The sequence below is a fragment of the Nonomuraea sp. NPDC005501 genome (assembly GCF_040605905.1).
GTDB lineage: Bacteria > Actinomycetota > Actinomycetes > Streptosporangiales > Streptosporangiaceae > Nonomuraea.
Window position 1 is genome coordinate 54,818 of sequence record NZ_JBEXDT010000002.1, and the last position, 53,912, is coordinate 108,729.

Consider the following 53,912-nt stretch of genomic DNA (forward strand, 5'->3'; position numbering starts at 1 on the left):
GCGGGCCGTGAAAGCATCGGGGCCCTCCGGGAAAGAAGGGGCGATCGTCGTCCACCGACCCAGCGGAGATGCCTGCATGGCCGTTCCCCCTGACCTGGCCGACCCGCCCGATCTCCGGGCCGGTTTCGAGGAGGTCTTCAACGCGCACTTCTCCGAGATCCACCGTTACATCGCCAGGCGGCTGTCGGACGACGCCGCCGACGACCTGGCGGCGGAGGTGTTCCTGGCGGCCTACCGGGGCGGCTACGACGCCTCACGCGGAGGGGTGCGGCCCTGGCTGTACGGCATCGCCACCAACGTCGTCGCGCGGCACCGCCGTACCGAGATCCGCAGATGGAAGGCGCTCAGCCGCACGACCGAGCGCCCCGAGCACGACCACGAGGACGCCACGCTGGCCCGCGTGGCGGCCGGCGGGCTGACCGGCAGGCTGGCGGGGGCGCTGGCCGGGCTCAGCCGCGGAGACCGTGACGTCGTCCTGCTCAGCGTGCTGGGCGACCTCAGCCACGCCGAGGTCGCCGCCGCCCTCGGGATACCGGCGGGGACGGTCGCGTCCCGCCTCAGCCGGGCCCGCAGGAAGCTCCGCGAAGCACTCGGCGACGTCAACCCCTTGGAGGAGACCCATGGATGAGCTGAATCTCCTGGCGAGGTCACTGCCGGACGCGCCGCCGCCCCGGGCGGAGGTGGTCGAGAAGGCGCGCGCCCGGCTGGCCGCGGCCCGGAAGGAGCCGGTGCGGCCGCGCCAGGCGGGGCGGGCAGGGTGGCGTGGCAGGACCTGGGGGTGGACCCTGGGGACGGCCGCGGCCACGGTGGCCGTCGTCATGGCCGTCGTCGCGCTGGTCGCGAACCTGACCACCGCGCCCGCGCCGCCGCCGGTGCTCGCGCCCGACGCCGGCGCTGGCGCCCTGCTCCGGCTGGCGGACCGGGTCGCCGGTCTGCCCGACGACAGCGACGCCTACTGGCGCAGGCCGCTGCTCGACAACGGGCTCATCCGCGTCCGCGCGGGCGACCGGACGTTCAACGTGCTGTACTCCGACCGGATCGACCTCTGGCAGCCGCGCGACCCCGGCGATCCCGTCCAGGCGGAGCAGCGGAAGATGTTCGTCCGGCCGGCCACCCCGGCCGACGAGCGGGCCTGGCGTGCGGCCGGCTCTCCGACGACTCTCAAGCGCGTCTGCGCGCCCGGGGCCGACGAATGCGTGAAGGTGCGGCTGCGGTCCAAGCCCTCCGACTGCCTCTACACCCGCGCGGCCGAGCCGGGCGGCATGTACGGCGACCGGCGGCTGGGCGAGCTCACCGTCGCCGACCTCGCCGCCCTGCCTGACGACGCCATCCGGCTGCGGGAGGTCCTGCGAACCCGCTGGGAGGGGCGTGAGGACAGGATGGGCCCGGTGAGCTTCGAGGAGTTCCTTCCCCGTGCCGGGTATCTCCTGGAGATGCCGGTCAGGCCCTCGGTCCGGGCGGCCGCCCTGCGGCTGCTCGCGGGGCTGCCGACGACCAAGGTGATCGGCCCGGCCGTCGATCCCCTGGGCCGGGAGGGCCTCGCGGTCACGTTCGGGAAGAGCGAGGGATTCTTCATGGAGTTCGGCGCGGAGGACGAGCTGCCGGAGGTGCACGCCACCATCCTGGACCCGCGGACCGGCACCGTCCTCGCCCACACCACCGCAGCGGGCAGGAGCACCGAGGGGGCCGCGAAGGGGACGATGATGTACTACCAGGCGTGGGCGCCCGAGGCGGGATGGACCGGCGAGCGCCCCGAGCGGCCCCGCGCCTGCCGGCACAGCGACACTCCCATCCCGTGACGGGCAGGAGGCCCGCCGAACCGTTCCGGCGCGCGTCGCGCGGAGTTTGACTTCCGGCCATGGACGCGCCGGACATGGTCTGTAAGGATCTTTCGAGTACTTTTCCCCCTCGGAAGGCACACGGAAGAACATGCGGGTCGCACACGTACTGCTCACGGCAGCCCTCACCTCCACGCTCTCTGGCGCCCTCGCCTCCGCCCCGGCCGTCGCGGCGCGGGCGGAGGCACGGCCGATCGAGCTACCGGCGGAGGTGAACGGCGGAGCCTGGCAGTCGGGTCACGTGCAGGGCATCGCCATCGACCAGAAGAAGGGGTACATGTACTTCTCCTTCACCAACCTCCTGGTCAAGACCGACATGAAGGGCAAGCCGGTGGGCTCGGTCACCGGGTTCACCGGCCACCTGGGCGACCTCGACTTCAACGACAAGGACGGCCGCGTCTACGGATCGCTGGAGTACAAGGACGCCAAGGCGTTCTACATCGCCATCTTCGACGTGGACCGGATCACCAGCCTCGGCATGAACGCCGAGGGCTCCGACGTGGTGACCGCCGTCTACCTCAAGGACGTGGTGGACGACTACAGCGCCGACATGAACGGCGACGGCGTCTTCGACGGCAACACGGGCAACACCCCCGACCACCGCTACGGGTGCAGCGGCATCGACGGCGTCGCCTTCGGGCCGGAGTTCGGCAAGCGCGGCGGCCGGCAGAAGCTGACCGTCGCCTACGGCATCTACTCCAACACCACGCGCCAGGACAACGACCACCAGGTCATCCTCCAGTACGACATCCGCGACTGGCGCCGGTACGAGCGCCCGCTCACCCAGGCCCAGCCGCACACGGCCGGCCCGGAGCGGTCGGACGGCAAGTACTTCGTCCGCACCGGCAACACCACCTACGGCGTGCAGAACCTGGAGTACGACCGCCGGTCGGGCAACTGGCTGATGGCCGTCTACAAGGGCGTCAAGCCGCAGTTCCCGAACTACTCGCTGTTCGTGGTCGACGGCTCCGCCCGCCCGGTGGAAGGCCCGATCGAGGGGCAGCCGCAGCCGGAGCGGGGCGCGCTCCTCCCGCTGCTGCGCCAGGGCCTGCACCACGACGCGACCGACGTGTGGGGATGGGAGTCGGGCGGCCAGTACGGCCTGGCCTCGCTCGACGACGGCCGCTTCTACCTGGCCAAGGACGGCACGGTCGTGGAGGACGGCGTGACCAAGCAGACCGGCCGCGCCCAGCTGCACCGCTGGACCGGCCAGGCCCCGACCCCGTTCGAGCAGATCCAGTAGCGACGAGGTCACTCGCCCCGGCGGGCACGGGCGCGGCGCTTGCCCTCGTGCATGGCCTGCACCCGTGCCACCGGGATCGTGTGCCCCTCCTCGACCAGGCCGGCGGGCAGCCGCTGCGGCGGCGGCATCAGCTCCGCCCACGGGTCACGGCCGTCCAGCAGCCCCGGCACGGACCGGACGGTGAAGTCGCGCGGGCTCACCTGTTCGAGCTCCTCCCAGGGCACCGGGAACGACACGGGCACGTCCGGCCGGACGCGCGGGCTGTAGGCGGCCACCACCGTCGCGCCGCCCGCCCGGGTCGAGTCGATGAACACCTTGCCCTCGCGGTCCTCCCGGATGAACGCCGTCGTGGCCAGCTCCGGGTCGAGGCGCGCGGCCCGGGCGCCCACGGCCCGGGTGGCCGCCGCCAGGTCCTCCGCCGGGACGCCCTCCTCCACGGGCACGAACACGTGCGCGCCCTTGGCGCCGCTGGTCTTGACCGCCCCGGCCAGGCCGGCGTCGGCGAGCGCCTGCCGGACGAGCAGGGCCGCGCGCACGGCGAGGCCGAACGCGGCGCCGTCCGGCGGGTCGAGGTCGAGCACCAGGTGGGTGGGGACGCCGGCGCGCGCCAGCGCCGGGTGGTACTCCACCGCCCGCTGGTTGGCGAACCACAGCAGCGTGCGCCGGTCGTCGCACAGGGCGTACGACACCTGCCGGTGCGACGCCTCGGCCCAGACGGAGACCGTGCGCACCCAGGACGGGGCGTACTTGGGGACGTTCTTCTGCATGAAGGCCGGCTGACCGGGGCGGACCCGCACGACCGACAGGGGGCGCTCGCGCAGGGCGGGCAGGATCCGGTCGCTGACGGCGTCGAGGTAGTCGACCAGGTCCCGTTTCGTGGCGCCGGACCCGTCGAACAGTGGCTGGTCCAGGTTGGTCAGCGGCACACCGTCGCGCGTCTCATCACTGCTCACCCGCCCCACCCTGCCCGCCTCACGGCTCGTCAGGCAACACCCCCACGCCGCCGGCAGGCCGTACAGCGACCTGGACGCTCTCAGGTCCTCCCTGGTCACGCGACACCGCCAGGTGGACCACCGGACTCAGGTGTAACGTCGGCACCTCCTGCCTCCCGGGCTCTCCCGCCGGGCGAAGGCTTCCCGGGCGCGACACGCCGAGTCTGCTCGGGGGAGGCGAATTGTGGTGTTTTGGGCGAGGTTAGGGACGGTATTCCGCTTGTGGGGGGTGCCATGAAACAGATCGTTGCCGCTGGTCTCGGGGTGGTGGTCATGCTCGGCCTGTGCGCCGCCTCGGCGCGGGCCGACGGAGATCTTCGCGACCTGAGCTCGGCGAGTTCCGACGCCCATGGGGCCGCTGCGGACGATGACGGCGATGGCCAGAACGTCAGCAGCCGCCAGTACCGAATCCTGCTCCGCCAGTGCTCGTACGCGAACACGCCCGGCGCGCGCGCCCGCTGCCGCTCGAACGTGAGGGCCACCTACCGCATCGGCGCGGCCGACCCGTCACTGGACTGCCGGACCTACTCCGGCGTGACGGTGTGCGGGAAGCTCATGCTGAGCCCGTCCGAGCGCTCCTGCGTCACGGACTCGGTCGCGCAGGGGCTGTCCTACCGGCGCTCCGAGGTGGAGTGCTACGTCTTCCTCTGATCCGGCGATCACAGGGCCAGGGCGACCGTCATGCCGCACCACGCGGCGCCGAACCCGGCCGCCACGCTGCCCAGCGCGTTGAGCAGCGCGTACGTCCCGGCGCCGTCGCGGACGAGCCGCACGGTCTCGTACCCGAACGTCGAGTACGTGGTCAGCGCGCCGCAGAAGCCGGTGCCCAGCAGGGCCATGACGGGGCCGGGCGCCGGCACGGCGGCGAGGAAGCCCAGCAGGGCCGAGCCGAGCACGTTGACCGTGAGGGTGCCCCAGGGGAACAGGGAGTCGTGGCGCGCCTGCACGGCCCGGTCGGCCAGATAGCGCAGCGGGGCGCCGACGGCGGCCCCCAGCGCGACGAGCAGCACGGTCACGAGTCGCGCCCGCCCGCGCCGGTCCCGTACGGCCCGTCCGCGTCCGTCCCGTCCGCCGGTTCCGTGAAGGCGGCGTCTCCGGAGGAGCGGCCCGCGTAGCGGATCACCTCCACCTCGTCGAGGATCACCAGCCCCTCGGTGACCAGCTCGTCGAGCTGCGGCAGGAAGGACCGCACCTTGTCCGGCGCGTCCACGATCACGATCGCCAGCGGAAGGTCCTCCGACAGCGACAGGATCCGGGTGGTGTGGATGCGGCTGGAGGCGCCGAAGCCCTCGATGCCGCGCATCACGCTGGCCCCCGCCAGCCCCGCGCGGTGGGCCCGGTGCACGATCTCGTGGTAGAGCGGCTTGTGCCGCCACACGTCGCTCTCCCCGACGTAGACGGTCAGGCGCAACGCCGAGCCGTGGAGTCTCATCGCTCCTCCTCTCCTGGCCGCCGGTCCAGGAACAGCAGGCGGCCCAGACGGTCGCCCAGGTGGACCGCCAGCAGCGCGGCGACCAGCGTGCCCCCCAGGTAGGCCAGCGCCGTGCGCGGCTCGCCCGCCTGGAGCGTCCTCTGCGCGTCCACCACGTACGTCGAGAAGGTGGTGTACCCGCCCAGCACGCCCACCCCCAGGAAGGGCCGCACCAGCGGGTGGACCCGCCACGCCTCGGTCACGGCGACCATGAGCACGCCGATCAGCAGGCACCCCGTCACGTTGACCCCCCACGTGGCCCAGGCGAACGCCCCGGGCGCGTGGGGGAAGGCCAGCGTGATGCCCCAGCGGGCCAGCGCGCCGAGCATCCCGCCCACGGAGACCGCGCCGAGCGTGGCCCAGGGGACCCGCCGCAGCCGGCGCCCCAGGGGCCGGTCCGGGCGCGGCGGCCGCGGGCCGACGCCGGTCTCGGCGAGGCGGGGCGCTCCGGACTCCGGGCGGGCGTCGGACATGGCTCTCCTACCGGCTCTTCCACCGGGCGTTCTCACCGGGCGTTCTCACCGGGCATTCTGCCCGGGCATTTCTCATGGGGCACGTCCATCAGGTGTCGGCTCTCATAGCGAGGCTACCCGCGGGCGGAGATCCTCAGCCGACGATCACCCGTTCCTCCGGCAGCTCGTAGCGGCGGGTACGGTCCTTCAGGGCCAGCGCCGACCCCAGCGTGAGCGGCCCGATCCGGCCGGCGAACATGAGCGCCACGAGCAGCACGTGCCCGGCGGTCGTCACGTCGGCGGTGATGCCGGTGGACATCCCCGCCGTGCCGAAGGCCGCCACCACCTCGAACAGCACCCGGTCCAGACCGTGCGGTGTCAGGACCAGCAGCACGTACGTCGAGACGACGACGAGCGCCATGCCCATCGCCGAGATCGACACGGCCTGCCGCTGCGCCGACTCGGGCAGCCGCCGCCGCCCGACCGCGACGTGCCGCTCGCCCCGCAGCTCGGCCCAGATGACGAACGCCAGCAGCCCGAACGTGGTCACCTTGATCCCGCCCGCGGTGCCCGCGCTGCCGCCGCCGACGAACATCAGCACCTCGGTCACCAGCCAGCTCGACGGCTGCATCTGGGCGATGTCCAGGCTGTTGAAGCCGGCCGAGCGCGCCATGACGGAGGTGAAGAAGGCCGCCAGCAGCTTGCCGCCGTCGTCCAGCGGGGCCAGCGTCGCCGGGTTGCGCCACTCGGTGGTGAGGTACGCCAGCGTGCCCGCCCCCAGCAGGATGAGCGTCGCCCCGACCGTGACGCGGGTGATGATCGACCACCGGCTCGGCCGCCGCCAGGAGCGCAGCAGCTCGAAGACGACCGGGAAGCCGAGCCCGCCCACGATCACGGCCGTGGCCACCGTCAGGCAGATCCACGGGTCGGCCACGAACCGCATCAGGCTGTCCGGCCACAGCCCGAACCCGGCGTTGTTGAACGCCGACACCGCGTGGAAGGCGCCCAGGTAGAGAGCCCGGGACAGCGGCTCGTCGTACCCGGCGACGAAGCGGGCGGTGAGCACGACGGCGATGACGGCCTCGCAGGCGAGGCTGAAGAGCGCCACCTTGCGCACCAGCCGCCGCACCTCGGCCATGCTGAGGGCCTTGGTCTCGGCCTGGGCGAACAGCCGCGCCCGCAGTCCGAGCCGTCCGGCGACGAGCACGGTGAACAGGGTGGCCAGCGTCATGATGCCCAGCCCGCCCGCCTGCACCAGTCCGGCGATCACCACCTCGCCGAACACGGACCAGTGGGAGGCGGTGTCCACCACCACCAGCCCGGTCACGGACACGGCGGAGGTCGCGGTGAACAGCGCCGTCACCAGTCCGGCGGACTCCCCGGTCGTGGTGGCCACGGGCAGCGAGAGCAGCCCCGTGCCGAGGGCGATCGCCGCGCCGAACCCGGTGGCGATGACCTGTGCGGGGTGGTGGAACCGGTCGAGGAGGGACGAGTAACGTCCGGCGCGCCGTCTCATCGCGCAAACCGTAACAGCCCTCGCGGCAGGTTCCGCACCCCCGTCGGAATACGGTAGGGGGGTATCGTGTTAGAGTGGGTGACAGCAAGGGAGAGGGGGATCGGCATGGCGGGATACTCCGCACGCAAGGACGACCACAGCCGGCGGCTGCGCCGGATCGAGGGGCAGGTCCGCGGGCTGCAGCGGATGGTGGAGGACGACAAGTACTGCATCGACGTCCTGACCCAGGTGTCGGCGGCCACCAGCGCCCTCCAGTCGTTCGCTCTTTCCATGCTGGAGGAGCACCTGGCCCACTGTGTCGCCGAGGCCACCCGCGAGGGCGGGCCCGAGGCGCAGGCCAAGGTCAAGGAGGCGTCCGACGCGATCGCGCGGCTCGTCCGCTCGTGACCCGGCTTCGAGTTCCGTTTTTGATTCAGCGTTCTTCCACCGACGTTATCGAGGAGTGATTCGGTATGGCCACCACCACCGCTACCTACACCGTCAAGGGCATGACCTGCGGCCACTGCGTCAGCTCGGTGAAGGAGGAGGTCGGCGAGGTGCCCGGCGTGACGGGTGTCGAGGTCGACCTGGCGAGCGGGCTGCTGACCGTCGGCAGCGAGCAGCCGATCGAGCCGGAGCGCATCGTGGCCGCCGTCGAGGGGGCCGGTTACACGGTGGAGAGTGCGTCGTGAACACGGCGGGCAGGCTCGGGCTGTACGCCCTGGGGCTGGCTGTGGCGTTCGGCGGGGCGTTCGGTGTGGGCGGCGCCGTGGGTGACACGGGCACGCCGGGGACCGCGGTCCCCGGCGCCCACGCCGGGCAGACCGGAGAAGGTCACAGCAGTGAGGGCCACGGCAGTGAGGGCCGGGGCACAGGGGCACAGGCAGGTGCGGCGGATACCCCCGGGGGGCTTCAAGTGTCAGAGGGCGGCTACACCTTCGTCCCGCTGACCGGCGAGATCCGGCCCGGCGAGCCCACCGACTTCCGCTTCGCCGTGACGGGTCCCGGCGGGCGCAACGTCACCGGCTTCGAGGTGCGCCACGACAAGCGGCTCCACCTCATCGTGGCCTCGCGCGACCTGACGACGTTCCAGCACGTCCATCCGGAGATGTCGGCCGACGGCGTCTGGACGGTCAAGCTGACGCTGCCCGCCGCGGGCGCCTACCGGGCCTTCGCCGACTTCGCGCCGGCCGGCGGCCCCGCGCTGACCCTCGGCGCCGACGTGTTCGTGGCCGGCGGCTACACGCCCCGGCCGCTGCCCGCGGCGAGCCGTACGACGACCGTGGACGGCTACACGGTCGAGCTGGCCGGCGACCTGGTCCCCGGCCGGTCGAGCAGGCTGGCGCTCAGGGTGACCAAGGCCGGCGAGCCGGTCACCGACCTGCAGCCGTATCTGGGGGCGTACGGGCACCTCGTCGCCCTGCGCGGCGGCGACCTGGCGTACCTGCACGTCCACCCGGAGGGCGCGCCCGGCGACGGCGTCACGAAGGCCGGCCCCGAGATCGTCTTCTACGCCGAGGCGCCGAGCGGCGGCGAGTACCGCCTGTTCCTGGACTTCCAGCACCAGGGCCAGGTCCGCACCGCCGCCTTCACCGTGCACGCCGGCCCGCCCGGCGCGCAGCCGGCGCCGAGCACCACGCCGAGCACCATGCCGAGCGGCAAGCCCGGCAGCACGCCGAGCGCCGGCGAGGGTGACCACGCCGACCAGGGCGAGCACGCGCACTGAGCGCGGGACGCGACGAAAGGAGAGGCGATGTCTCCCATCACGGAGTCTCCCATCACCGGTGAGAGGCCGCACGACGCGGTCGAGTTGTCGATCGGTGGCATGACCTGCGCGTCCTGCGCCAACCGCATCGAGCGCAAGCTGAACAAGCTGGACGGCGTGACCGCCACGGTCAACTACGCCACGGAGAAGGCCAAGGTCATCTTCCCCGACGGGCTGGACCCCCATGTCCTGGTCGCGGAGGTGGAGAAGGCCGGCTACAGCGCCGCGCTCCCCGCTCCACCGGCGCCCGAGACCGACGAGCCGCGAGAGCCGGAAGCGGCCCAGGACGAGCTCGCGCCGCTGCGGGCCCGGCTCATCACCGCCGTGGTGCTGAGCGTCCCGGTGATCGCCATGGCGATGGTGCCGCCGCTGCAGTTCACCAACTGGCAGTGGCTGTCGCTCACGCTGGCCGCGCCGGTCGTGGTCTACGCCGGCTGGCCGTTCCACAAGGCCGCCTGGACCAACCTGCGGCACGGCGCGGCGACGATGGACACGCTGGTCTCCCTCGGCACGCTGGCCGCGCTCGGCTGGTCGCTGTGGGCGCTGTTCTTCGGCACGGCCGGCGTGCCCGGCATGACGCACCCGTTCGAGCTGACGATCGCCCGCACCGACGGCTCGGGCAACATCTACCTGGAGGCCGCGGCGGGGGTGACCGCGTTCATCCTGGCCGGGCGCTACTTCGAGGCCCGCTCCAAGCGGCGGGCCGGGGCGGCGCTGCGGGCGCTGATGGAGCTGGGCGCCAAGGACGTGGCCGTGCTGCGCGACGGCGCCGAGGTGCGCGTCCCGATCTCGCGGCTGGCCGCAGGCGACCGGTTCGTGGTCCGACCGGGCGAGAAGATCGCCACGGACGGCGTGGTCGACGAGGGCACCTCCGCGGTCGACGCCTCGATGCTGACGGGGGAGTCCGTCCCGGTCGAGGTACGGCCGGGCGACGCGGTCACCGGCGCCACCGTCAACGCGGGCGGCCGGCTGGTCGTGCGCGCCACCCGGGTCGGCTCCGACACCCAGCTCGCCCAGATGGCCAGGCTCGTGGAGGAGGCCCAGACCGGCAAGGCGCAGGTGCAGCGGCTGGCCGACCGGATCTCCGGCGTGTTCGTGCCCATCGTGATCGCGCTGTCGCTGGGCACGCTCGGCTTCTGGCTCGGCGCGGGCGCGGGCCCGGCGGCGGCCTTCACCGCCGCGGTGGCCGTGCTCATCATCGCCTGCCCGTGCGCCCTGGGCCTCGCCACCCCGACCGCGCTGCTGGTCGGCACGGGCCGGGGCGCCCAGCTCGGCATCCTCATCAAGGGGCCTGAGGTGCTGGAGTCGACCCGGCGGGTGGACACCGTCGTCCTGGACAAGACCGGCACCGTCACCGAGGGCCGCATGACGCTGGTCGAGACGCACGTCGGCGACGGCGAGGACGAGACCGAGGTGCTGCGCCTGGCCGGCGCCCTGGAGAACGCCTCCGAGCACCCCATCGCCCGGGCCGTCGCCCGGGGCGCGGCCGAGCAGGCCGGCGAGCTGCCCGTGCCCGAGGACTTCGCGAACGTCGAGGGCCTGGGCGTGCAGGGGATCGTGGACGGGCACGCCGTGCTCGTCGGCCGGCCCCGGCTGCTGGCCGAGTGGTCGCAGCACCTGCCGCCGGACCTGGAGCGGGCGCTGGACAAGGCGCAGGAGGCCGGCCGCACGGCCGTGGCGGTCGGATGGGACGGCAAGGCCCGCGCGGTGCTCGTCGTGGCCGACGTGGTCAAGCCCACCTCGGCCGAGGCGATCCGGCGGCTGCGGGCGCTCGGCCTGAGGCCGGTGCTGCTGACCGGCGACAACGATGCCGTCGCGCGGAGCGTGGCCGCCGAGGTCGGCATCGACGAGGTCATCGCCGAGGTGCTGCCCCAGGACAAGGTGGACGTCGTCAAGCGGCTCCAGTCCGAGGGCAGGTCGGTGGCCATGGTCGGCGACGGGGTCAACGACGCCGCCGCGCTCGCCCAGGCCGACCTGGGCCTGGCCATGGGCACCGGCACGGACGTGGCCATCGAGGCGTCCGATCTCACGCTCGTGCGGGGCGACCTCCGCGTGGCGGCGGACGCCATCCGGCTGTCGCGGCGGACGTTGCGTACGATCAAGGGGAACCTGTTCTGGGCGTTCGCCTACAACGTGGCCGCCCTGCCGCTGGCCGCCATGGGGTTGCTCAACCCCATGATCGCCGGTGCCGCGATGGCGTTCTCCAGCGTCTTCGTGGTCAGCAACAGCCTGCGGCTGCGCGGGTTCAAGTGATCGAAGCGCAGCCGCCCGAGAGCGGCCGAGGCGGCCGGTGACGAGAGAGTCCCGGCCGCCTCGGCTCTGTTCCCGGTCAGGCGCGGGTCAGGCGGGGCTCGGTCTCCGGACCGCCCGCGTGTCGGTGCCGCGCGCACGGGCCGATCACTCCCACGATTACGGTCAACGCACAGTCCATCGCCGGGAGTGACATCGCCATGCTCGCCCACCGCATGCTCGCCCACCGCATGTTCGCCCACCGCATGTTCGCCCACCGTACGACCGCCCGCGCCGCGACCGTCGCGGCCGCCGCTCTCGCGCTGCTCACCGCCTGCGGCGGGACCGGAGACGAGGCCGCCGCTCCCGCAGCGGAGGCCGACGCGCCCGTGCCGGCCGCCCGGCAGACCAGCGCCCAGCCCTCCGGCGAGCACGACGACGCCGACGTGATGTTCGCGCGGATGATGATCCCGCATCACCGGCAGGCCGTCGAGATGGCCGACCTGGCCGCCACCCGCGCCGAGGACCCCGAGGTCAGGAAGCTGGCCGAGCGCATCAAGGCCGCTCAGGAGCCGGAGATCGCCGCCATGAGCGGCTGGCTTCACGAGTGGGGTGAGCCGGAGTCCGCCGGCGGGCACATGAGGCACCGCATGCCCGGCATGATGTCCGCCGACGACATGGAGGACCTCGAAGCGGTCAGCGGCGAGATCTTCGACAAGGAGTTCACGCGGCTGATGATCGAGCACCACAAGGGGGCGGTCGAGATGGCCCAGACCGAGCAGCGGCAGGGCCTGAACGCCGGCGCCAAGCAGCTCGCCCGAAGCATCGAGTCGTCGCAACGGGATGAGATCGACCAGATGCGGCGCATCCTCGACCGCCTCTGAGCGCGGCGCCCGCGTGCAGGTGCCGGGTCAGGCCCTGCCATGCCACGTCGTCGTGTCAGGTGTCGTACGGGCGGCCGGTGCCCTCGCCGGGCAGGTAGCCGCCGTCGTCCGCGTCCGTGCGGCCGGAGCCGCCGTCGGGGTCGTCCGCGTCCGAGGCGGACCAGTCCAGGTCGCCCGTCACGTGCCCCTGCTCCGGCTGCCGGGCCGTCGCCGGGCGCTTGACGACGTCGTCCTCGACCACCCCGTGGGTGGCCTCGTCCACCGGCCCCTCGACCCGGAACTCCGGGTGCCCGTCGTGGCCCTGCTGCTCGACCGCGCCGGGCGGCATCGGGTGCGGGCTGGGTCCCGCCGTCTCCAGGTGGTCCTCGATCTCGTCCGTGCGCGCCGCCACGGACTTCTCGCCGGAGCCGGCCGTCACGCCCCACTCGTCGTCGCGGCCCGTGACGTACCCCATGGGCTCGGCGTAGCCGCTCTTCGGCTCGGCGTCGTCGCGCGGCTTGCCGCCGGGGCCCGGGTTGGAGCCGCGGATGGAGGCGGGGCCGATGTCGCCTCCCATGTTGTGCAGGTCACCGTCGAAGGTGGTGCCCTTGTCCTCTTCCCTGGTCATGTGCGCTCCTCACAGGTCAGGTCGTGTTGTCCACTGGCAGCGCCGCTCCGGGGCCGCTCCGGGGCCGCTCCGGGGCAGGCTCACTCGGGCTCCACGCGCATGGCGGCCTCCTCGGCGGTGAAGCCGCCCGCGTCCGGGCCGACCTCCCGGGCCACCTCGTCCGGCTCGACGTCCCCGCGGACGCCCTCGTCGGGTGCTACCAGCCGGCCCGCCGGTCGCGGGTCGTCCCAGACGGCGCCGGAGGGCTCCTCCGGCTGCGCCTGCCAGGAGGGGTCCACGTCGTCGTCCGGCTGGAAGTCGGTGTCGAGGTCCGAGCCGACGCCCAGCCCGCCGTCCTCGGTCACCCGCTCGTCGTCGTCCCCGGCGGTCTCGTCGCGTACGGTCGCCGGACCGTCCACCTCGTACAGCGGCTGGTCGTCGGGCACCTCGCGGCTCAGGCGGCCGTCCAGCGACTCGCCCTGGATCTGCTCGTCGATCGTCGTCCCGTGCTCGTCCACCCCGATCGGCCGGTCGCCGGGCAGCGGCGCCTCCTGCGGGTCCACCGCCCACTGCTGCTCGGGAGTGCCGTCCTGGAGGTCCGGGATGCCCTCGTCCTCGAACCGCGAGCGCGGGTCGTGCTCCGGAGTGTGCTGCGTCACTGCGTCCCCCTCGTGGTCTCTGGTGTCGTGTCTCTGGTCTTGTCCGAACCCCGCACGTACCCCTGACCGCCGCGGCCTCACGGATTCGGTCCGGTCTTTCGAGGGGTCCGCCCAGGCAAACCCGCACGAAGGGTGACAGAAAACTCAGGTGGGTAGAACCACGGACGACCCCCTCTGTGCGCGTAGCTAGTGATGGCGAGGAGGTGGGCACGTGGTCATCACCTCCGAGGCGGTCGGAGTCGCGACCCGGACGCTCACGATGGGTGTGGAGGAGGAGTTCCTCCTCGTGAACCGTGCAGGCGGCGACCTCTCCCTGTGCGGCCCCGAGATCACCGGCCTGCTCGGCGACGAGCGGGTCAAGACCGAAGTCATGCGCTACCAGCTCGAAACGGTCACCGGCGTGTGCGGCTGTCCCGAGGAGGCGGGCGGCCAGCTCCTGGAGTTGCGCCGCCGCGCCGCCGCCGCCGCGGCCGAGGCGGGCTGCCTGCTCCTGGCCTCCGGGGTCGCGCCGCAGCGCCTTCCCGGCGGGCCCGCCGTGACGCCCGACCCGCGTTACCGCGAGCTGGACAGGCGCTTCGGCCGGCTGCTGGCCCGCACCGGCACCTGCGGCTGTCACGTCCACGTCGGCATACCGTCGCGCGAGGTGGGCGTGCAGGTGCTGACCCGGATGCGGCCGTGGCTGGCCACGCTGCTCGCGGTCAGCGCCAACTCGCCGATCGCGAACGGCCACGACACCGGGTGGGAGAGCACGAGGTACAAACGCTGGACGCGCTGGCCCTCGGCCATGGCGCCCCGGGTGTGGCGATCGGCCGCCGACTACGACGCGGCGGTGTGCCGGCTGATCCGCCGGGGGAAGGCGATCGACGAGCGCGGCGTCTACTTCCACGCCCGGCTGTCGTGCCGCTATCCGACGGTTGAGCTGCGCGTCATGGACACCGGCCTGTCGATCGACGACACCGTCCTCGTGACCGGTCTGGCGCGGACGCTGGTCGGCCTCGCCCTGGCCGAGCTGCGGGCGGGCGAGCCGATCCGGCGCATCGGCGACATGCGCGTCGCCGCCGCGCTGAACGCCGCCGCCCGCCACGGGCTGGGCGCCCTCACTCGCGACCCGTACACGGGCCGGGTGGTGAGCCACGAGCGGATGCTCGCCACGCTGCTGGACCGCGTCGCCGATCCCGGCCCGATCGCCGGGCTGCTCCAGCGCTTCCGGGAGCGGGGGACCGGCGCCGCGCGGCAGCGGGCGATGTGGGCGGCGGCCGGCTCGCCCCAGGAGTTCGCCCGGATGATGGCCGACGCCACGCTGCGCAGGGGGTGAGACGGCGGCGCCCGGAGCCCTTCCCGGCCTCGCTCAGGCGTCCATGTGCAGGACGGCGGCCCCGGTGACGCGGTCGGCCGCCAGGTCGGCGAGGGCCTGCCCGGCCTCGTCCAGCCCGTACGGGACCGTGGTGACGTGCAGCGGGCTGCGCGCGGCGTGCTCCAGCAGGGCGCGGCCGTCGGCGCGCGTGTTCGCGGTGACGCTGCGCAGGGTGCGCTCCTGGAACAGGTGCTCCTGGTAGTTCAGGGACGGGATGTCGGTCAGGTGGATCCCGGCCACCGCGAGCGTGCCGCCGCGGTCCAGGGCGGCCAGCGCGACCGGTACCAGGTCGCCCACGGGCGCGAACAGGATGGCGGCGTCCAGCGGCTCCGGCGGCGCGTCGTAGGCGTCGCCCGCCGAGGCGGCGCCCAGCTCCAGCGCCAGCCGCCGGGCCTGCGCGGCGCGGGTCAGCACGTGCACGGTCGCGCCCCGGGCGATGGCCACCTGGGCGGTCAGGTGGGCCGAGGCGCCGAACCCGTACACCCCGAGGCGCCCGCCGGCCGGCAGCTCGGCGCGCAGCAGCGCCCGGTAGCCGATGATGCCCGCGCAGAGCAGGGGCGCCAGCTTCTCGGCCGGAGGATCGGCGGGCAGTGGGTGGACGAAGTCCTGGGGAGCGGTCAGGTACTCGGCGTAGCCCCCGTCGGCGTCCCAGCCGGTGTAGCGGGAGTACGGGCAGAGGTTCTCGGCGCCGCGGACGCAGTAGCGGCAGGTGCCGCAGGCCGAGCGCAGCCAGGCCACGCCCACGCGGGCGCCGTCGGGCAGGTCCGCCCCGGGGCCGCGGCCCGCGACGCGGCCCACGACCTCGTGCCCGGGGACCGTGCGCGGACGTCGCGGCGTCAGGTCGCCCTCCGCGAGGTGCAGGTCGGTACGGCAGACGGCGCACACCTCGACCTTGACGAGCACCTCGCCGGGGCCGGGTGCGGGCACGGCCGTCCGCACGCGCTCCAGCGGTCCCGTGGCCATGGGCCCGGGCCGCGCCACCACCCACGCGGTCATCGTCTCCGCCATACCTCCATGGTCACATGCCGGCCCGGCCCCGCCCTGTCGCGCCCGCCCCGGCCCCGTGCCCGACGAAAGGGTCGCCGACAAAAAGGGACAAAGGGGTTGACCTTGAAACCTAGTTTTCCTACAGTTTTTATAGGTAATACGGTGGCGATCCCGAGGGGCCGCCGCCGGCCGACCGCTACGAGCCCGACCGCTACGAGCCCGTGGGGGCACGATGAAGTTCCTGCTGATCACCCTGATCACGTACGACGGCCGGAAGTCCGCCACCGAGCGGTTCCGCGAGGTGGTCGCCAACGCCGTGCTCGCCGAGGAGCTCGGCTTCGACGGGTTCGGCGTGGGGGAGCGGCACGAGCGGCCGTTCATCTCGTCCTCGCCGCCGGTCGTGCTGAGCCACATCGCCGCCCACACCTCCACCATCCGCCTGTTCACCGCCGTCACCACCCTCAGCCTGCTCGACCCCGTCCGTGCCTACGAGGACTACGCCACCCTCGACCACCTGTCCGGAGGCCGCCTCGAACTGATCATCGGCAAGGGCAACGGCGCCGCCCAGGCCCAGCTCTTCCACGTCACCCCCGAGGACCAGTGGGCGCGCAACCAGGAGGGCTACGAGCTGTTCCGGCGGCTGTGGCGCGAGGACAAGGTCACCTGGGAGGGCCGCTTCCGCCCGTCGCTCACCGACGCCGAGACCTGGCCCCGCCCGCTCCAGCGGCCGATCCGCGTCTGGCACGGCAGCGCCACCAGCAAGGACTCCGTCGAGCTGGCCGCCAAGTACGGCGATCCGCTGTTCTCGGCCAACGTCACCAACCCCATCGAGCCGTACGCGGAGCTGATCGACCACTACCGCGAACGCTGGGCCCACCACGGCCACGACCCCGCCGACGCGCTCGTCGGAGCCGGCACCGCCGGCTACTACGCCGCCCGCACCTCCCAGGAGGCCATCGAGACCTACCGCCCCATCTTCGACGCCCGCCGCGCCCTGTCCGAGAAGCACGGGGTGCGGCCCGTCTTCCACTCGCTGGAGGACGCCGTCGAACGCGGCTCCATCCTCGTCGGCAGCCCGCAGCAGATCATCGACAAGGTCCACCGCTACCACAGGCGTTTCGGCCACGAGGTCATGCACCTGCACGCCGACGCCGACGGCCTGACCGACAAGCAGCACCGCGAGGCGATGGAGCTCTTCCAGGCCGAGATCGCGCCCGTGCTGCGCAAGGAGATCCCCAGCCGGCCCTTCCCGGAGGCACGCGCATGACGACCCCGCTGTCCGTCCTCGACCTGTCACCCATCCCGTCCGGCGGGAGCGCCGCCGACGCGCTGCGCAACACCCTCGACCTGGCCCGGCGGGCCGACGAGCTCGGCTACCACCGGTACTGGCTGGCCGAGCACCACCTCGCCGCCGGGGTGGCCGGCTCGGCGCCCGCCGTGCTCATCGGACTCGTGGCCGCCGCCACCAGCCGCATCAGGGTCGGCTCCGGCGCCGTCCAGCTAGGGCACCAGACGCCGCTGGCACTGGTCGAGCAGTTCGGCCTGATCGAGGCGCTGCACCCGGGCCGCGTCGATCTCGGCCTCGGCCGCTCCGGCCACCGCGGACCGTCGTCCGAGAAGACCCCCGGAACGCCCCGTGAGCCGGTCACCCGCGCCGGCCACGTCGTGGACGGGCTGCTCATCCCGCCGCCCTTCGACCCCACCCGGCTGATCGCCTCGCCCCGCCTGGCCTTCCAGGCGTCGCTGCTGTGGCAGCCCGGCGGCCACGCCCCGGCCTTCGCCGACCAGGTGGACGACATCCTCGCCTTCCTCCACGGCGAGTACCGGGCGCCGGAGGGCTGGACCGTCCACGCCGTGCCGGGCGAGGGAGCCGACGTGGAGGTGTGGATCCTCGGCAGCAGCGGCGGCGAGAGCGCCCGGGTGGCGGGCGAGCGCGGCCTGCCCTTCGCGGCCAACTACCACGTCAGCCCGGCGACGGTGCTGGAGGCCGTGGCCGGCTACCGGGAGGCGTTCAAGCCGTCGGCGGCGCTGGCCGAGCCGTACGTGATCGTCTCGGCGGACGTGCTGGTGGCGCCCGACGACGACACCGCCGCCGAGCTGGCCGAGCCGTACGGGCTGTGGGTGCGCGACATCCGCACCGGGGCGGGCGCCCCGCCGTACCCGACGACCGGCCAGGCCCGCGCGCACACCTGGAGCGACGAGGAGCGGGCGCTCGTCCAGGACCGGATCGACACCCGCTTCGTCGGCACCCCCGAGCGGGTCGCCGAGCGGCTGGACGTGCTGCGCCGCGTCACCGGCGCCGACGAGCTGCTCATCACCACCATCGCCCACGGCCACGCCGAGCGGGTCCGCTCGTACGAGCTGCTCGCCGCCGCCTGGCACGAGCTGGACGCCCGCACGGAAGGAACGGCGGCATGACGGAGACGCTGCACGGCCGGGCACAGGCCGAGGCGGTGGACGCGGACCGGTTCAAGGAGGCGCTGGCCGTCCACGCCGCCGGCGTCGTCGTGATCACCGCGCGGAGCGAGGGCGTCCCCGTGGGGCTGACCGCGACGTCGTTCTCGTCCGTCAGCCTCGACCCGCCGCTCGTCTCCTTCTACGTCGATCGTTCCTCCACCACCTGGCCCTGGCTGCGCACCGCCGGCCACTTCGCGGTGAACATCCTGGCCGGCGACCAGGCGGAGCTGGCCGCCCGGTTCGCCCGCAAGAACGTCGACCGCTTCGCCGAGCCCACCCGGTGGCGGCCGGGCCCGCTCGGCGCGCCGCTGCTCCAGGACGTGTCCGCCCACCTGATCTGCCTGCCGTACGACACCTCGCACGTGGGCGACCACGTGCTCGTCGTCGGCCTCGTCGCCGAGGCCACGGTGCACGGCGAGAGCCGTCCCCTCCTCTACCACCAGGGCCGGTTCGGCCGTTTCCTCGCCCATCCCCCGTCGTGAAGGGAACACCCGTGAAGCACCTCCGCAGGACGCTTCCCCTGCTGGTCGCCGCGTCGCTGACGGTGACCGCGTGCGGCGGCGCGCCCCGCGAGACGGCCGCGGCCGCCGACGGCGGCAGCCTCACCTGGGCCGTCGAGACGCAGCCGGTCACCTTCAACCCGCACCTGTGGGCGCAGAACAAGGCCCGCCTGCTCGTGTGGAACCAGTTCGACGCGCTGCTGTCCCGGGGTGAGGACGGCTCGTTCGCGCCCTGGCTGGCCCGCTCCTGGGAGGTGTCGGCCGACGGCCGCACCTACACCTTCCACCTGAGGGAGGGCGTGACGTTCCACGACGGGGAGAAGTTCGACGCCGCGGCCGTCAAGGCCAACCTCGACCGGTTCCGCGTCCCCGGCTACAACCCGACCGTGGCGTCGATCCAGCTCAGCGCCTTGGAACGGGTCGAGGTGGTGTCCCCGGCCGAGCTGAAGGTCCACCTCAAGCGGCCCGACGCGCTCTTCCTCGACTTCCTCGCCTCGCCGTACGGCGGGCAGGTCTCCCCCAAGTCGCTCAGGACCGCCAAGAACCTCAAGGCCGGCGGCCCCGACCTCGTCGGCACCGGACCCTTCATCCTGGACCGGTACGTCCAGGGCCAGGAGGTCCACTACCGGCGCAACCCCGCCTACGCCTGGGCGCCCCCCACGGCCGCGCACCAGGGGCCCGCCCACCTGGCCGAGGTCACCTACCGGTTCCTGCCCGAGTCGGCCGTCCGGGTCGGCGCCCTGACCTCCGGCCAGGCCGAGGTCATCGAGGGCGTCCCGGCCACCGAGGTGGACCTGGTCAAGAAGGACCCGGACCTCGCCTTCCAGACCGCGCTCAACTCCGGCTCCGCCTACACCTACTACTTCAACACCGGCCACGCCCCCTTCGACGACAAGCGGGTGCGGGAGGCGTTCCGCGAGGCCGTGGACCTCGACGCCGTGCTCGCCTCCGTCTACCGGGGACAGGCCACCCGCGCGTGGAGCGTCGTGGGCAAGGCCGGCCCGTTCTACGACGCCTCGCTGGAGCGGACGTACGGGGGCGACACCGCCAAGGCCAACGCCCTGCTCGACCAGGCCGGCTGGACCACCCGCGACGCCCAGGGGTTCCGCACCAGGGACGGGAAGAGGCTGACGGTCCGCACGGTCTCCGCGGCGCCGTTCGTCCGCGACCGGCGCGAGATCCTCGCCCAGGCCATCCAGGCCCAGGTCAAGCAGAACGCCGGGATCGACTTCCAGATCAGGATCGTGGACCAGGGCTCGGCGCAGCAGGCGCTGGACCGCGACGAGTACGAGGTGTTCGAGAACTCCCGCGGCGACACCGACGCCGGCGCGGCGCTCAACCTCATCCTGGCCAGGCAGGCGCCCATCAACCGCACCCACTTCTCCGACGCCTCGATCGACACCTGGCTCACGCGGGCGTCGCGCGTGTCCGACGTCAAGACCCGGACCGCCCTGTACGCGAAGGTCCAGCGGGCCGTGGTCGCCGAGAACGCGATCGCCTTCCCGATCTACGTGCCGTCGGACCAGCTCGCCGCCCGGCGCAGCGTCGGCGGGCTCGGCTTCGACCCGGTCTCGGGCACCCCGAAGAGCGCCTACGACGTCCGGATCACCCCGTGACCCCCCTCTTGAATCCGTTACGGGTGGCGGCCCTGCGGGCGGTGCTGCGGATCGGGTCGGCCGTGGCCGTGCTGTGGGCCGCCGCGACCGTCTCCTACCTGGCGCTCTGGCTGGCCCCCGGCGACACCGTGGACATCCTCGTCGGCGACGGCCCCGACACCCCCGAGATCAGGGCGAGGATCGTCGCCGAGTGGGGCCTGGACCGCCCCGAGGTGGTCCAGTACCTCGCCTACCTCGGCCGCCTCCTCCACGGCGACCTCGGCCGGTCGTACCAGCTCCAGCGGGGCGTCGGCGAGGTGCTGGCCACGCAGGTGTGGCCCACGGCGCAGCTCACCCTCGCCGCGGCCGGCGCCGGCGTCGCGCTGGCCGTCGTGATCGCCCTGCTCACCGCGGGCCGGTCACGGTGGCCGCGCCGCCTCGCCTCCGCCGCCGAGCTGGTGTCGGTGTCCGTGCCGCAGTTCGTCATCGGCATGCTGCTCCTGGTCGTGTTCTCGTTCTCGCTGGGCTGGTTCCCCGTCTCGGGGGCGCGGGACCTGTCGGCGCTGGTCCTGCCGGCCCTGGCTCTCGGGCTGCCGATCGCCGGGGTGCTGGGGCAGGTGCTGCGCGAGGGGCTGGAACGGGCGCTGGAGCAGCCGTTCGCGGTCACGGCCCGCTCGCGCGGGCTCACCGAGCGCGCCCTGGTGGCCCGGCACGCGCTCCGGCACGCCGCCCTCCCCACCGTGACGCTGACCGGCTGGTTCGTCGGCGTGCTGCTGGGCGGGGCCGTCATCACCGAGGCGCTGTTCGGCCGGCCCGGGCTCGGCCAGGTCACGATGCAGGCGGTCACGGGCAAGGACATGCCGGTCGTCATGGCCGTGGTCATCCTGTCGGCGGGGGTGTACGTGACCGTCAGCACGCTGCTGGACCTGGCCTACCGCCTCATCGACCCGCGACTGAGGAGCACGTGATGACCGCCGCCGCGGACGCCGCCCCGCCTCGCCCCACCCGCGCCCCGCTGGTCCTCCCGGCCCTCTTCCTCCCGATCCTCTTCCTCGCCGTCCTGGCCGTGGCCGTCGCCGCCCCCGGCCTCGTAGCCGGCGCCGACCCGCTCGCCGCCGACCCGCTGCGCGCGCTGGCGCCCCCCGGCGCCGGGCATCTGCTGGGCACCGACCACCTGGGCCGCGACGTGCTGGCCCGGGTCGTCCACGGGGCGCGGCACTCGCTCAGCATCGGCGTCCTGGCCACCGCCGTCGCCGTGACGGCCGGCGTGCTGCTGGGCCTGGCCGCCGGGCTGGCGCACCGGTGGGCGGGCGAGGCGCTGGCCCGCGCGTTCGACGTGCTCTCGACCTTCCCCGAGCTGCTGCTCGCGCTCCTGGTCGTCGCCGTCACCGGCCCGGGCACGGTGAACGTGGTGTTCGCCATCGGCATCGCCCAGATCCCCACGTACGCCCGGGTGGTGCGCGCCCAGACCTTCGTGGTCCGCAGGTCCGGGTACGTGGAGCAGGCGGTCACCTTCGGCCACTCCCGGGGCCGGATCGTCGCCCGCCACGTGCTCCCGAACGCCCTGGGCCCCATCCCGGTCCTGGCCACCCTCGGGCTCGGCCAGGCGATCGTCGCCGCCTCGGGGCTCAGCTTCCTCGGCATGGGGCCGCAGCCGCCCGCCGCCGAATGGGGCGCGATGCTCTCCGAGGCCCGCAACTACCTGCGGGTCGCCTGGTGGGAGGCGCTGTTCCCCGGCCTGGCCGTCACCCTGACCGTCGTCTGCGTGACCGTGGTCGGCCGCCGCCTGCAACGCCGCTTCGAGGGGAGGGCCGCATGACCCGCCCGGCCGTACAGGACACCACCCCGGAGGACGACCGATGACCGAGCTCGCCGTACGCCAGGAGGGTCCCGTCGCGGCCGGTGGGCCGCTGGTGGAGGTGCGGGACCTGCGTGTGTCGTTCCCCGGCGCGGGGGTGGAGGCCGTGCGGGGCGTGTCGTTCACGATCGCGCCCGGCGAGTGCGTGGCCGTCGTGGGCGAGTCGGGGTCGGGCAAGAGCGTCACGGCCCGCGCCCTGCTCGGCCTGGCCGGGCCGGGCTCGGTCGTCGGGGCGTCGGCGCTGACGGTGGACGGCCGGGACGCGCTCGCCTTCGGGCCGCGCGACTGGCGGCGCGTGCGCGGCGGCTTCGCCGGGCTGGTGCTGCAGGACGCGCTGGTCTCGCTGGACCCGCTGCGCACCGTGGGCGCGGAGATCGCCGAGGTCCTCGCCGTCCACGGCCCCGGATCCTCCGCCGTCTCCCGAGCCGGGTCACGGGCGGAGCGGGCGGCTCGCGTACGGGAGCTGCTGGAGGCCGTCGGCGTGCCCGAGCCCGAGGTGCGGGCGGGACAGTACCCGCACGAGCTGTCCGGCGGGCTGCGGCAGCGGGCGCTCATCGCCTCCGCCATCGCCGCCGGGCCCCCGCTGATCATCGCCGACGAGCCCACCACGGCGCTGGACGTCACCGTGCAGGCCGGGATCCTCCGGCTGCTGGCCGCCCGCAAGGCCGCCGGCACGGCGCTCCTGATGATCAGCCACGACCTGGCCGTGGTGTCGTCGATCGCGGACACGATCCTCGTGATGAAGGACGGCCGCGTCGTCGAGGAGGGCCCCGCGGGGGACGTCCTGGCCTCGCCCGCGCACCCCTACACCCGCGCCCTGCTGGCGGCGGTCCCGTCGGCGGCCACCAAGGGCACGCGTTTGTCCGCCTCATCTCCCCTCCAGGCCACGCCCACCCCGTCAGTGCCACCGGACCCGGCCGCCGGGAACGGTCCGGCTGCGCTGGACGCGTCCGCCCTGTCCGTCCGGTACGGCCCGCGCACCGCCGTGGACGGCGTCTCCTTCACCCTGCGCCCCGGCGAGGCGCTGGGCGTGGTCGGCGAGTCGGGCTCGGGCAAGACCACCCTGGCCAGGCTCGTCCTCGGCCTGCTGGAGCCGCACGCGGGCGAGGTGCGGCTGCACGGCCGCCCCTGGAGCGGCGTCCCCGAGCGCCACCGCCGCTCGCGCCGGTCCCTCATCCAGGTCGTCTCCCAGAACCCGCTCGACTCCTTCGACCCCCGCCTCACCGTGGGCCGCCTGGTCGCCGAGCCGTTGAGGGGGCCGCGCGGGCCGCGCCTCGTGCAGGCGCTGGAGCTGCTGGAACGCGTCGGCCTGCCCCCGGAGCTGGCCCGCAGGCATCCACGCGAGCTGTCCGGCGGGCAGCGGCAGCGCGTGGCCGTCGCGAGGGCGCTCGCCTCCCGCCCCGAGGTGCTGGTCTGCGACGAGCCGGTCTCCGCGCTGGACGTCTCGATCCAGGCCCAGGTGCTCGACCTGCTGGCGGAGATCCAGCGGCGGGACGGCACGGCGCTGCTGTTCATCTCGCACGACCTGGGCGTCGTCCACCACCTGTGCGACCGGGTGCTGGTGATGAAGGACGGCCGGGTGGTGGAGGAGGGCGGCGTGGACGAGGTGTTCCACCGCCCCCGCGACCCGTACACGCGGGACCTGGTCGCCGCCGTGCCCCGGCTGGCCCCGTCGCCTGGGAGGGCGTGAACGCGGCCCGCCGCCTGCGGAACTCCTCGGCCGTGGGACCCGCCCGCGTGAGACCCGCCGGTGTGAGCTCACGGCGGTGGCGGCTCCGCGGGGGACGGCGGGTCGTCGGGCAGGCGGAACGAGAAGGCGGTACTTCTCCTTCGACGTGCGTGGCGACGGCGACCACCGGGACGGCATTGGGCGGGCGGGCGCCTGGCTGCGCCACATGGACGCCGTCTTCCATCTACCCCTCCGACAGCCCCGTCAGCCGGGCTCGGCCGCGGCGAGATCGGCCTCGCGAGCTGCCCCGCCGAGGTGGCCGAGGTACTGGCGCTGTGCGCGCGGGTCGAGCACGACAGCGGCGGCTACTTCACGGCCCACCCACCCAGCGGGCGCCTCCACCTCGGGCCTGGTCAAGGGCTGGGCGATCGAGCGCGCCTCGGACCCGGGTGGAGGACATGGAGGACCTGAAGGCGCACGGCTGCGGGGCAGACGTGGCGGACCAGCGGCTTCCACCGGCACGTGCCGCCCGAGTTCAGAGGATTCCTGCCCGCTTGGCCGCCCCGTTGATGAGCGCGGCCGTCAGGCCGCCGTGCTGGTACGGGAACGCGTGCGCCCCCGGCACGGTCACCGACCGCCCGTCGGCGGCGGCCGTGGCCAGCCGGTCGGCCCACGCCTGGGGCGAGAACGCGTCGTGGACGCCCCGGGCGACGACCATCGGGCACGACACGGCCGGGGCCAGCTTCTCCGGCTCGTCCTCCTGCGCCGTGCGCACGAACCGGGCCAGCGCCTTCAGCCCCGCCCGCCCGTAGTACGGCATCGTGGCCGGAAGCGTGCCCGCCGGCTCGTGACGGGTCGTCCGGAGGTACGGCACGATCAGCCCGGGACCGGTGCGCAGCTTCGGCGGGAACGTCGGCCCCAGCAGGACCAGCGCCCGCACGAGATCGGACCGCTCGGCGGCCACCCGGAGCGCGACCTGCGCCCCCGTGGAGTGCCCCGCGAGCACGACCGGCCCGGCCGGCACGGACTCCAGCCACCGCGTGACCAGCTCGGTGACGGCGGGCAGCTCGGGCGCGCACGACCACGGCGGCCGGCGCCCGAACCCGGGCACGTCCAGCAGGAACGAGCGCGCCCACGAGCCGCACCCGGCCAGCGTGTCGAACAGGTAGCCCAGGGCGCCGAGCCCGGGGACGATGACGACGGTCCGGCGGTCGGGGTTCTCCCGGCCCGTCTCCAGGCTGCGTACCCGCCGCCCTCCGGCGCCGTCCCAGCGCTCGTCCACCCGCACCCGCCCCATTCCTTCACCCACTCGTCCGTGTCCCCGCCATCCCGGACTACCTATCATGAGTCCCGCCAAACCCACCCGCGCGCCTACAAGCGGTAACACTCGTGACGATCGGGTAGCGACAGCACCATGAGCACGAAGGAATACCACGCCACCCGCGAGGTGGAGGCCCTGGCCGAGGTGGTCTACAACACCGCCGGCGACCTGGATCGGCTGCGCCGCTGGCTGCCCGACGGCGTCACCGCCGAGCACCTGGAGGACGGGCTCGTGCTGGTCCGCTGGCGGCTCGGCGGGCGGCAGGGGGAGACGCGGTGCGCCCTGTCCACGGACGACGAGCGGCTGCGCGTGGAGTGGCGCGCCCAGGACGTGCCGGAAGTGGGCGGCTGGCTGGAGGTCGGCCAGGCCGGCGCCGGCGCGTCGCGGGTAGAGGTGTGCGTGACGGCCCCCGCCGACGCCCACGCGACCGTGGAGAGCCTGACGGAGAGCGCCCTGACCCACCTCCAGGAGGAGGTGGGCGAGAACTTCACCGCCGGATGACGGCCGGGCGCTCAGCTCATGAGGGCCTGGGTGGCCGACTCCTTGAGCCGGGCGTTCGCCCACCGCACCTGCCGGAGCGTCTGCGGGTGGCACCGCTCGGCCAGCTCCAGCAGGGCCCGGCGGCGCGCGCCCTGCGCGGCCTGGGCCAGCAGCTCCCAGTCCAGCGACACCCCCGACGCCACCGGTACAGGTGGCGCAGGTCGGCCAGGAGCAGCAGCCCCGGCTCGCGGCGGCGCCCCAGCCACTCGGCGGCCCCCTCCCGGACGCGCTCGCCTTACCCCGGCCCCGTGAACCCCCTGGTCACTGAGTGACTCGGGCGCGCAGGGCGCGGAGGGTCCAGTCGAGGGCGGGCGTCAGGCTCTCGGGAGGGGGCCAGCCGTTGACGACGGCGAGCAGGCGCAGGTAGCGCTCCCTGCGCGGATCGTTCACCGCCTCCAGGTACTCCAGCAACCCCCCGCCGCCCACGACATCATCGGCGGGCGCCGTCTCGCCGGGCGGGGGCGCGAGCCGGGCGCAGCGTGCCAGGACCGCCGCGACGACGGGCTCCGCCTCCGCCGACACCGGATCGACCCCCGCCGCCACCGCCGGCCGCACCTCCTCCCGTACCATCGCGGCCGCGTCCGGCCGTGGCACGGCGCCGGGAGCCGTGCCCGCCGCGTAGGAGTCCGCCACGCGCCGCATCAGCGCACGGAAGCCGGGGTCGCGGGAGAGCTCGGCCAGCTCCACCCACGCCTCCACCTGTTCGGGCTCGGGATCGTCGGGCAACTCGGGCGTCATCGAGCGCCGGATCCCGGCGAACGCCTCGGCGCCCGCGTCGCCGGGAGCGCCGAACGCGCTGTCGAGGAACTCCCCGATCAGCCGGCGCCGCTCGTCCTCGGAAAGCCTGGCCAGTCTGTGCATGAGCTCCGTCTCCTCAGGGGTTGATCCGCGCCTGGCCACCGCCGTCAGCACCGCCCGCCGCAGCCGCAGCGTCCGGATCTGCACCGCGATGGCCTCGGCGTGCGCCTCGGCGACCTCCGGCAGCGACACCTCCCGCTCCACGACCCTGCGCACCGTGGGCAGGTCCAGCCCCAGCTCGCGCAGCGTCCGTACGAGATCCAGCCGCGCGACGGCCTCGACGCCGTACAGGCGGCGGCACGATGCCCTGATCGGAGTAGAACCGGATGGCCTTGACCGTCAGGCCGGTCCGCCGTGCCAGGTCACCGATCGAGTAGAGCGCGTCACCGTCCATGCCCTCACCCTGCCGTCTCCCCGTACGGGAGACTCAAGCGGCGGTGGCATGATGCCGGGATGGATGATCGTCCCCTCACGATGCCCGAGCTCCCGGCCGGCGGCGGACTCCTGCTGCGCCCGTGGCGGCTGGACGACGTCGCGGCCGTGCGAGAGGCGTCACAGGACCCGTACATCCCGCTGATCACGACCGTGCCGTCGGAATACTCGGAGACGGAGGGCGTCGCGTTCGTGCGGCGCCAGTGGAGCAGGGCCACCGAGGGAGCCGGGTACTCGTTCGCGATCGCGGACGCCGGAACGGGCGACGCGGTCGGCCAGATCGGGCTGTGGCCGGGCCCCCACGGACGGGCGGCGGTGGGCTACTGGGTCGCCGGTCCGGCCCGCGGGCGAGGTGCGGCGGTCGCGGCCTTGCTGGCGATCTCGGCATGGGGGCTGGGACCGCTGGGAATGCCCCGGCTGGAGCTGCACGTCGAGCCGTGGAACACGCCGTCCTGGCGGGCGGCCGAGCGCGCCGGGTTCGTCCGCGAGGGGCTGCTGCGCAGCTGGCGGGAGGTGGGGGGCGAGCGGCGCGACATGTACGTGTACGGGAAGGTCGCCGCGGACCTCGCCTGAACGCTAGGGGCGTGACCAGGGGGTCAGGGGATCGGGGGGCTCCAGGAACCGTTTCGCCTTGGCCACGCAGTCCGGGCAGACGGGCTCCTCGACCGACCGGGCCACAGCTTCCGGGGTGGGCTCGCGCATCGAGCCCAGGACCGTCATGCCGGGCGGAAAGCCGGTCTCCGGGTCGATCGCGAACATCGTGACCGCCGCCGGATCGAAGCCGAACGTCCGCCTGCAGCCGTAACAGCGGCCGATCGTGGTGATCCGCTCGTCCGTCATGTGATGTCCACCAGGGCCTTTTCAGGGTCCATGCGCCCATGGTCGCACACCATGTCCGAGAGAGAGGTAGCCCGTGTCAGCGTTGAAAGTCCGTCAGGCGACCCCCCAGGACGCCGCCCTCCTCGCCGGGATGAACCCCCACGTCCATGGCCTGCACGCCGACAATCGGCCGGACCTGTTCCAGGCGCGGCCCTCGGCCGAGGAGCTCACGAAGCGGTTCGCGGAGCGGCTCGGGCAGGAGTCCACGCGGATCTTCGTGGCCGAACCGGCGGACGGTGAGTGCGCCGGGTACGCGGAGGCGACGGTGTACCACCGGGGGCCCAGCGTGCTGCTGAACGCGGACTCGTTCATCGCCCTGAACCAGATCGTCGTGGCGCCGGAGGCCAAGCGGCTCGGGGTCGCGACCGCGTTGCTGGAGGCCGTGCGGGAGGCGGGCAGGGAGGCCGGGTGCCGGCGCCTGGTGACCGAGGTCTGGGAGTTCAACGAGGGCGCGCGCTCCTTCTACGAGGCGGCCGGCCTCCAGCCCATGAAGCGCATGCTGGAGCAGCCCCTCTGACCCCCTTCACCGGTACACGGCGACGGCGGCCTCGGCGACCAGGGTGTCGACGATGTGCACGAGCTCCTTCACCGTCGGCGAGTGCTCGTCGGCGATGGCGCGCAGGCGTTCGACGAGCCGGCCCGACGGCTGGCTCAGGTAGAGCTCATCCTCCACCCGCAGCACCGCCACCAGGCCGCACAGCGTGGCGCACCCCGCGTCGGGCTGCTTGAACCCCTCCGCGGCCGACCGCACCCCCGACGACGCCCGTACGGCCCAGGAGATGTCGGTGAGCTGGTAGCGCAGGTAGGGCAGCATGCCCATGCGCCGCCTGGTCACCGGGGCCAGCACACCCTTGGCGACCAGGTCGTCGCGGGTACGGACGTAGATGTCCTTGGCCGCCGCCTTGAACCAGGACCGCACGTCCCGGTGGTCCCGGTCCCGGGGGATCAGGTCGAGGAGGGCGTCGATGACCGGGTCGTCCGTGCGGCGGCGGTCGGAGACGGTGATGCGGCCCTGGACGACGGCGACGCGTTCGGCCAGGACCAGCTCGGTCAGCACCGCCCCGGCCAGCGCCAGGGCCAGCGACGACTGGTGGGTCAGGAGCTTGCCGGCCTCGTTGTGGGCCATGAGGTGGAGGTCCTGGTGGAGCGGCAGCCGGTTCACACCCGCTCCCGTGGGGCTGCCAGGCCCTGGACGGTGGGCCGGCGTCCGGCGACGTACATGCCGGCCAGGATGATCGCCCCGACGCCGAGCCAGACGAAGCCCGTCACCTGCGCCAGGATGTTGGCGTTGATCACGACGAAGACCAGGATCGCCATCCCGATCAACGGCGAGACCAGGTGCGACCAGAGGTCGGCCGAGCGCTGCCGGATCCGGTAGTGCACGATGACGGACACGTGCAGCACGATGAACGCCAACAGCGCGCCCATGTTGATCAGGCTGCTGAGCACCTCGACGCCGTCCTTGAGGGCGGACACCCACAGCCCGAGCCCGACGGACAGCGCGGAGACGAGCAGGATCGCGTTGGTCGGCACGGAGTTCTTGACGGACACCTTGGCCAGGAACGCCGGGAGCTGGCGGTCACGCGCCATCGCGTACAGCAGGCGTGAGACGGCGACCTGGGCGACCAGGGTGTTGGCCACGCCCCAGGAGACGGCGGTGGCGTTCGAGGTGAGCTGCCGCAGCCAGTCGCCCCCGGCGACGGCGGCGGCGTCCTGGAACGCGGTGTCGCTGCTGTGGGCCAGCAGGCCGGCCGGGTCGGGCACGAGCAGGGCGGCGACCCACACCTGGACGATGAACAGCACGCCGGCCAGGATCAGCGCGAATCGCATGGCCCTGCTCACCTGCGCCGAGCCGCCGGTCGACTCCTCGACGAGCATGCTGATCCCGTCGAACCCGAGGAAGGACAGCGTCGCGACCGACACCGCCGCGAACACCACCGGCCAGGAGAACGTCTCCGGGTTGAACAGCGGCGACAGGCTGAACCCGCTGCCCGCGCCCTGGAGCATCGCCCAGACGCCGGCCACGAGGAACAGCGCCAGCACGACCAGCTCGGCGGCGATCATCACCCTGGTGAGCTTGATCGTCATGCGGACGCCACGCAGGTTGATCACCATGTTGACGGCCACGAAGATGATCAGCCAGGCCCACACCGGCACCTGCGGCACGCCGGCGTTCATGGCCTTGGACGCGATCAGGTAGAGCAGCCCCGGAAGGAGCAGGTAGTCGAGCAGGATCGCCCACCCGGTCATGAACCCGACCGGCGCGCTGATGCCGCGCCCCGCGTAGTTGTAGACCGAGCCGGACAGCGGGAACGCCTTGACCATCTGCGCGTACGAGGCCGCGGTGAACAGCAGGGCGACCATGCCGACCAGGTACGCGAGGACCGGCATGCCGGCGGAGCGGTAGTAGACCAGGCCGAAGATGGCGAACGGCGCGATCGGCACCATGAAGTTGAGGCCGTAGAGGACCAGGTCGGTCAGCCCGACGCCACGACGCAACTCCTGTCGGTAGCCGAACTGCTCGATGTGCTCTTGTGGCTGCACGACAGTCTCTCCATGTCGCCATGCACCGGTGTGCGGGGGGTGACCGCCGGTCCGGACGAAGGTTCGGACATCGCGGAGTTTCGACCCGTGATCCTCCCGTAGCGGAGGGTCGCGTCGCAAGGGGCGGATGGTGCAAATGGGTACTGAGTGCTTGTTGTGACCTCAGGGTGATCCTTTGGTGCTCAAAGCACTCTGTCAATGCGGGCGCCGGTCGATCCGGGGGTCGTCGGGGGGTCCCGGTTGCCGGCGCTCCAGGCTCAGTTCGCGCCCGGCCCGCCGCAGAAGACCACCTTCAGAAGCTCCTCCAGGGCCTTCGGGAACGCCTGCATCACGTCGATTGCGGCGTCCCCGCTGGTCAGCAAGGCGGTCAGGGTCTTGCTGCCGTCGGGCGTGCTGTACATCAGCGCCCCGTAACCCAGGGTGCTGCCGTTGTGGTGGAAGACGGTGCCGCCGCAGTCAGGGCCCAGGTCCTGCACGAACAGCACCAGGCCGTAGCCGAGCTTCCCGTGCGGCTTGCGCATCTCGGCCAGCAGCGGGGCCGGCAGGAGGCTGCCGCCCATCAGCGCGGAGATGAACGTCCGGAGATCCTGGGTGGTCGAGATCATGTCACCGGTGCCGGACAGCAGGGACGGGTTCTGGCGGGTGACGTCGACCACCTTCCACTGGCCGGCCTCCTCGTACCGGTAGTAGCCGTGGGCGTGCGGCCCGGGGATGTCCGTCCGGGAGCCCGGCATCACGGTGTCCGACAGTCCGAGCGGCCCCAGGATCCGCCGCTGCATCTCCTCGGCGTAGGAGCGGCCGGTGACCTTCTCGATCAGCAGCAGGGCCAGCGTGTAGTTGGTGTTGGAGTAGCTCTGGTCCGTCCCCGGCTCGAACCGCGCCGGCTTCGACAACGCGAACCGCACCAGCTCCTCCGGCTGGTACGTCTTGAGCCGGAGGTCCACCCACTCCTGGCCCACCGAGGGGATGCCCGGCACGTATGTCCCGTCGGGGTCGAGCTCGCCCGTGTGGTTGAACACCCCGCTGGTGTGCTGCAGCAGCATCCGCACGGTGATCCGCCGGTCCAGGCCGAACTGGGGCAGATAGTCGTCCACCGGGCTGTCCAGCCCGATCTCCCCGGCGGCCACGAGCAGCAGCACCAGGGTCGCGGTGAAGGTCTTGGTGGTGCTGCCTATCCGGGAGCGCCCGTTCGCCGGCGGCTTCGCATCCTCGCCCAGCTTGCGCACCCCGGCGCTGCCGGCCCACTCGCCCCGCTCATCGTGCACGCGCAGCTGCATCCCGGCGAAACCGGCGTCGACGAACTCCTGGACAGCCTGCCGCAGGTCCGGGCGATCCTGCCCGGCTGTGGCCTTCGGCGCCGGCCTGTCCTCGACGGTGTGGAGGGATTCACCCATGACCAGTCCTCGCTTTGCGATAGTACGTGTTCTGTGCACCTCGAAAGCTACGTTGCATTCAGAATTTCGTCAATACAAGCAGAAGCGTTTTCGCAGGTTGTTAAGGACAAATTGGTGCAATGACGCTGCGCCCGAAAGCAACGCCATGTTGCAATGGATGGCGGCGAAGGCAATACTGGCGGCATGCCAGGAGGACGATTGACCCAGCAGGACCGCCGGCACATCGCGGCCGGACTCGCCGACGGACTCTCCTACGGCGAGATCGCCAGGCGGCTCGACCGGCCGACCTCGACGATCACCCGGGAGGTCGCACGCAACGGCGGCCCCGCCGGCTACCGGCCCCAGCAGGCGCACCAGGCGACGGTCCAGCGGGCACGGCGCGGCACGCCTGCGCTGCCGCACGCGGCCACCCCGCCGGGCAGCACGATGGAGCAGGAGATCCTCGAGATGGCGGTCAAAGCGGGGATGCCGGCGACAGCCGCGCGCGTGCACCACGACCTGATGCTGTCCGAAGACGGCAGACGCACCGCCGCGGAGCTGACCCGCAGGCTGAGCGTCAGTCCGGCCTCCGTCTCCGTGGCCGTGAACTACCTGGTCCAGCAGGGGTATGCCCGGCGCGAGCGCGATCCGCGGCGCCGTCGCGACATCTACGTGATCGACAACGACGCCTGGTACCACTCCATCGTGATCAGCAGGCACCAGACCCTCGAAACGGTGCGTGCCACGATGGCGGTGGCCGAGACCTACGGGCTCGACAGCCCCGTGGGGCAACGGCTGGCCAAGACGGCGGAGTTCCTGGAACGCGTCAGCCTGGACATGATCGAGTCGGCCGACCGCTGGCGCACCCTGCTGGCGTGACGGGATTCAGCCCGGTGACCTGAGGAGCCCACCTGGCGCGCCGCCCGACGCGTCCTTCAGGCCACGCGCGGGACGGCGGCGAGCGCCTGCCGGACGTCGGCGAACAGCCCTGAGTCCGTGTAGTGGCTGTGCCCCGCGCCGAGCGCGACGATCGCGTGCGGGTGTGTCTCCACGGCGCGTCGCACGGCATGGGCGCGGGCGGGCTCCCATTCGCGCTCGGCCGCCACCCGGCCGACGACCCGGGCACGCTCACGCAGCCGATCCATGGTCCAGCCGACCTCGGCATAGTACGGCCCGCCGATCTCGTCGACGTCGACGAACCGGCGTCCGGTGACTTCGGCGAGCAACCGGCCCAGCGTGCTCTTGCCTGCCGCGGCCGGCCCGATGAGGACCATCCACGGCGTACTCGTCACCGCGGGCTCTGCGGCACGGACGGGCGAGAGCGCACGAGTAACGGCTGCCGAGCATCGGCACAGCCGTGCTCGTCAGACGGGGCGAGCGGAGAAAGGCCCCGCACCGTCCCACGCCGGACTGGCCGATCCGCCAGATCGACCGCCGACGTGGACGCTCTCGCGTTGACGTGCCTGCCCGCAGTGCGCGGGTTCAGAGCTTGTACAGCTTGTTGAACGGGGCCGTTATCCGCTCCTGACGGGAGCCGAAATCGACGAACACGGCGACTTCGTCTTCCACGCTGATGACGACGCCAAGACCGTAGCGATCATGCGTCACCTGGTCGTTGACGCTGAACCGCTCGGCAGGCGGAGCCGGGGGCGGGGGTTTGAAGGGACTTGTGGGCATGTGGCGACGGGACGCGCCGCTAGCTGGCTTCATCCCCTCCAGTATGTGCCGCCTGCGAGGACACTCGCCACCGAAGATGGACAAGCTCTGCCAAAAGATCAAGCTCGGAGCGAGAAACCGGCCCTCGACCTGGGCCTCCGCGAGCGGGTAGGTGACGGGAATCGCATTCCGGCCATCGGACGCGCGATGCCGGGCGTCCGTTGACGCGGGGCACAGCATTTCGTATGTTCCGCGTGAGCCGTCCCCCCGGGCGCCCGGATCGGAAGGGGTTGTGATGACCACCGAACGGAATCCGGACGGGACCTGGCCCGACATCGTCCCCGGACCACTCGCCACGCCGCCGCCGGAGTTCGCCCACAGGCGCGAATCCGGGCCGCTGGAGCCGGCGGCCATGCCCAGCGGCGACCGGGTCCCGCTGGCGGTCCGGTACGAGGACGTCCGCGCCCTGCTGGCCTCGCCCGCCTCCAGCCGCAACCTGCGGCTGCCGGGGTTGCCGCGGTTCGTGAGCGGCATCGGCATCGACGACGACCCCGACGCCCTGGTGAACCAGGACCCGCCGGAGCACACCCGCTACCGCCGGATCATGCACGGCACGTTCACCCCGCGCCAGATCGAGCCGTGGCGCCCTCGTATCGCGCGAATCGCCCAGGACCTCCTCGACGGCCTGGACGACGACTTCGACCTGGTCCAGGGGTACGCGCTGCAGTTACCCGGCCACGTCATCTGCGAGATGCTGGGCGTGCCGATGGACCACTATGAGCAGTTCGTCCGGTGGACGGACATGTTCCTGACCACGTCCACGGCCACCGAGCAGGTCCGTTACGAGGGCTACACCGATTTCATGGCCTACGCCGCGGAGCTGGTCGCCCAGCATCGCGCCGAGCCCGGCGAAGACCTCATCGACCTGCTCATCCAGGCCAGGGACGAGGACGACCGGCTGTCGGAGGGCGAGCTGGTCAACACCGTCTTCTCCCTCATCACGGCCGGCCACGAGACGACCGCCTCGATGATCGCCCGCGGTGTCTTCCGCCTGCTCCTGCACCCGGGCCAGTGGGCCGAGCTGGTGGCGGACCCCACCCTGACGGCTGTCGCGGTCGAGGAGATCCTGCGCTTCGACGGGCCGCCCGCCAGCGCCTTCATGCGCCGCGTCACGAAGGACATCGACCTCCCCAGCGGCTCGCTGAGCGCCGGAACGGTCGTCATGCCGAACCTGAACGCGGCCAACCACGACCCGCGGGCGTTCGCCGAGCCCGGCCGGTTCGACATCCACCGCTTCACCGGCCATCCCCCCAACCCGCACGTGGCATTCGGTTACGGCCCGCACCGCTGCCTGGCCGCCAGCCTCGCCAGGGTCGAACTCACCGAGGCGATCAAAGCGCTGGTCACCCAACGCCCCGGCCTCCGCCTGACCGGTACGCCCGAGTCGGTGACCTGGACCGACGGCCTGGTGTACCGGCCGGTCGCCATGCACGTCACCACGGGTGGCTGACGCGCGTACCCGTACGACCTACTGCGCCGGGCTCTCCTCCACGCGGCCGGCCAGCCGCTCGTACCGCTGCCGGGCGGCCTGCGGGGTGCCGAGCCCCAACCCGAACGCGATCTCCTGCCAGGTGAGGCCACGGCCCCGTGCCATGAGCAGCAGCGAGGTCTCCAGCTGGTCCATCTCGGCCCGGACGAGCGGCACGAGGGTGAGGGCGGCGGTGATGTCGGCCTGGTCGACCTCCGGCTCGCCGTCGTCGTGCTGTGCGGTTCCCGCGGCGAGGAACGACACCAGCCTGACGGCCTCATGCGCGCCGACGACCTGCGGATGGATCTGACGATCGCGTTGGTCTCGCGTCGCGGCGTGCCGCTCGGCGATGCGGGCGAGGGCGGCGTACACGCGGTGCGCACGCACCTGGTCGGGGTCCGGCGGAACGAAGGGATCTTCTGACATGCGACCAGAGTGCGCCATGGAACTGATCGTTGTCAACATAATGTTCAATGACGAGGGCCGGGGGCGTCTTGATGTCGGAGGGGCTGGTTTTGCGCGACTGACTCACTGGGTCTGACATTTCCCGCTATGGTGCCGAAGATCCCATACGCGCGTCGCAGGAGTGCCATGTCGCACGTCGAGCCTCTCCGGGAAGGCGACCCCGCCGCCGTGGGGCCCTACCGGCTGCTCGGCCGGCTGGGCGAGGGCGGCCAGGGGGTCGTCTACCTGAGCCGGGGGCCCGACGGCAGGCCGGTCGCGGTCAAAGTGCTGCGCGAGGGACTCGCCGACGAGCGCTTCGCCAAGGAGATCGACGCGGCGCGGCGGGTGGAGCCGTTCTGCATCGCCCAGGTGCTCGACGCCTCGCTGAGCGGCGGCCGGCCGTACATCGTGACCGAGTACGTGGAGGGCCCCTCGCTCCAGCAGGCGGGCCGCCACGCCGGCGCCGACCTGCAGCGGCTCGCCGTGGCGACCGCCACCGCGCTGGCGGCCGTTCATCAGGCGGGCATCGTCCACCGCGACTTCAAGCCCGCCAACGTACTGCTCGGGCAGGGCGGGCCCCGAGTGATCGACTTCGGGATCGCCCGGTCGGTCGAATCGGGGCTCATGGCCACCAGCGGCATCGTGGGGACACCCGCGTACATGGCGCCGGAGCAGCTGGCCGGTGAGCGGATCGGTCCCGCGGTGGACGTCTTCGCGTGGGCGTCGGTGATCGTGTTCGCCGCCACCGGGACACCCCCGTTCGGCGAGGACTCCCTGCCCGCGGTGATCAATCGGATCCTGCACAACGAGCCGCAGCTCGGCGACCTGCCGCAACCGTTGCGCGCGGTCGTCCTGGAGTGCCTGGCCAAGGATCCGGCGCGCCGGCCGGCCATGCGGGACGTGCTGCTGCGGCTCCTGGGCGGACCGGCCCCCGGCCATCCGGCCGGTGCCGAGGGCCGCGGCCCGTCCACGGCTCCCGGGCGGCGACGGCGGGGGAGCAGGACGGCGCTGGTCGCGGGCGTCTCCGGGGTGGGGGCGCTGGCGGTCGCGGGCGCCCTCGTCTGGGGGGCCACGAGCGTCTGGGATCTCCGGGAACCGCGAACGAGTACGCGGCAACTGGCGTTCCACTCCGCCGGGACACCGGCCTCGACGAAAACGCGCCAGCGCTCGAAGAGGACCACGAGCCCGTCCACACCGAAACCGGCGACCACCCCGAAACCGGCGACCACGAAGAAGCCGACCACGACGAGGCCGACCGCGACGCCGACCGTGAGGCCGACCGTGAGGCCGACGCGGTCCGCCCCCCAGCCGACGGCCTCACCGCGGAGGGCCTCGTCGGGCACCGGAGCCTTCCGGGTCGTGTGGGTGCGAGCCCTGGGCGCCAGGAAGGCCAACACCCAGGACTGCCAGGTGGGCTCCATCCTGACCTCCGCCCTGGTCGAGGGCACCAAGCTGTCCACCACGTTCCATTACGAATGGGTCCTGGACGGAAAGGTGATGCGGCGCTCTGAGGCCGCCATCGCCGAGACCCACACCCAGGAGCTCTCCGGCCCGCTCGTGACCTCGGCCGGCCCCCACCGGATCACCCTCCGCGTCACCTCGCCGGGGACGGCGTCGAGGGAGCACCGGTTCACCGCCTGCCCGCCCGGGACCGAGTGATGAACCCGCTCCTGCCCGAAGACCCTTCTGCCGTGGGCCCCTACCGGCTGCTCGGGCGTCTGGGCGCGGGCGGGCAGGGGGTCGTCTACCTGGGCCAGGGCCCCGACGGGCGGCCGGTCGCCGTCAAGGTGCTGCAGGACGGCCTGGCCGGTGACCACCGCTTCGCCAAGGAGATCGACGCGGCGCGGCGGGTGGAGCCGTTCTGCATCGCCCAGGTGCTCGACGCCTCGCTGGGCGGCCGGCCGTACATCGTGACCGAGTACGTGGAGGGGCCCTCGCTCCAGCAGGCGGGCCGGCACGTCGGCGCCGACCTGCAGCGGCTCGCCGTGGCGACCGCCACCGCGCTGGCGGCGATCCACCGGGCAGGGGTGGTGCATCGCGACTTCAAACCCGCCAACGTGCTGCTCGGCAGGGACGGCCCGCGGGTCATCGACTTCGGCATCGCCCGCGCGTCCGGCCATTCGCTGACGGTGACGAGCAGCATCGTCGGCACGCCCGCCTACATGGCGCCCGAACAGCTCGCGGGCGCGCCGCTCGGTCCCGCGGTGGACGTCTTCGCGTGGGCGTCGGTGATCGTGTTCGCCGCGACGGGAAGTCCGCCGTTCGGCAACGACTCGCTGCCCGCGGTGATCCGCCGCATCCTCCACGGCGAGCCGTACCTGGGCGACCTGCCGGACCCGTTGCGCCCGATCGTGCTGTCCTGCCTGGCCAAGGACCCCGCCGCCCGGCCCGCCATGCAGGACGTCCTCCTTCGGCTCATCGGCGCGCAGCCCGCCGCCGGCACGGCAGTGGCCCCGACGGGCCGCCGGGGCGGTACGGCGGGTCCTCCTGCGAGCCGCTCACGCGGGAAGGCGCTGCTGGCGGCCACCGGGGCACTGGTGGTGTCCGCCGCCCTGGTGGGCGGGGCGATCATGTGGACGCCTGCGCCCGCGAAGACGGACGCGTCCTCCCCACCGGCCACGAAGCCGGGCCCCACCACGACGCACACCTCGGCAGCCACGAAGCCGGGCCCCACCACGACGCACACCTCGGCGGCCAAGAAGCCGGGCACCACCACGACACCCAGCGCGGCGGTCAGGAAGCCGCAGCCCACCAGGACCGGCGGCTCCAGCCCCACCGCCTCCCACAGACGGCCGACGCCCGAACTCACCACCTCCCCCTCCAGAACCGCGACCACGGCCGCCGCCGCGGGGGCCGTACGCCTGGTGTCACTGATGCTGGAGGGACTGAAGACCGAAAAGGGCTGCTGGTCGCCCAGCCTCTTCCCCACAGCCATGATCAAGGGGCCGTCGGGCAGGCAGGTGGAGTTCGGCTACCGCTGGGTCGTGGACGGCCAGGACGAGGGATGGAGGACGGACTGGGTGACCGGTACGGCCAAGAACCGGCGCAACCCCTTCGGCGCCTTCGAGCCGGGCCACCACACGATCGCCTTCCACCTGCTGACTCCCTCGAAGGCCACCAGGAGAGTGTCGTTCACGGTGTGCGACCCGTACTCGTAGACGCTCCTCTGCCGCCCCTCACCAGCTCACTACCTTCGAGCGGCCGGTCGGAGCCGGCAGCCGCTCACGCAGCATCCGGACTCCCAGCGGCACCAGGGCGACGCAGAGCAGGCCGGTGACGAGCACATCGGAGATCGAAGCGCCCTTGAGCACGCCCATCCACGTGCCTCCTGCCAGGAGCAGCATCACGGCACGGGCGGTGCCGAAGAGGCCAGTACGCCAAGCGGCGACGGCCAGCAGGAGCGAGCCCGCGTACTGGCCGACCGAGGCCCAGACCGGTACGCGCCACGGTCCGTAGGAGATGTCGACGTACTCCGTCATGATCGCATCCGTTGCCCGGTCCAGCCCGATGACCTCGGTGAGCTGGAAGGCGGTCTGGTCGGCGCCGGCGAAGTACAGGCGGGAGAAGAGCCCGGCCACGAGCAGGGTGGCGCCCCAGAACGCGAGGCCGCCACCCACGCGTTGAGCCACGGTGACGAAGGCGGGGAAGAGCAGCACCGCTCCCAGGGCGAAGACCGCGTAGGAGAGGGTGAGCAGGGCGGGTGCCGAGGTGTAGGCGAGGAGTTGGCCGTAGGCGGCGAACGGCTGCCTCTCGGCCCACGCGTGCTGCTGAGGGCTGAGCGCGATGACGGAGCTCAGGTGGCGCAGCAGGAATCCCGCGCACAGGACGACCGGCCCCAGGACGAGCGTCGCGCCCCCGATCCACCGTCCGGGAAAGTACGTGTTCATGCCGGCGAGCTTCTCGGCCGGGAGCCGCTCAGATCATCTGCCGACCGTCAGTCAGCACCCCTGTCGAAAGTCAGGTGAGCACGTGCCTACGTCGCCCGGTGCCCGCGCCTGCCCGCGCCTGCTCGCTTCCGCCGGACGGACCGCCCGTCTGTCGAGGGCGGCCGTCGCGGGCAGGCCGGCGAACGCGCCGCACCTGATCCCTGAAGTCCTCGCGATCACGAGAATGCTCTGCGACAGGCCCTCGGGCGGGCGCTCCGAGCCGTCGCAGGAGCCTGCTCACTGCTGGAGCGTCTGACCGCGGTCGATGAGGTCCAGTACGGCGTCCCTGGTCTCGCGGAACACGGCGACGGTCTGGTCGGCGGCCGCGGTGATGGCCGGCTCTCCGGGTGCGGTGGAGGGTTCGAGCAGTTGGGCCACGGTGTCGGCGAGGACCTCGTAAGGGTCGTCGACGCCGAGCGGGGCGGTGGCCGGGTCCGTCATGGCGGTGCCGAACCCGGTGAGCACGGCGTGCAGGGCGTAGGCCTGGCTGGACAGGGGGCGATCGTGGCGGACCAGACCGTGCCGGCGCAGGATCGGCATGACCGCGTTGCACAGGGCGCTGGGCCTGGTTCGGGCGAACAGCTCGCGGTCGCCGGCATGCTGGGTGAGCAGCCGCAGCAGTTCGGCATCGCTGCGCAGGCGGTGCGCCAGCGGGAGTTGTGATCCTGTGCGGATCAGCAGCGGGGCGAGGCGGCGCGGCAGCACGTCGGCGGGGTCGGCGGTGATGCTGCCGATGACCTCATCCAGGAAGGTCAGCAGGTCGCGGGCGAACAGCCCGAGGATGAGATCTTCCTTGGTGGGCCAGTACAGGTAGACGGTGCCCTTGCCGACGCCGGCCGAACGGGTGATCTCGGTGACGGTGACCTTGCGCACGCCGTGGTCGAGCACCAGCCGGCGCGTGCTGTCCAGGATGCGGGCGGCTTTGCGCGAATGGTGTTCGACCAGCTGGCTCACCGAAGCTGTTCCTCTTCGTTCACGCTCGAGTCGGGTCACACGGCGGCGACGTCGAGCTCCTTGTTGCTCATGTCCGGCCATCCATTATCCGGCCCATGACCTGCGCGATGTGGCTCCCTCATCGCCGTGGGGAGGCCGGGGCCGGGGCGCGCACCATGAACACGTCCACCTCGTCCTCGGTCTCGACCGTGAACCCGTGCCGCTCGTACAGCCTGCGGGCCGGACTGCCCTGCAGCACGTTCAGCCGGACCACGGTGTCTTCGCGGTCGCACCGTTCCAGCAGCCTGCTCAGCACGGCGGCACCGATGCCCCTGCCCTGCAGATCGGGGTTCAGGTAGAAGTGCTCCAGCCAGTAGGCGTCCTTCGCCGGCCGCAGTGCCACGCAACCGGCGAAGGCGCCACCCACCTCGATCATCCAGGTGTGCACCGGCACGAACGCGTCCCGCAGGCGCTGTCGCACGCGGTGCTCGTCGTACCGCCCGAGCCGCACGAGATCCGGCCTCATCACCACGGCCCGCAACTCGGCCACCGCCTCCACATCCGCCGCCGAAGCCGGCCGAAGCTCCCAATCCGCCATGATGGGGATGGTATCGCCGCAAGATCCTGCCAACCCGGGGCCTCCTATCCTCTGTGTGGACAAGTACGTAGTCCGAGCGGACCTTGCCGTCGGGTACGGGGTAGCTCGGCTTCGATGAAGAAGCGGTGGTCACGCACGGTGAAAGCGCCCTCGGACCGAATGTGCTCATGGAGCCGTCGTAGCGGTTTCTCGTAGCGCTTGTGATCGAAGCCGGGAGCCTGCCACGGGACGGCGCGTAGGTGGAAGACCACGGCGCCGATGTCGTGAAAGGTGTGGTCGACCATCTCTTCGCGAGCGTCCACCACGAGCATCCCGCAATCGTGGAGTCGCTCGACCGCGATGCCCAAGGTCCAGCTCTCCGGATCGGCGGGGGGCGGTGCGCCCAGGGCGAGGTTCAGTTCCAGACCATTGCGGCTGCCTACTTGCTGGGTGAGCAGACGGCCACCTGGGGCAAGAACTCGCGCCACCTCGACTGCGTCAAGCGCACCGTGCCTGTTGAGCACGAGGTCGAAAGTGGCGTCGCGTGCAGGGATGCGATCTGCCGCACCACCCAGCAGGGCGACGTTCATCGGTCTGAGCCGCTCGGCGGCGATGGGTATGTTGGGCTGCCAGCCTTCCATGGCCACGGTGTGGCGGGGCAGCGGTGCCAGAGAAGCCAGTACCTCTCCTCCGCCGGTGTCCATGTCGAGCAGTCGCCGCGTGGTCGTAAGCAGCACCGAGGCTCGCTCGGTGTAGGCCCAGGATGGTTGCCCGCCAGTCGTTCTGCCGCGCAACCAGCCGAAGTCCCATCCACGAACAGATGCCTGAATGGCGTGTTCTACGAGATCGTCGTAACCGGGCACGCGGTCACGCTAATCAGGAAGGCGGCTGGTGGCCACCGGATTACTGGCTCGGCCGGCTTTCTTGGCCCCGCCGACCCCGGCCCTGCCCTCGCCGGAGGCATGTCCTGTAGGTTGATCGCCATGGTGGGCGAGGACGATTCGATTCAGGCTGCTGTCGCCGGGGAAATTCGACTTCTCGACCACGAGGTCCGCTCGTCGGCCATTCTCATGGGCGAGTTGATGGATCCGGAGTTCTTCGAGATCGGCGCCTCGGGGCGTCTGTGGGACCGTGATTCGATCATTGCGGCCCTTTCCCAGGACCCGGAGCGATCGATGGCTCCGATCCAGGTGAGCGAGATGGCTGGGACGCTGCTCGCCCCCGGTTTGGTTCACCTGACCTATGTGTCGAACTACAACGGTCGCCGTGCGCGCCGCAGTTCGTTGTGGCGGTACTCGACCGAGAAGGGGTGGCAGGTGTACTTCCACCAGGGGACGTTGAGCACGTACTGACGGGTCGGGAACCGGAGGTCGTTCCGGGAAGCCGGAGACGTCTCCCACTGGGTTTCGGGACTGACTCGCGCACCCGCATGATTGATACGTTGATCTACATGGGCGACGGGGCGAGATCACTGAACACGACGGATATGACGACGGCATTGGACATGGCGCTCGTTGCCTTCGGAGCTGCGGGCACCGAAACGGCGTATCGCGTGTGTGGCACCGGCGCAGCGCTCATGCAAGGCGTCCCACTCCCTGTCGGGGACATCGACATCTTGCTCGCCGGGCGGGAGGACGTGGACACGTTCGCCGCAGCACTCTCATCGTTTGCCTGCCTCAACGCCGCCTCATGGCTGCCTGAATCTTCGCAATACTTCGCCAGGTTCGAGGTGAATGGAGTCGCAGTCGAGCTCAGCACAGTCGAGCGGCAAGTCGATTCGGATGTCATGGAATGCGTGGGCAGCGGGCCATGGCAGCATTACGTCCTGATCGCCTGCGGATCTCACCATGTGCCGGTGGTCCGGCTGGAACTCCGGTTGGTCACGGAGCTCCTGCGAGACCGGGCTGATCGATATGGCCCTCTCCTCGACCACATGGGTACGCACGGGTTCGATCCTGATCTGTTGCACCGGGCCATGGATGCCCACCGCATTCCTGCTCACCACCGGCGGCTGGTTCAAGACCGCCTCGCATGGACCGCCCCCGCCACCCCTCGCCTACGCCCCGCCCCTCCTCCTGCCTGACGCTGCTACGTGCAAGAGGGCGCGATGGATCACGCCTGACAGGTGCCTGCGAACGCCGGAGGCAAGCCCAGGGCCGTGCTTCCCGGTGATCGTCACGAGTTACCCCGTCCGGTCGCTGGAGGAGGCCGTCCGATCACCCGCGATCTACTCAGATCACTATGGGGAGCGCCGGTCGTCCACCTCGACCGACAACATCCCCCACCGGGCGCGGAGCTTGACCAGCTCGCCGGCCAAATCCTCGCTCGACCTGACCAGGTGCTCGTGGGGGAGGAAGTGGACGACCGTCCCGGTCGTGCCGTCATCGCTGATCGGTGTCAGACCTGTGACGGGGATGCCGTGTTCGTAGCGCTGCGTCCAGGCTCCACCTCGGCGACGGTTGGTGTGGACGAGCCGGACGCTGAACGCCGCGACGACGGACATGCCCCGGCGCGGATGGCCATCGGGGAGCAACGGGGCGTCGGGGTTGTCGAAGAACCGCAGGTCTTTCGATGCCATGACGGGCTTCTTCACGGCTTGTCCGTGATCGTCGATGCGGGTGTCGGTGCCTCGTCCGTCATCCGCCACGGACACCGAGCCGTCGGGGTGGAGGGTGACGGTGCAATGCCCCCCGTGGTTGCTCTCGGCTTCGTCAGCCGCATAGGCAAGGACCTCGAAGATCAGATGCCGGACGCCACCTGGAGCGAACACGGCCGGGTTCTGCCGGATGTACGAGAGGTGCTTGACATCCACGCCGCTCGCCCAGTCGTGCGTCGTGTTACGCCAGGAGGCCCTCGGAGTGTTCACCGGGGAAGACTACGCCCGCCGGAGCTCGCACCTGTGCCGGCGACCGCGATACCACGGCGATCATGAAGGCGATGCTTGGTTCCCGCCTGTTCTGGCACGCGTCCGGCACGGAAGCTGCCGTGTGTCCATCGCTCGCGGGGCAGGCTTGCTGCGCTGCTCCGGCATCTGAAACCGTCGTGGACGGAATCTATGCTTCCCGCCATGAGCAGAGACGGATCTTCAGCCGTGCGTACGAAGCGGATGGAGGTGGAGGTGGAGGACTGTGGTCGGGTCTATCTCATGGATCGGGGGGATTATGAAGCCGCCGACGGGTCAAGCGACTCACAAGCTCACGCACCTGGGCTCATGAGGTCGGAGGGGAGAGGCCTCGCGAGCCTGAACATCGCCACGCAGTGGGGGGACATTCCGTTTACGGTGACCGCAGCCGACCGGGATCCAGGTGCTGACCTCGACGGTTATGAGGACATCGGGGAGATGAGTTTTGACGCCCCATCGGGCGAGGTCTTCCTGGTGGGATGGCTCATGGACTGGGACGACGAAAAGGCACACGACCTTTCCCCGCTGCTGTCCGGCTCCGGTACATACCGTTTGCGATATCACATCAGAGGAATCGATGAAGAACGCTGCTGGGTAGATGACCACTACCTTCAGATATGGCCGGCGCCACTGCACGGCCCGGCCGTGCTGAAAACCACAGACGAAGCCTTCCAGCATCTTCTGAAGCCTGAATCCTGACGCGAATCGGACCCACGTCGTCAGCTCGGGAATCGCAGGGGCCTTGCTCGTAGAGGCGTTGACCTGGGCCTGAGGCCGGTCGTGAGTGACCGTGAGTTCCCGTGACTCCCCGCTGATCGCTGTGAGAACGGGCACGCACCTACGGCCATTCGATGCGAACAAAGGTAGACCTCGCGCTGCCGGTCCAGAACCACATAGGTGGCGAGACCACGTTCTCCGAACGGGTGCGTAAGCCCGCCATGGCCTCCCCTGGGGAACGGGTTCGCCGGCCAGAGCCTGCTGGGCGCGGACGTGCATCTGACGGCGCCCCTCGGGATCCTTTGCGGTGTCACACGCGGAGATCCACCAGCGGTGCACGAAAGCGTTCAGTGCTCCAAGATCCAGGCTCACCCTGACCTCGTCGAGCACAGCCTTGAGCCCGGCGTCGAAAGCCTCGCGATCTTCCGGGACGACCAGCGCGGCGCGGATGCCTCGCAGGTTCTTCTCAGGCAGAGGCGCGCCGACGGAGATGAAGTCCTGCGGTTGGGCGGTCATGCCCGCTCCCCTCCTTGTCCTCAAGAGACTACAGAGGAAGGGCGATATCCCTCACGCATACACGAGAGCTGGGCCTGCCACAGTATGAAGTGGAGCGGGTGACGGGAATCGAACCCGCGCTGTCAGCTTGGGAAGCTGATGTTCTGCCATTGAACTACACCCGCATCGGCAGAAGCCGCGGTCCCACTGTAGCGGAAACCCAGCCCACTTCGACAAGCCCGCACGCGCCGGAAGCGAGCCCGTACACGGCAGGAGCAGGCCCGCACACGGTAGGAGCGAGCCCGTACACGGTAGGTTGCTCCACGTGCTGCTCTCTGACCGTGACATCCAGAACGAGATCGACTCGGGACGGTTGGCGCTCGAACCGTTCGATCGGGACATGATCCAGCCGTCGAGCATCGACGTGCGGCTCGATCGGTTCTTCCGGGTCTTCGAGAACCACAGGTACCCGCACATCGATCCCTCGACCGAGCAACCGGACCTGACGCGCATGGTGGAGCCGGACGGGGACGAGCCGTTCATCCTGCACCCGGGTGAGTTCGTGCTGGCTTCGACGTACGAGGTCATCACGCTCCCCAGCGATCTGGCGTCCAGGTTGGAGGGGAAGAGCTCGCTGGGGCGGCTGGGGCTGCTGACGCATTCGACGGCCGGGTTCATCGATCCGGGGTTCAGCGGGCATGTGACGCTGGAGCTGTCGAACGTGGCGACTCTGCCCATCAAGCTGTGGCCCGGGATGAAGATCGGGCAGCTCTGCGTGTTCCGGCTCAGCTCGCCGGCGGAGCATCCGTACGGGTCGGAGAAGTACGGGTCCCGGTACCAGGGACAGCGGGGGCCGACGCCGTCCAGGTCGTTCAAGGACTTCCACCGGACGCGGATCTGACCAGGCTGGCGGTCCGGGAGGAAACTCACGAAGATGGTGACCGTACGGCAAACAAGTCCTCAGCGAGATGGCCCCCGGACCGACAGATTCCCCGGTGTCGCAGAGCATACGGAGGGTAGCGACTAGGAGAAGGGGACATGAAGTTCGCATTTCGCCTGGTAAGCCGTACTCTCTTCCACGGACCATCCCCGCACATCTGGAGAACGACGTGCGCCTGCGTCTCACGCCACGTGAGGACAGCTACTACGACCTGTTCGCCGACTCGGCGAACAACCTGGTCACGGCCTCCCGTCTGCTGGTTGAGATCATCAGTGACGGGTCGGACAGGGAAGCCCTGGCCGAGAAGATGCGCGCCTGCGAGCATGCCGGCGACGACCGCACGCATGCGATCATGAACCGGCTCAATGAGAGCTTCATCACGCCGTTCGACCGCGAGGACATCTACCGCCTCGCCTCGAACCTCGACGACGTGATGGACGCCATGGAAGCGGCCTCCGACCTCATCGTCCTCTACCAGATCGACCACCTCCCCAAGGACGTCGTGCGTCAGGTCGAGGTGCTGGAGCGGGCGGCCGAGCTGACCGCCGAGGCGATGCCGCGCCTTCGCTCGATGAAGAACCTCAACGAGTACTGGATCGAGGTCAATCGCCTGGAGAACCAGGGTGACCAGGTCTACCGCCGGCTGCTGGCCAAGCTGTTCAGCGGCGAGTACGACGCGTTGACGGTCATGAAGATGAAGGAGGTCATCGACGCCCTTGAGGAGGCGGCCGACGCCTTCGAGCACGTGGCCAACACCGTCGAGTCGATCGCGGTCAAGGAAAGCTAGGCCCGTGGACCTCACGCTCGCCCTCGTCATCGGCGTGGTCGTCGTGGCGCTGGCCTTCGACTACACCAACGGCTTCCACGACGCGGCGAACGCCATCGCGACCTCGGTCTCGACCCGCGCCCTCACCCCCAGGGCGGCGCTGTTCATGGCCGCGGCGATGAACTTCATCGGCGCCCACCTCGGCACGCAGGTGGCCCAGACCGTCGGCAAGGGCATCATCGACGCGCCACAGGGCTCGCACGGGCTGGTCATCGTGGCGTCGGCCCTGGTGGGCGCGATCGTCTGGAACCTCATCACCTGGTACTTCGGCCTGCCCTCCTCCTCCAGCCACGCGCTGATCGGCGGCCTCGTGGGCTCGGCGCTGGCCTCGGCCAGCGTCGTCCACTGGGACGGCGTGCTGGAGAAGGTCGTCGTCCCCATGATCCTGTCCCCGCTGCTCGGCTTCACGCTGGCGGCCGCGATCATGATCGGGATCTACTGGATCTTCCGGCACGCGCAGCCGGGCAAGACCAACCGCGGCTTCCGCTACTCCCAGACCGTCTCGGCCGCCGCCATGGCGCTCGGCCACGGCCTGCAGGACGCGCAGAAGACGATGGGCGTGATCTTCCTGGCGCTCGTGGTCGGCGGCTACGCCGGGGAGCAGGACCCCATTCCGCAGTGGGTCATCATCTCCGCGGCGAGCGCGATCTCCCTCGGCACGTACGCCGGAGGCTGGCGCATCATGCGCACGCTCGGCCGGCGCATCATCGCCCTCGACCCGCCGCAGGGCTTCGCGGCGGAGGCGGCGGCGGCGACGGTCCTCTACACCGCGGCGATCGGGTTCGGCGCGCCCATCTCCACGACCCACACCATCACCAGCGCCATCATGGGCGTCGGCTCGACCAAGCGGCTGTCGGCCGTGCGGTGGGGCGTGGCGGGCAACATCGTGACCGGCTGGATCCTCACGATCCCGGCCGCGGCGCTGGTGGCCGCTCTCACCTACTTCGCTCTGCACTGGGTGGTGGAGTAGCGGCGTACATGACGTCGGCGTCCCAGCGCGCGAACCCCAGCGCCTCGTACAGCCTGATCGCGGCCGTGTTCGTCTCGTCCACGTAGAGCATCGCCTGCGCGAGCCCGCGCGAGCGCAGGTGGCTCAGTCCGGCCAGTGTGAGCGCCTTGCCGAGGCCGGTGCCCTGCTGGGAGGGGTCGACGCCGACGACGTACACCTCGCCGAGCGGCTCGTGCCCGTGGTCGGAGGATCCGTGGATCTTCGTCCAGTGGAATCCCACGAGCCGCTCGCCCCGTACGGCCAGGAAGAACCCGGCGGGGTCGAACCACGGCTCCCGCTCCCGCCTGAGCAGGTCGTCCAGGGTCCACGCGCCCTGCTCGGGGTGGTGGGCGAAGGCCGCGGCGTTGACCTTGAGCCACTCCTCCTCGTCCTGGCCGGGCCTGAACGCCCGTAGCCGCACCCCGTCGGGCAGCGTGTACGGCCCCAGGGGGGCGTACAGCGACCGGCGCATCTGCCAGAGGGACCGCACCCGCCGGAGCCCCAGGGAGGCGGCGAGGGCCCCGGCCCCGTCGTGGTCGCCGTGCGCCCACAGCCGCAGCCGCCCGCCGGCCTCGCAGAGCACGGCCCCCAGCAACCGCCGGCCGTGCCCCTCGCGGCGGTGGGCCGGGTGGACGACGAGCTCCCCGCTCGGCCCCTCGACCTCGTCGGTGGGGTCCACGTGCGCGTACCCGGCCAGGACGTCGCCGGCGTACAGCAGCACCGACCGCGCGTGCGGGTCGCCGCCGTAGCGCAGGTGGAGCATGACGTGCTCATTGAGCGGGCGGACGCCGTCGGCCTCCGTCGCCGCCTCGACGAGCGAGAGCACCTCGGTGATTTCCTGGTCAGAGAGCCGTTGCCGGACTTCCACGCGTGCCGTCACAGATCGAACTCTAGGCGTACGACTGGCAAAACGCGCCATGCCACCGGCGGGTGAATCGTTACCTTTGCGACATTGGCCGCAAAGCTTCGCACCGTAACGTCTTGGGCCATGATGTCTCGTTCCCTCCTCCGGCTCGCGGTGGCCGGAGCCGTCGCCACCGCCTCGGCCCTGCTGGCCGCGGTCCCGGCGGACGCGAAGCAGGCCCCCCGGACGGTTCCCGTCCGTCTGCTCGCCCTCAACGACTTCCACGGCAACCTCGAACCCCCCACGGGCTCCTCCGGACGCATGGTCGACGAGACCGGCGCGACGGTGGATGCCGGCGGAGCCGCCTACATCGCCACCCACATGAAGGCCCACACCGACAAGAACACGATCGCGGTGGCGCAGGGCGACCTCATCGGCGCCACCCCGCTGATCTCCGCGGCCTACCACGACGAGCCGTCGGTCGAGTTCCTCGGCAAGCTCGGGCTGAAGGTCGCCGCGGTCGGCAACCACGAGTTCGACGAGGGCTACGCCGAGCTGCGGCGCATCATGAAGGGCGGCTGCCACCCGGTCGACGGCTGCTCGCCCGCCGGGGAGTGGAAGGGCGCCCAGTACGACTACGTGGGCGCGAACGTCCTGTTCAAGAACCGCGGGGAGAAGACCGACGCGCTGGCGGCGCTCGGCGAGCAGCCCGCGGTCCGGAAGCTGCTGTCCGACTGGGGCGTTCCCGCGCTGCCGCCGGTCAGCGTCAAGTGGATGAACGGCGTGCCGGTCGGCTTCATCGGCCTGGTCACGCAGACCACGCCGGGCATCGTCACGGCCGAGGGCATCAAGGACCTCAAGTTCGTGGACGAGGTCAAGGCCGCGAACGTCGCCTCCAAGGTGCTCAAGGTCCTCGGCGTCAAGGCCCAGGTCGTGCTCGTCCACGAGGGCGACCAGGTCAACGCCGGGCAGTCGCCCGACGCGTGCAGCGCCGTCCCCGGCGCCGGCAACCGCATCGCCACGCAGGTCGACCCCGAGATCGACGTGGTGCTCAGCGGTCACTCGCACCAGGCGTACCTGTGCAAGGTCAAGGACCCGGCCGGCCAGGACCGCCTCTACTCGCAGGGCGGCTCGTTCGGCCGCGTCATCACGCAGGTGGACCTGAACGTGGACGTCCGCACGCGGGACGTCGTGCGCTCCTCGGTCGTGGCGGACAACCACGTCGTGACGCGCACGGTCGAACCGGACCGGGATGTCTCGGACTTCGTGAAGGCATGGAAGGACCGGGTCGCGCCGGTCGCCAACAAGCCCGTGGGCCGCATCACGGCCGACATCCCGAACACGGGCGGGCCGAGCGGCGAGACGCCGCTGGGCGACCTCATCGCCGACGCGCAGCTCGCCGCCACCAGGACCGGCGGCAACGCGCAGGTCGCGCTCATGAACCCGGGCGGCGTCCGCGCGCCCCTCACCTACGCGGGCTCGTCGGCCGGTGAGGGCCCCGGCGTCGTGACGTACGGCGAGGCGTTCACCGTCCAGCCGTTCAACAACCTCATGCAGGTGGTCACGCTGACCGGCGCGCAGCTCAAGACGGTGCTGGAGCAGCAGTTCACCGGTGGGCCCAACAACCAGGCGTTCACCAAGATCCTCCAGCCCTCGGCGAACCTGACCTACACCTACAGCACGTCCGCCCCGTGGGGTTCGAAGGTGTCGGACATCCGCATCGACGGCGCCCCCGTCACGGACACGCAGCAGATCCGCGTCGCGGCCAACAACTTCCTGGTCGGCGGCGGTGACGCGTTCCTCGCCTTCAAGGACGGCACGGACCTCTGGAGCGGGCCGCTGGACATCGACGCGTTCGTCGAGCACCTCGGCAAGGACAACCCGATCGCCCCGCCCGCCACCGACCGCATCACGGTGACGAGCTGACCCACCGCTGAGGCCCGCCCAGCGAATGGGCGGGCCTCCGCCATGTCCGGGTCAGACGTGGGCCGGGTCGGTACGGTCCGGGACGAAGCGGTAGCCGACGTTGCGGACCGTGCCGATCAGCGACTCGTACTCCGTGCCGAGCTTGGCCCGCAGCCGCCGCACGTGGACGTCCACCGTCCGCGTGCCGCCGAAGTAGTCGTACCCCCACACCTCCTGCAGCAGCTGCGCCCGGGTGAAGACCCGGCCGGGGTGCTGGGCGAGGTACTTGAGCAGCTCGAACTCCTTGAACGTCAGGTCGAGCACCCGCCCGCGCAGCCGGGCCGTGTAGGTGGCCTCGTCGATGGACAGGTCGCCGCTGCGGATCTCGTCGGGCACGTCCTCGCCGCCGGCCTGCGAGATGCGGCCGGTCGCCATGCGCAGCCGCGCCTCGACCTCGGCCGGTCCGGCGCTGTCGAGCAGCACGTCGTCGACGCCCCACTCGGCGGTCATCGCGGCGAGCCCGCCCTCGGTGACGACCACCAGCAGCGGGCAGTCGATGCCCGTGGTGCGGATGAGCCGGCACAGGCTCTTGGCGTGGACGAGCTCCTTGCGGGCGTCCACGAGCACGGCGTCCACCGGTGGCGCGTCGATGAGAGCGGACGCCTCCGCGGGGGAGACACGGACCGAGTGGAGCAGCAGCCCCAGCGCCGGAAGCACCTCGGAGGACGGCTCGAGGGCGTTGGTCAGCAGGAGCAGGTTGCTCATTTCGGCCTCCTCAAACGCGCAAGGACCCGGGGGCTACATCGCCCAGGTCCTGTAGGGGAGGATAACCCACGCGAATGTCGCGTCCATTGGGCGTCCATCAGATGAACAGCGTTTTACCTGCGACGACGGTGTTAAGGATGTCGCACAATGGCAGAGCTACGAGTATGAGGTTGCCATGGCCACTGGAAAAGTGCGGTATTGGGCCGCGGCGAAGGAAGCGGCGGGTGTCGCCGAGGAGCCGTTCGAGGCGGCGACACTCGGCGAACTCATGACGAACATCACACGGGATCGCGCCGAACTCGCCCGGGTGGTGAGCCGTTCCTCCTTCCTCGTGGACGGCTCACCGGTCGGCAAGCGTCCGCATGACGCCGTGGTCCTCGGCGAGGGGGCGACGGTCGAGGTGCTGCCGCCCTTCGCGGGCGGATGACGACTTCGCGGTGAGCACGCGGCCCGGCGGGGAAGGGGCATTGCAGTCGATAAGCTCATGATCCGTGGCCTGAGACAGGGAGCCCGATGCGCAAGCTGCTCGTTTTCCTGATCGTGCTGGGAGTCCTCCTCGCCGTCGTCGACCGGGTGGCGGTCGCGGGCGTGGAGCGGGACCTGTCCAACCGGATCGCGGCCTCCGCCGATCTGGACCGGCAGCCGGAGGTGTCGATCGAGGGCATCCCGTTCCTCACGCAGGCCGTCTCGGGCCGCTACCCGGAGGTGCGGTTCGATCTGGGCACGCTCACCTACGGCGGCGTGCCGGTGAAGAGCCTCCAGGGCGTCGCCTACGACGTGACGGCGCCGCTCGCCGACGTGATCCAGAACCGGGCCGACGTCAGGGCCGGACGGCTGACCGTCCGGGGCACCCTGACCAGGGCGACGATCGACAAGTACGCGCCCAAGGGCGTCAAGATCAGCGGGAACGGCTCGCGGCTCGTCGCCTCGGGTGAGGTGGCGGTGGGCGTGACCAAGGTCAAGTTCGACGCCGAGATGCAGGTCGAGGTGGCCGACGGGGGCATCCTGCTGCGGGCGCAGAAGATCGAGGGGGTGCCCGACACGCTCGCCAAGCTGGTCAGCTACACGATCCCGTTCAAGGGCGATCTGCCGTTCGACGTGAAGGTGACGGGGGTGCGCAATGTGGCGGACGGGCTGGAGTTCTCGGCCGAGGCGAGGGACGTGCCGCTCAGCGGCCAGAAGCTGTGACCCGGCGCCGGCGCCCGGCGGGCTGACCGCCGGGGAAGCCGCCTTCGGGAGAGGGCCCGGTGGACGGCTCGTCGCGGGATGACGACGCGGCGCGTGACGGACTTCCGCGCGGCGTTGAACCAGCCCGCCCGCCCGTACGTGATGAGGGCGTGAGTCCAGCAGGCACCGCCGACGAGGAGCTCGTGCGGACCCTTTTCGACGAGCACGCCGGGCCGCTCTACGGTTACGTGCTGCGACTGACCGGCGACGCCGGACGGGCGGAGGATGTGGTGCAGGAGACGCTGCTGAGGGCGTGGCGGCACCCCGACGCGCTGACCGACCGGCCCATCCGCGCCTGGCTGTTCACCGTCGCCCGCAACCTCGTGGTCGACCAGCACCGCGCGCGCCGGTCGCGCCCGCAGGAGACCGGCGACGAGGCGCTGGCCGTCGTCCCCGCGGACGACGAGCTGGAGCGGGCGGTCGAGTCGTGGGCCGTGGCGGAGGCGCTGGCCGCGCTGCGGCCCGAGCACCGCGAGGTGCTGTTGGAGGTCTACTACCGGGGGCGATCGGTGAAGGAGGCGTCGGCCACGCTGGGCATACCGCCCGGCACGGTCAAGTCGCGCACCTACTACGCGCTGCGGGCGCTGAAGCTCGCCCTGGAGGAGCGGGGGCTGGCGCCGTGATGACGTGCGAGGAGGCGCGGATCGCGCTGGGCGCCCACGCCCTGGGCGCGCTGGAGCCGGACGAGGCGCTGGAGGTCGACGCCCACCTGGCGGGCTGCGAGGCGTGCGGCGCCGAGCTGGTGGAGCTGGAGGGCGTGTCGGCGTTCCTGGAGAAGGTGTCCGAGCGTGAGGTGCAGCTGGTGACCAGCCCGCCGCGCCAGGTGCTCGACCGGCTGCTGAACGCGCGCGTCAAGCGCCGCCGCAGAGGGCGGATGCTGATGGTGGTGGCCGCCTCCGCGGCGGCGATCGTCGCGGGCGGCGGCGTGTGGACGGCCGTCGTGAACCAGCCGGGCACGACGGCGTCGGCCCCGGCGTCCCGGCCTGACGAGGGGGCGTCGAGAGCTCGTGACGCCGCCCCCTCGGCGAGTGACGCGCCGCGCGCGAAGGCGACCGAGGAGCCGCGGGCCAAGGCGCGGGACGACCAGCCGAGGGTGCTGGCCGAGACTCGTCCGGAAGCGAGCGGGTCGCCCAAACCGGACCGCCGGTCCGCCGCGGAGCAGGAGTTCTCCGGCCAGAACAGGTCCACCGACGCCTACGCGAGCGTGGCGGCGTTCCCCGGCACGCACGGGACGGGGATCTCCGTGCGTGTGTCGGGGGTGCCGACCGGCACGACGTGCCGGCTCGTCGTGGTCGGCCGGGACGGGCGGCGCGACGTC

60 protein-coding genes, 1 tRNA gene and 2 pseudogenes (1 of these 63 cut by a window edge) are annotated in these 53,912 nt (G+C 71.7%); 35 read left to right on the plus strand and 28 right to left on the minus strand.

What is annotated here, in order from left to right; all coding sequences use genetic code 11:
* Positions 1 to 76: 76 nt before the first annotated feature.
* From ABZS51_RS02155 to ABZS51_RS02165, 3 genes are all read left to right on the plus strand, one after another.
* Positions 77 to 628, plus strand: coding sequence for an RNA polymerase sigma factor (locus ABZS51_RS02155; RefSeq protein WP_355435005.1), 552 nt, complete (start codon positions 77 to 79; stop codon positions 626 to 628).
* Positions 621 to 1,799, plus strand: a complete 1,179-nt coding sequence (locus tag ABZS51_RS02160; protein ID WP_355435008.1) for a hypothetical protein — start codon at positions 621 to 623, stop codon at positions 1,797 to 1,799. Before ABZS51_RS02155 ends, ABZS51_RS02160 begins: the two co-directional genes overlap by 8 nt.
* A gap of 130 nt (positions 1,800 to 1,929) precedes the next feature.
* Positions 1,930 to 3,081: a hypothetical protein gene (locus ABZS51_RS02165; protein ID WP_355435011.1), complete on the plus strand. Its 1,152-nt coding sequence runs from the start codon at positions 1,930 to 1,932 to the stop codon at positions 3,079 to 3,081.
* 8 nt (positions 3,082 to 3,089) lie between these two features.
* On the opposite strand, the gene ABZS51_RS02170 is transcribed toward ABZS51_RS02165, so the two are convergent.
* Positions 3,090 to 4,034, minus strand: coding sequence for an ATP-dependent DNA ligase (locus ABZS51_RS02170; protein ID WP_355435013.1), 945 nt, complete (start codon positions 4,032 to 4,034; stop codon positions 3,090 to 3,092).
* Between the two features lie 273 nt (positions 4,035 to 4,307).
* On the opposite strand from ABZS51_RS02170, the gene ABZS51_RS02175 reads away from it, so the two are divergent.
* Entirely contained in the window at positions 4,308 to 4,724 is a 417-nt protein-coding gene (locus ABZS51_RS02175; protein WP_355435016.1) for a hypothetical protein, read from the plus strand.
* An 8-nt stretch (positions 4,725 to 4,732) separates the two neighbouring features.
* Here the strand turns inward: ABZS51_RS02175 and crcB are convergent, their stop codons facing one another.
* The 4 genes from crcB to ABZS51_RS02195 all read right to left on the minus strand — a co-directional run bounded on the left by crcB (position 4,733) and on the right by ABZS51_RS02195 (position 7,512).
* Positions 4,733 to 5,089, minus strand: a complete 357-nt coding sequence (gene crcB / locus ABZS51_RS02180; RefSeq protein ID WP_355435019.1) for a fluoride efflux transporter CrcB — start codon at positions 5,087 to 5,089, stop codon at positions 4,733 to 4,735.
* A complete protein-coding gene (locus tag ABZS51_RS02185; protein WP_355435022.1) occupies positions 5,086 to 5,505 on the minus strand; it encodes a DUF190 domain-containing protein in 420 nt (139 codons plus the stop codon). The genes crcB and ABZS51_RS02185 overlap by 4 nt, the downstream gene beginning before the upstream one ends.
* Entirely contained in the window at positions 5,502 to 6,017 is a 516-nt protein-coding gene (locus ABZS51_RS02190) for a CrcB family protein (RefSeq protein ID WP_355435025.1), read from the minus strand. The genes ABZS51_RS02185 and ABZS51_RS02190 overlap by 4 nt, the downstream gene beginning before the upstream one ends.
* Before the next feature lie 133 nt (positions 6,018 to 6,150).
* Positions 6,151 to 7,512, minus strand: a complete 1,362-nt coding sequence (locus ABZS51_RS02195; RefSeq protein ID WP_355435028.1) for a potassium transporter TrkG — start codon at positions 7,510 to 7,512, stop codon at positions 6,151 to 6,153.
* Between the two features lie 105 nt (positions 7,513 to 7,617).
* Here ABZS51_RS02195 and ABZS51_RS02200 point away from each other — a divergent pair, with 105 nt between their 5' ends.
* The 5 genes from ABZS51_RS02200 to ABZS51_RS02220 all read left to right on the plus strand — a co-directional run bounded on the left by ABZS51_RS02200 (position 7,618) and on the right by ABZS51_RS02220 (position 12,369).
* On the plus strand, positions 7,618 to 7,899 hold the full coding sequence (locus tag ABZS51_RS02200; RefSeq protein WP_310706990.1) for a metal-sensitive transcriptional regulator: 282 nt from the start codon (positions 7,618 to 7,620) through the stop codon (positions 7,897 to 7,899).
* 65 nt (positions 7,900 to 7,964) lie between these two features.
* Positions 7,965 to 8,183 carry a heavy-metal-associated domain-containing protein gene (locus ABZS51_RS02205; RefSeq protein ID WP_355435031.1) on the plus strand — a complete coding sequence of 73 codons (219 nt, stop codon included), beginning with the start codon at positions 7,965 to 7,967 and terminating at the stop codon, positions 8,181 to 8,183.
* Positions 8,180 to 9,217: a hypothetical protein gene (locus ABZS51_RS02210; RefSeq protein ID WP_355435034.1), complete on the plus strand. Its 1,038-nt coding sequence runs from the start codon at positions 8,180 to 8,182 to the stop codon at positions 9,215 to 9,217. Before ABZS51_RS02205 ends, ABZS51_RS02210 begins: the two co-directional genes overlap by 4 nt.
* A gap of 27 nt (positions 9,218 to 9,244) precedes the next feature.
* Positions 9,245 to 11,509 (plus strand): heavy metal translocating P-type ATPase, encoded by a 2,265-nt coding sequence (locus tag ABZS51_RS02215; protein ID WP_355435036.1) that lies wholly within the window; start codon positions 9,245 to 9,247, stop codon positions 11,507 to 11,509.
* Positions 11,510 to 11,706: 197 nt separating this feature from the next.
* Complete coding sequence (locus tag ABZS51_RS02220) at positions 11,707 to 12,369, plus strand: DUF305 domain-containing protein (protein ID WP_355435039.1); 663 nt, start codon at positions 11,707 to 11,709, stop codon at positions 12,367 to 12,369.
* Between the two features lie 55 nt (positions 12,370 to 12,424).
* Here the strand turns inward: ABZS51_RS02220 and ABZS51_RS02225 are convergent, their stop codons facing one another.
* Complete coding sequence (locus ABZS51_RS02225; RefSeq protein WP_355435042.1) at positions 12,425 to 12,976, minus strand: hypothetical protein; 552 nt, start codon at positions 12,974 to 12,976, stop codon at positions 12,425 to 12,427.
* Between the two features lie 80 nt (positions 12,977 to 13,056).
* Positions 13,057 to 13,614, minus strand: coding sequence for a DUF5709 domain-containing protein (locus ABZS51_RS02230; protein WP_355435045.1), 558 nt, complete (start codon positions 13,612 to 13,614; stop codon positions 13,057 to 13,059).
* 211 nt (positions 13,615 to 13,825) lie between these two features.
* Between ABZS51_RS02230 and ABZS51_RS02235 the strand changes: the two genes are divergently transcribed.
* Positions 13,826 to 14,929, plus strand: a complete 1,104-nt coding sequence (locus tag ABZS51_RS02235) for a YbdK family carboxylate-amine ligase (RefSeq protein WP_355435048.1) — start codon at positions 13,826 to 13,828, stop codon at positions 14,927 to 14,929.
* 33 nt (positions 14,930 to 14,962) lie between these two features.
* Here the strand turns inward: ABZS51_RS02235 and ABZS51_RS02240 are convergent, their stop codons facing one another.
* Entirely contained in the window at positions 14,963 to 15,976 is a 1,014-nt protein-coding gene (locus ABZS51_RS02240) for a zinc-binding alcohol dehydrogenase family protein (protein ID WP_355435051.1), read from the minus strand.
* Between the two features lie 211 nt (positions 15,977 to 16,187).
* Between ABZS51_RS02240 and ABZS51_RS02245 the strand changes: the two genes are divergently transcribed.
* The 7 genes from ABZS51_RS02245 to ABZS51_RS02275 are packed head-to-tail and all read left to right on the plus strand — an operon-like array spanning position 16,188 to position 24,055.
* The gene (locus ABZS51_RS02245) at positions 16,188 to 17,222 is read left to right on the plus strand and encodes an LLM class flavin-dependent oxidoreductase (RefSeq protein WP_355435054.1); all 1,035 of its coding nucleotides are present in this window, start codon (positions 16,188 to 16,190) and stop codon (positions 17,220 to 17,222) included.
* Positions 17,219 to 18,373, plus strand: coding sequence for an LLM class flavin-dependent oxidoreductase (locus tag ABZS51_RS02250; RefSeq protein WP_355435057.1), 1,155 nt, complete (start codon positions 17,219 to 17,221; stop codon positions 18,371 to 18,373). The genes ABZS51_RS02245 and ABZS51_RS02250 overlap by 4 nt, the downstream gene beginning before the upstream one ends.
* Positions 18,370 to 18,894, plus strand: a complete 525-nt coding sequence (locus ABZS51_RS02255) for a flavin reductase family protein (protein ID WP_355435060.1) — start codon at positions 18,370 to 18,372, stop codon at positions 18,892 to 18,894. Before ABZS51_RS02250 ends, ABZS51_RS02255 begins: the two co-directional genes overlap by 4 nt.
* An 11-nt stretch (positions 18,895 to 18,905) precedes the next feature.
* Positions 18,906 to 20,528 (plus strand): ABC transporter substrate-binding protein, encoded by a 1,623-nt coding sequence (locus tag ABZS51_RS02260; protein WP_355435063.1) that lies wholly within the window; start codon positions 18,906 to 18,908, stop codon positions 20,526 to 20,528.
* Positions 20,525 to 21,475 (plus strand): ABC transporter permease, encoded by a 951-nt coding sequence (locus tag ABZS51_RS02265; RefSeq protein ID WP_355435065.1) that lies wholly within the window; start codon positions 20,525 to 20,527, stop codon positions 21,473 to 21,475. Before ABZS51_RS02260 ends, ABZS51_RS02265 begins: the two co-directional genes overlap by 4 nt.
* On the plus strand, positions 21,475 to 22,326 hold the full coding sequence (locus ABZS51_RS02270) for an ABC transporter permease (RefSeq protein WP_355435068.1): 852 nt from the start codon (positions 21,475 to 21,477) through the stop codon (positions 22,324 to 22,326). The genes ABZS51_RS02265 and ABZS51_RS02270 overlap by 1 nt, the downstream gene beginning before the upstream one ends.
* A gap of 40 nt (positions 22,327 to 22,366) precedes the next feature.
* On the plus strand, positions 22,367 to 24,055 hold the full coding sequence (locus ABZS51_RS02275) for an ABC transporter ATP-binding protein (protein WP_355435071.1): 1,689 nt from the start codon (positions 22,367 to 22,369) through the stop codon (positions 24,053 to 24,055).
* Positions 24,056 to 24,569: 514 nt separating this feature from the next.
* Here the strand turns inward: ABZS51_RS02275 and ABZS51_RS02280 are convergent.
* Entirely contained in the window at positions 24,570 to 25,343 is a 774-nt protein-coding gene (locus ABZS51_RS02280) for an alpha/beta hydrolase (protein ID WP_355435074.1), read from the minus strand.
* Positions 25,344 to 25,448: 105 nt separating this feature from the next.
* Here ABZS51_RS02280 and ABZS51_RS02285 point away from each other — a divergent pair, with 105 nt between their 5' ends.
* Positions 25,449 to 25,856 (plus strand): SRPBCC family protein, encoded by a 408-nt coding sequence (locus tag ABZS51_RS02285; protein WP_355435077.1) that lies wholly within the window; start codon positions 25,449 to 25,451, stop codon positions 25,854 to 25,856.
* A gap of 11 nt (positions 25,857 to 25,867) precedes the next feature.
* On the opposite strand, the gene ABZS51_RS02290 is transcribed toward ABZS51_RS02285, so the two are convergent.
* From ABZS51_RS02290 to ABZS51_RS02300, 3 genes and pseudogenes are all read right to left on the minus strand, one after another.
* Positions 25,868 to 26,038, minus strand: a complete 171-nt coding sequence (locus tag ABZS51_RS02290) for a hypothetical protein (RefSeq protein ID WP_355435080.1) — start codon at positions 26,036 to 26,038, stop codon at positions 25,868 to 25,870.
* A 118-nt stretch (positions 26,039 to 26,156) separates the two neighbouring features.
* Positions 26,157 to 26,909 carry a MerR family transcriptional regulator gene (locus ABZS51_RS02295; RefSeq protein ID WP_355435395.1) on the minus strand — a complete coding sequence of 251 codons (753 nt, stop codon included), beginning with the start codon at positions 26,907 to 26,909 and terminating at the stop codon, positions 26,157 to 26,159.
* A 42-nt stretch (positions 26,910 to 26,951) separates the two neighbouring features.
* Positions 26,952 to 27,087, minus strand: a pseudogene (locus tag ABZS51_RS02300) (MerR family transcriptional regulator); the annotation flags it as partial.
* A 59-nt stretch (positions 27,088 to 27,146) separates the two neighbouring features.
* On the opposite strand from ABZS51_RS02300, the gene ABZS51_RS02305 reads away from it, so the two are divergent.
* Positions 27,147 to 27,698, plus strand: coding sequence for a GNAT family protein (locus ABZS51_RS02305; RefSeq protein ID WP_355435083.1), 552 nt, complete (start codon positions 27,147 to 27,149; stop codon positions 27,696 to 27,698).
* 3 nt (positions 27,699 to 27,701) lie between these two features.
* Here ABZS51_RS02305 and ABZS51_RS02310 read toward each other — a convergent pair whose 3' ends face one another.
* Positions 27,702 to 27,965, minus strand: a complete 264-nt coding sequence (locus ABZS51_RS02310; RefSeq protein ID WP_310706966.1) for a hypothetical protein — start codon at positions 27,963 to 27,965, stop codon at positions 27,702 to 27,704.
* A 73-nt stretch (positions 27,966 to 28,038) separates the two neighbouring features.
* Between ABZS51_RS02310 and ABZS51_RS02315 the strand changes: the two genes are divergently transcribed.
* Complete coding sequence (locus ABZS51_RS02315; RefSeq protein WP_355435086.1) at positions 28,039 to 28,521, plus strand: GNAT family N-acetyltransferase; 483 nt, start codon at positions 28,039 to 28,041, stop codon at positions 28,519 to 28,521.
* A 6-nt stretch (positions 28,522 to 28,527) separates the two neighbouring features.
* On the opposite strand, the gene ABZS51_RS02320 is transcribed toward ABZS51_RS02315, so the two are convergent.
* The 3 genes from ABZS51_RS02320 to ABZS51_RS02330 all read right to left on the minus strand — a co-directional run bounded on the left by ABZS51_RS02320 (position 28,528) and on the right by ABZS51_RS02330 (position 31,942).
* The gene (locus ABZS51_RS02320) at positions 28,528 to 29,166 is read right to left on the minus strand and encodes a GPP34 family phosphoprotein (RefSeq protein WP_355435089.1); all 639 of its coding nucleotides are present in this window, start codon (positions 29,164 to 29,166) and stop codon (positions 28,528 to 28,530) included.
* A complete protein-coding gene (locus tag ABZS51_RS02325) occupies positions 29,163 to 30,548 on the minus strand; it encodes an APC family permease (RefSeq protein ID WP_355435092.1) in 1,386 nt (461 codons plus the stop codon). The genes ABZS51_RS02320 and ABZS51_RS02325 overlap by 4 nt, the downstream gene beginning before the upstream one ends.
* Positions 30,549 to 30,805: 257 nt before the next feature.
* Positions 30,806 to 31,942, minus strand: coding sequence for a serine hydrolase domain-containing protein (locus ABZS51_RS02330; RefSeq protein WP_355435095.1), 1,137 nt, complete (start codon positions 31,940 to 31,942; stop codon positions 30,806 to 30,808).
* Between the two features lie 198 nt (positions 31,943 to 32,140).
* On the opposite strand from ABZS51_RS02330, the gene ABZS51_RS02335 reads away from it, so the two are divergent.
* Positions 32,141 to 32,800 carry a helix-turn-helix domain-containing protein gene (locus ABZS51_RS02335; RefSeq protein WP_355435098.1) on the plus strand — a complete coding sequence of 220 codons (660 nt, stop codon included), beginning with the start codon at positions 32,141 to 32,143 and terminating at the stop codon, positions 32,798 to 32,800.
* A 56-nt stretch (positions 32,801 to 32,856) separates the two neighbouring features.
* On the opposite strand, the gene ABZS51_RS02340 is transcribed toward ABZS51_RS02335, so the two are convergent.
* Both ABZS51_RS02340 and ABZS51_RS02345 read right to left on the minus strand, forming a co-directional pair.
* Entirely contained in the window at positions 32,857 to 33,213 is a 357-nt protein-coding gene (locus ABZS51_RS02340) for a shikimate kinase (RefSeq protein ID WP_355435101.1), read from the minus strand.
* Positions 33,214 to 33,403: 190 nt separating this feature from the next.
* Complete coding sequence (locus ABZS51_RS02345) at positions 33,404 to 33,598, minus strand: hypothetical protein (RefSeq protein ID WP_310706959.1); 195 nt, start codon at positions 33,596 to 33,598, stop codon at positions 33,404 to 33,406.
* Positions 33,599 to 33,872: 274 nt separating this feature from the next.
* Here ABZS51_RS02345 and ABZS51_RS02350 point away from each other — a divergent pair, with 274 nt between their 5' ends.
* Positions 33,873 to 35,087 carry a cytochrome P450 gene (locus ABZS51_RS02350; RefSeq protein ID WP_355435104.1) on the plus strand — a complete coding sequence of 405 codons (1,215 nt, stop codon included), beginning with the start codon at positions 33,873 to 33,875 and terminating at the stop codon, positions 35,085 to 35,087.
* 18 nt (positions 35,088 to 35,105) lie between these two features.
* Here the strand turns inward: ABZS51_RS02350 and ABZS51_RS02355 are convergent, their stop codons facing one another.
* Complete coding sequence (locus ABZS51_RS02355) at positions 35,106 to 35,531, minus strand: DNA-binding protein (RefSeq protein ID WP_310706957.1); 426 nt, start codon at positions 35,529 to 35,531, stop codon at positions 35,106 to 35,108.
* A 165-nt stretch (positions 35,532 to 35,696) separates the two neighbouring features.
* Here ABZS51_RS02355 and ABZS51_RS02360 point away from each other — a divergent pair, with 165 nt between their 5' ends.
* Together ABZS51_RS02360 and ABZS51_RS02365 are read left to right on the plus strand one after the other, a co-directional pair.
* Positions 35,697 to 37,208 carry a serine/threonine-protein kinase gene (locus ABZS51_RS02360; RefSeq protein ID WP_355435108.1) on the plus strand — a complete coding sequence of 504 codons (1,512 nt, stop codon included), beginning with the start codon at positions 35,697 to 35,699 and terminating at the stop codon, positions 37,206 to 37,208.
* The gene (locus ABZS51_RS02365; RefSeq protein ID WP_355435112.1) at positions 37,208 to 38,707 is read left to right on the plus strand and encodes a protein kinase; all 1,500 of its coding nucleotides are present in this window, start codon (positions 37,208 to 37,210) and stop codon (positions 38,705 to 38,707) included. The genes ABZS51_RS02360 and ABZS51_RS02365 overlap by 1 nt, the downstream gene beginning before the upstream one ends.
* An 18-nt stretch (positions 38,708 to 38,725) precedes the next feature.
* Here ABZS51_RS02365 and ABZS51_RS02370 read toward each other — a convergent pair whose 3' ends face one another.
* The 4 genes from ABZS51_RS02370 to ABZS51_RS02385 all read right to left on the minus strand — a co-directional run bounded on the left by ABZS51_RS02370 (position 38,726) and on the right by ABZS51_RS02385 (position 41,848).
* Complete coding sequence (locus ABZS51_RS02370) at positions 38,726 to 39,436, minus strand: hypothetical protein (protein WP_355435115.1); 711 nt, start codon at positions 39,434 to 39,436, stop codon at positions 38,726 to 38,728.
* A 276-nt stretch (positions 39,437 to 39,712) separates the two neighbouring features.
* Entirely contained in the window at positions 39,713 to 40,429 is a 717-nt protein-coding gene (locus ABZS51_RS02375; protein WP_355435118.1) for a TetR/AcrR family transcriptional regulator, read from the minus strand.
* A 118-nt stretch (positions 40,430 to 40,547) separates the two neighbouring features.
* A complete protein-coding gene (locus ABZS51_RS02380; RefSeq protein WP_355435121.1) occupies positions 40,548 to 41,006 on the minus strand; it encodes a GNAT family N-acetyltransferase in 459 nt (152 codons plus the stop codon).
* A gap of 44 nt (positions 41,007 to 41,050) precedes the next feature.
* The gene (locus ABZS51_RS02385; protein ID WP_355435124.1) at positions 41,051 to 41,848 is read right to left on the minus strand and encodes a class I SAM-dependent methyltransferase; all 798 of its coding nucleotides are present in this window, start codon (positions 41,846 to 41,848) and stop codon (positions 41,051 to 41,053) included.
* Here ABZS51_RS02385 and ABZS51_RS02390 point away from each other — a divergent pair.
* Positions 41,819 to 42,337: a DUF4440 domain-containing protein gene (locus ABZS51_RS02390; RefSeq protein ID WP_355435126.1), complete on the plus strand. Its 519-nt coding sequence runs from the start codon at positions 41,819 to 41,821 to the stop codon at positions 42,335 to 42,337. The genes ABZS51_RS02385 and ABZS51_RS02390 overlap by 30 nt on opposite strands.
* 77 nt (positions 42,338 to 42,414) lie before the next feature.
* Complete coding sequence (locus ABZS51_RS02395) at positions 42,415 to 43,068, plus strand: hypothetical protein (protein ID WP_355435129.1); 654 nt, start codon at positions 42,415 to 42,417, stop codon at positions 43,066 to 43,068.
* 156 nt (positions 43,069 to 43,224) lie between these two features.
* On the opposite strand, the gene ABZS51_RS02400 is transcribed toward ABZS51_RS02395, so the two are convergent.
* Positions 43,225 to 43,563 (minus strand): hypothetical protein, encoded by a 339-nt coding sequence (locus ABZS51_RS02400; RefSeq protein WP_355435132.1) that lies wholly within the window; start codon positions 43,561 to 43,563, stop codon positions 43,225 to 43,227.
* A 489-nt stretch (positions 43,564 to 44,052) separates the two neighbouring features.
* Between ABZS51_RS02400 and ABZS51_RS02405 the strand changes: the two genes are divergently transcribed.
* On the plus strand, positions 44,053 to 44,586 hold the full coding sequence (locus ABZS51_RS02405; protein WP_355435398.1) for a hypothetical protein: 534 nt from the start codon (positions 44,053 to 44,055) through the stop codon (positions 44,584 to 44,586).
* Between the two features lie 240 nt (positions 44,587 to 44,826).
* Here the strand turns inward: ABZS51_RS02405 and ABZS51_RS02410 are convergent.
* Positions 44,827 to 45,120: pseudogene (locus ABZS51_RS02410) on the minus strand (DUF6247 family protein); the annotation flags it as partial.
* Between the two features lie 90 nt (positions 45,121 to 45,210).
* Positions 45,211 to 45,284, minus strand: a tRNA-Gly gene (locus ABZS51_RS02415).
* Positions 45,285 to 45,424: 140 nt separating this feature from the next.
* Between ABZS51_RS02415 and dcd the strand changes: the two genes are divergently transcribed.
* The 3 genes from dcd (at position 45,425) to ABZS51_RS02430 (ending at position 47,835) form a co-directional block, all read left to right on the plus strand.
* The gene (gene dcd, locus ABZS51_RS02420; protein WP_310706940.1) at positions 45,425 to 46,000 is read left to right on the plus strand and encodes a dCTP deaminase; all 576 of its coding nucleotides are present in this window, start codon (positions 45,425 to 45,427) and stop codon (positions 45,998 to 46,000) included.
* A gap of 208 nt (positions 46,001 to 46,208) precedes the next feature.
* A complete protein-coding gene (locus tag ABZS51_RS02425; protein WP_310706939.1) occupies positions 46,209 to 46,826 on the plus strand; it encodes a DUF47 family protein in 618 nt (205 codons plus the stop codon).
* 4 nt (positions 46,827 to 46,830) lie between these two features.
* Positions 46,831 to 47,835 (plus strand): anion permease, encoded by a 1,005-nt coding sequence (locus tag ABZS51_RS02430; protein ID WP_310706938.1) that lies wholly within the window; start codon positions 46,831 to 46,833, stop codon positions 47,833 to 47,835.
* Here the strand turns inward: ABZS51_RS02430 and mshD are convergent.
* On the minus strand, positions 47,801 to 48,733 hold the full coding sequence (gene mshD, locus ABZS51_RS02435; RefSeq protein WP_355435136.1) for a mycothiol synthase: 933 nt from the start codon (positions 48,731 to 48,733) through the stop codon (positions 47,801 to 47,803). The genes ABZS51_RS02430 and mshD overlap by 35 nt on opposite strands.
* Positions 48,734 to 48,841: 108 nt before the next feature.
* On the opposite strand from mshD, the gene ABZS51_RS02440 reads away from it, so the two are divergent.
* Positions 48,842 to 50,623: a bifunctional metallophosphatase/5'-nucleotidase gene (locus tag ABZS51_RS02440; RefSeq protein WP_355435140.1), complete on the plus strand. Its 1,782-nt coding sequence runs from the start codon at positions 48,842 to 48,844 to the stop codon at positions 50,621 to 50,623.
* A gap of 51 nt (positions 50,624 to 50,674) precedes the next feature.
* On the opposite strand, the gene ABZS51_RS02445 is transcribed toward ABZS51_RS02440, so the two are convergent.
* On the minus strand, positions 50,675 to 51,367 hold the full coding sequence (locus ABZS51_RS02445) for a response regulator transcription factor (RefSeq protein ID WP_310706935.1): 693 nt from the start codon (positions 51,365 to 51,367) through the stop codon (positions 50,675 to 50,677).
* A 175-nt stretch (positions 51,368 to 51,542) separates the two neighbouring features.
* Between ABZS51_RS02445 and ABZS51_RS02450 the strand changes: the two genes are divergently transcribed.
* The 4 genes from ABZS51_RS02450 to ABZS51_RS02465 all read left to right on the plus strand — a co-directional run.
* Positions 51,543 to 51,794 (plus strand): MoaD/ThiS family protein, encoded by a 252-nt coding sequence (locus ABZS51_RS02450; protein WP_355435144.1) that lies wholly within the window; start codon positions 51,543 to 51,545, stop codon positions 51,792 to 51,794.
* An 86-nt stretch (positions 51,795 to 51,880) separates the two neighbouring features.
* Positions 51,881 to 52,555 carry a DUF2993 domain-containing protein gene (locus tag ABZS51_RS02455; RefSeq protein WP_355435147.1) on the plus strand — a complete coding sequence of 225 codons (675 nt, stop codon included), beginning with the start codon at positions 51,881 to 51,883 and terminating at the stop codon, positions 52,553 to 52,555.
* 149 nt (positions 52,556 to 52,704) lie between these two features.
* Positions 52,705 to 53,217: a sigma-70 family RNA polymerase sigma factor gene (locus tag ABZS51_RS02460; protein WP_310706932.1), complete on the plus strand. Its 513-nt coding sequence runs from the start codon at positions 52,705 to 52,707 to the stop codon at positions 53,215 to 53,217.
* Positions 53,217 to 53,912, plus strand: the 5' portion of a protein-coding gene (locus ABZS51_RS02465; RefSeq protein ID WP_355435374.1) for a zf-HC2 domain-containing protein. Its footprint extends 150 nt past the window's final position; 696 of the gene's 846 nt are visible here — the first part of the coding sequence; the start codon lies at positions 53,217 to 53,219; the stop codon falls past the right edge of the window. Before ABZS51_RS02460 ends, ABZS51_RS02465 begins: the two co-directional genes overlap by 1 nt.

Coding starts and splice junctions, on each gene's coding strand:
- ABZS51_RS02380 (WP_355435121.1), bottom strand. CDS start 41,006: ATGGCGGATTGGGAGCTTCGGCCGGCTTCGGCGGCGGATGTGGAGGCG.
- ABZS51_RS02455 (WP_355435147.1), top strand. CDS start 51,881: ATGCGCAAGCTGCTCGTTTTCCTGATCGTGCTGGGAGTCCTCCTCGCC.
- ABZS51_RS02245 (WP_355435054.1), top strand. CDS start 16,188: ATGAAGTTCCTGCTGATCACCCTGATCACGTACGACGGCCGGAAGTCC.
- ABZS51_RS02285 (WP_355435077.1), top strand. CDS start 25,449: ATGAGCACGAAGGAATACCACGCCACCCGCGAGGTGGAGGCCCTGGCC.
- ABZS51_RS02270 (WP_355435068.1), top strand. CDS start 21,475: ATGACCGCCGCCGCGGACGCCGCCCCGCCTCGCCCCACCCGCGCCCCG.
- ABZS51_RS02395 (WP_355435129.1), top strand. CDS start 42,415: ATGATTGATACGTTGATCTACATGGGCGACGGGGCGAGATCACTGAAC.
- ABZS51_RS02165 (WP_355435011.1), top strand. CDS start 1,930: ATGCGGGTCGCACACGTACTGCTCACGGCAGCCCTCACCTCCACGCTC.
- ABZS51_RS02345 (WP_310706959.1), bottom strand. CDS start 33,598: ATGCCCACAAGTCCCTTCAAACCCCCGCCCCCGGCTCCGCCTGCCGAG.
- ABZS51_RS02240 (WP_355435051.1), bottom strand. CDS start 15,976: ATGGCGGAGACGATGACCGCGTGGGTGGTGGCGCGGCCCGGGCCCATG.
- ABZS51_RS02360 (WP_355435108.1), top strand. CDS start 35,697: ATGTCGCACGTCGAGCCTCTCCGGGAAGGCGACCCCGCCGCCGTGGGG.
- ABZS51_RS02310 (WP_310706966.1), bottom strand. CDS start 27,965: ATGACGGACGAGCGGATCACCACGATCGGCCGCTGTTACGGCTGCAGG.
- ABZS51_RS02205 (WP_355435031.1), top strand. CDS start 7,965: ATGGCCACCACCACCGCTACCTACACCGTCAAGGGCATGACCTGCGGC.
- ABZS51_RS02445 (WP_310706935.1), bottom strand. CDS start 51,367: ATGAGCAACCTGCTCCTGCTGACCAACGCCCTCGAGCCGTCCTCCGAG.
- ABZS51_RS02220 (WP_355435039.1), top strand. CDS start 11,707: ATGCTCGCCCACCGCATGCTCGCCCACCGCATGTTCGCCCACCGCATG.
- ABZS51_RS02160 (WP_355435008.1), top strand. CDS start 621: ATGGATGAGCTGAATCTCCTGGCGAGGTCACTGCCGGACGCGCCGCCG.
- ABZS51_RS02195 (WP_355435028.1), bottom strand. CDS start 7,512: ATGAGACGGCGCGCCGGACGTTACTCGTCCCTCCTCGACCGGTTCCAC.
- ABZS51_RS02450 (WP_355435144.1), top strand. CDS start 51,543: ATGGCCACTGGAAAAGTGCGGTATTGGGCCGCGGCGAAGGAAGCGGCG.
- ABZS51_RS02370 (WP_355435115.1), bottom strand. CDS start 39,436: ATGAACACGTACTTTCCCGGACGGTGGATCGGGGGCGCGACGCTCGTC.
- ABZS51_RS02365 (WP_355435112.1), top strand. CDS start 37,208: ATGAACCCGCTCCTGCCCGAAGACCCTTCTGCCGTGGGCCCCTACCGG.
- ABZS51_RS02185 (WP_355435022.1), bottom strand. CDS start 5,505: ATGAGACTCCACGGCTCGGCGTTGCGCCTGACCGTCTACGTCGGGGAG.
- ABZS51_RS02275 (WP_355435071.1), top strand. CDS start 22,367: ATGACCGAGCTCGCCGTACGCCAGGAGGGTCCCGTCGCGGCCGGTGGG.
- ABZS51_RS02215 (WP_355435036.1), top strand. CDS start 9,245: ATGTCTCCCATCACGGAGTCTCCCATCACCGGTGAGAGGCCGCACGAC.
- ABZS51_RS02225 (WP_355435042.1), bottom strand. CDS start 12,976: ATGACCAGGGAAGAGGACAAGGGCACCACCTTCGACGGTGACCTGCAC.
- ABZS51_RS02255 (WP_355435060.1), top strand. CDS start 18,370: ATGACGGAGACGCTGCACGGCCGGGCACAGGCCGAGGCGGTGGACGCG.
- ABZS51_RS02175 (WP_355435016.1), top strand. CDS start 4,308: ATGAAACAGATCGTTGCCGCTGGTCTCGGGGTGGTGGTCATGCTCGGC.
- ABZS51_RS02155 (WP_355435005.1), top strand. CDS start 77: ATGGCCGTTCCCCCTGACCTGGCCGACCCGCCCGATCTCCGGGCCGGT.
- ABZS51_RS02200 (WP_310706990.1), top strand. CDS start 7,618: ATGGCGGGATACTCCGCACGCAAGGACGACCACAGCCGGCGGCTGCGC.
- ABZS51_RS02355 (WP_310706957.1), bottom strand. CDS start 35,531: ATGTCAGAAGATCCCTTCGTTCCGCCGGACCCCGACCAGGTGCGTGCG.
- ABZS51_RS02350 (WP_355435104.1), top strand. CDS start 33,873: ATGACCACCGAACGGAATCCGGACGGGACCTGGCCCGACATCGTCCCC.
- ABZS51_RS02190 (WP_355435025.1), bottom strand. CDS start 6,017: ATGTCCGACGCCCGCCCGGAGTCCGGAGCGCCCCGCCTCGCCGAGACC.
- ABZS51_RS02440 (WP_355435140.1), top strand. CDS start 48,842: ATGATGTCTCGTTCCCTCCTCCGGCTCGCGGTGGCCGGAGCCGTCGCC.
- ABZS51_RS02330 (WP_355435095.1), bottom strand. CDS start 31,942: ATGGGTGAATCCCTCCACACCGTCGAGGACAGGCCGGCGCCGAAGGCC.
- ABZS51_RS02405 (WP_355435398.1), top strand. CDS start 44,053: ATGAGCAGAGACGGATCTTCAGCCGTGCGTACGAAGCGGATGGAGGTG.
- ABZS51_RS02250 (WP_355435057.1), top strand. CDS start 17,219: ATGACGACCCCGCTGTCCGTCCTCGACCTGTCACCCATCCCGTCCGGC.
- ABZS51_RS02400 (WP_355435132.1), bottom strand. CDS start 43,563: ATGGCATCGAAAGACCTGCGGTTCTTCGACAACCCCGACGCCCCGTTG.
- ABZS51_RS02305 (WP_355435083.1), top strand. CDS start 27,147: ATGGATGATCGTCCCCTCACGATGCCCGAGCTCCCGGCCGGCGGCGGA.